The following is a 54,652-nucleotide window of genomic DNA, read 5'->3' as shown; positions in this document are numbered from 1 at the left end:
CAGCCTTTTGGGAACCCTGGTTATTTGACAGCCGCTGCAGTCGAGGTACTGGAGAGCGGGGAGCCCGGCGAGTGGAGTAAGGTCAGACACCGCAGTCTCGCTGCAGGCGAGGCTCTGAAGAGCGGTGAGACCGGCGAGTGGACCAAGGTCGGACACCAAAGTCCAACTGCAGCTGAGGCTCTGGAGAGCGGTGAGACCGGCGAGTGGACCAAGTTTGGTTTTGGCGAGGCTATTGAGATGCTCAATTGTGGTGAGCGCGTCGCTCGCGCCGGGTGGAATGGAAAGGGATGTTCCTTTTCATGGTCGAGGTGTGGGGGTATGGCGGAGACATGGCGCTCCCATGCCTCCCATTCATCGCCATGAAAACAGCAGACAACAAGGTGGTCCCGTGGCTTGCGTCGCAGACTGACGTTCTGGCCAAGGACTGGGTGTTGACCTCCTGACGAGTAAAGCGCCCCTAGCTCAGGGGGTAGAGCGGCCGACTTTTAATCGGCGGGTCGGGGGTTCGAATCCCCCGGGGCGCACCAAACACCGCCCGGAGGCGGATCCTCCGGGCACCTCCCCAAGCCGCTCACGGGCGGTTTCGGTGGGTGCGGCAGGAAGTCCCTGCCGAAAGCTGGTCGAGGCAATAACCACTGGTCGCCAAGGTGCAGTCCTGGCGAAAAAAGCCGTCAACCCAGCGCCTCGCGGACAACCGCTGGATCCAAGCGGAAAAAACCAGTGCCGGAGTAGCGCCCGGCCCGCACCCAACAAAAACAACCGGAGCAGGAGGATCACGTGTTCACCGTTCACGTTCCGTTCTACCTGTCAAGCGTCCCCCTTCGCTACGACAGGGACAAGACCCTCAATTCCATTCCGCCCGGCGTGCACCTCGTCCTGCCGGTCGAGGTCGAGGGGGTGGTTGCCCTCCACGTGTGGCCGACCGGCCGCCAGCCCGGCGGTGCCGTGAAATGGGATTGGGACGTGGTGGATGTGACTATCCACGCCTCCCAGGCCGGGGAGGTCGAGACCGTCGCCGTCCCGTATGGCGGCCTCGGCGAGTTCGGGGTTGCTGTGTTTGACGCCGTGAGCCGGGAAGCCGGCATGCGTCGGGCGGGCAAGGTGTGGGTCATCGATAAGTCGGCGCCAACACCCCTCATGGAGGCCATCACCGAAGCTGCCGAGCAGGAGCGTCGCGAGGCCGAGGCTTCCCGCCACCACCTTGCTGCAGCCGAGTGACTGCCATGGATGCGCAACGCCAATCCGCCATGCCGCGCGACGCAAAGCCCCTGTCGCGCCCCATCGCCCGTCTCATGTGTCGCCGGATCGTGGCGACGCGCAACGCCGACCGCCGCGAGCCGCCGCGTGAGGCGTGGACGGTCCCCGCGTTCATTGCCAACGCCCAGATGCGGCGCGCCAGAGGAGAGGCCCGATGAGCATCGAACTCACCGAGAGTGAGCGGAGAGCGCTCATCGAGGCCATCAAGAGCCGCGTTGCCGAGGATGTTTGTCGGGAAACTCGCGCCACGCTGAACGCCAATCAGATCGCAAGAGAGATCAGGAATGCCGTCACCAAAAAGCTGGCGGACGAGATCTTTGAAGGGGTCGGCGGAGGACAAATCAGCGAGACCGAAGTATTCAAGAAAGCAATTGCTTCGGATGAAAACCGGATCAACGCAGAGATCCATCGGCTTCTGAGTGCCGGAATCACTGTTTCCTTTAACTTTTTGTCAAAGGAGCCTCACGAATGAACCTGTTTCTTGCCAGAGGAGCGCGCATCGCCGCGACCTGGAGCAGCACGCTCCACAAATCCCTTGGTGAAGTCATCGCCAATGAACTACTCGACGTTGAGGTGTGCGCCTACGATCGGGCCGCTGAACTGGTCGAGCAGTATGGCGAGCACCACTTGGCTCGTCAGATCCGCGACCTCGAAAGCCGCCAGGACGCGGCGCGGGAGGTGGTGTGATGTCGATCCTTCCCTTCGTCCATGTCGTCGCCTCGGTGCTGGCGGCCCTGACGGCGCTCTTCGCGTGGCCCGCGTTTCGGGCGTGGGGTGGCGAGCGATGAATGAACTTATCGTTTTCGACACTCCACTCGTCCCCGAGGCCATCTTCGGTCAAGGCGACGGGATCGAGGAGGTAGTTGTTGGTGTCGAGGCAAGGGCGCGCATTGAAGCGCAAGCCCTCGACGTGAGCACGCCAAAGGGGCGCAAGGCGATTGCGTCCCTGGCCTACGCGGTCGCCAGGAGTAAGACGGCGCTCGACGACGCGGGGAAGGCGTTGGTCGCTGACATCAAGGCAAAAGTCTCTTTGATCGACGCAGACCGCAAGTTTGTGCGCGACCGCCTGGACGCCCTCCGGGATGAGGTCCGCGCTCCCCTGGACGCCTTCGAGGCGCGCGAAAAGGCCCGAGTTGACGGGCACGAAACCGCCATTGCGCGGATCTCTAGCCTTGCCACCATCGACGCCTTCGAGCCGGCCGAAGCCGACGCTTCGGCCAACATTGCCGCCCTGGCTGAATTTGACGGGCGCGATTGGGAGGAGTTTTCGGCCCGCGCCGCCCAGGCCATCGCCACCACGCGCGCCCACCTGGAAACGATGCTTGCTCAAGTCCGCAAGCGCGATGCCGAGCGCGCCGAACTGGCCCGACTGAAGGCCGAGGAAGAGCAGCGCAAGGCCCGCGAAGCAGAAGAGCAGCGGAAGGCCGAAGAGGCCGAGCGCGTGCGGATTGCCGCCGAGGCAGCGCGACGAGAAGCGGAAGAAAAGGCGGCCCGTGAGGCGGAAGAGGCGAGGCGGAAGGCCGAGGAAGAGCGCTCTCGCATCGAGAGAGAGAAGTTGGAGGCCGAAGAGCGCGCGAAAACGGCAGAGCGGAAACGCGCCGAGGAAGCGGCTAAGGCCAAGGCCGCCAAGCTCGCCGCCGAGGAAGAGGCGCGTCGTCGTGAGGTCGAAGCGGCCGAGCGTGAGCGGAGGCGGATCGAGGCCCAGCAGGCAGCCGAAGCCGAAGAGCGCCGCAAGCGCGAAGCGGACCAAGAACATCGGCGGGCAGTCAATCGCGCCGCAATGGCGGCCCTGGTCAAAGCCGGCCTGACCGACGACGCGGCCAGAGTGGCAATCACGGCCATTGCCAAGGGCGATGTGCCGGGCGTGCGGGTGGAATACTGATATGGATCAGATCGCTATCCTCCCCGACCCCGGCGGGGTTATCGACAAGCCCGGCCTCTACCGGATGGACGAGGCGCGATACCACGGGGACCCGTGTGTCACGCCGAGCGCGTCCTCTTCGCTCCTTAAGGTCTACGAGGAGGGGATGAGTCCCCTGCATATGTGGGCCGTGCATCCCAGACTGAACCCGGGTGCGCCCAAAAAAGACACAGCTGCGCTCAGGCTTGGCCGCGCCGCCCACATGGCGGCTTTCGAGCCCGACCGTTTTTCCGAGACCTACGCCATACGCCCCTCCGGCCTGGACGGTCGCACGAAAGAAGGTAAGGCCTGGGCCGAAGCGCACCGGGGGGCGGAAACGCTCACAGCCGAAGCGGCTGAGGCAATTACGGCTATGGCGGTCACGATTCGCGCTCACCCCGAGGCAGGGGCGCTTCTCCGGGGAGCGGAGCACGAGGTTTCCGGGTTCCACCAAGACCGGGAAACGGGAGTTTGGTGCCGGGTGCGCTTCGACATTCTCCCTCGGGCGCCGGACCGTTTTTTGTCGGACTACAAGACGTCCACAAGCATTGCTTTAGACGATATCGCGCGCTCGGCCTGGGAATATCGGTGGCCTCTTCAGGCCGCATTCTACATGGACGCCTTCGCGGCGACCGTCGGCGAGCCCGCGCGCGGCTTTGCCTTTCTTGTGCAGGAGAAGGCCTCTCCCTTCGCCGTCCGCGTCACCCCCCATGGACGAAAACGCCATTGAGTGGGGTCGGATGATGTACCGGCGTGCCCTGCGGGTTTTTGCGGYGTGCCTTGAGGAGGGTCGCTGGCCTGGGCCAGGGATGGAGACGCTTTACCTGCCGGGGTGGGCAGAGAAGCAACTGGAGGCCCGGCGCGATGCGGGCGAGTTCTCGGCGCCGAATGAAGAAGCCGACGAAATCAAGGAGTTCGCGGCATGAGCACGCAAAATCTTCCGGCCCCGCAGCGGGGATTCGACCAAGGTGCCCTAGCCACCATGCGGGCCGGTCAGACCGCCCAAGTGGCTTTCGCGCCCGGCACGTTTGTCGAAATGGTCGAGGTCGCGCGAATGATGGCGGCGAGCGGGCCGGCTGTTCCAAAGCACCTCCGAAATAACCCGGGCATGGCGATGTCGGTGTGCATGGTGGCCTATCAGGCCGGCATGAACCCGTACCTCCTGGCCGGTGACACCTTTGTGGTCAACGACGTCTTGTCGTATGGCGCCAAGGCGATGGTTGCCATCCTGTACGCCAGTGGGATGGTTGTTGGGCGCCTGCATTACGAGTTGAGCGGGTCCTGGCCGAACCGCGTGTGCGTCGTGCGCGGCACCCTGGCCGGAGAGAGTGCGCCGCGCTTGCTTGAGGTCACGGCGAACACGATCACCACTCGCAACTCGCCACTATGGAAGACGCAACCCGACATCCAGTTGCAATACTACGCGGGCCGGGCCTGGGCCAGGCTGTACGCCCCGGAAGCGCTTCTTGGGGCGTTGAGCGTGGACGAAGCAGAGGTGCAGGTCCAGGTTGGGCGGGGCGGGGCGCCAATCGGAAGCGCGGCGGCTTCCTTGATGGCCGAAATTTCCGCATGCCCGCCTGAAAAAGACTTCGACCCCGTGACAGGTGAGGTCAATGCGGCCCTAACCCCCATCCCCGTCCCTGACAACACCAACGGCCTCAAGGACTACCCCGCATGGCTGCGCCTGCTGGCGGACGCCCTGGGCGCCGCGCTGACGATCGAGCACTTCAACGCCATCCAGGAGGCCAACTCCGCCGAGATGGCCGAGGCCGAGCGGGCGGCGCCGAAAGCTTATGCGGGCCTTATGGTTGCTATTGATGAGATGGCTAGGCGGCTTTTTGACCCTGACCAGGAGGCGAGGTAATGATCGACATCTGCGACCGCATTTGCGACGCGCTTTGCGCCGACGGCGCGACCGATGAGCTTGCCGCCGAGGCGGTGGATGAGATCCGGGCGTTGCGGGCCGTCAATGCCGACATGCTGGCAACCCTGGAGGAAGTCGCCGCCCTCGAAGCCCATACTCGCTCCGGCGGGGCCTCGTTGCAGGACCTGGAGGAGATCGACAACGCCCTGCAGGAAGCGATCATGATTGCAGCGGCCGTTATCGCCAAGCTGGAGGGCGGGGAATGACGCCCCTCCAGAAAGAAACCCTCAAGTCCATTAAGGCCGGCAATGTTAGAAAAATCATCATCTTTCGGCAGTCTGGCCCAAAAGTAAAATTAGAGGGGGCAAGACTCAATATCATCAATAGCCTCATTAAAAAAGGGCTTGTTGAAATCCGCTTTGCGCCAGGGGGCCTAAGGGTGTTGGGTATTTACATGCTGACCGATGCCGGCCGCGAAGAGCTGTCAAGACTGGAGGAGTCGGCATGATCACTGAAAAAATCGCCCGCACCCTTGCCGCGCGCCACCTGTGCGGCGCAGGCGGACGTATAGCGCGCCCAGGCCGCCATCCTCGATCTGCGCGGGGGCATAGCCAACGACCAGCGGGCGCATGTCCGGGCCATCCAGCCATTTAGGGACCGCTTGGCGCAGCACGCCGGGTTCGCCGCCACGAAAGCCCTTACCGGTAATCACCAGCACACAGCGCCAGCCCCGCCCCTGCCCGCGTCGCAAAAACGACAGCAAGGCGGCGTGGGCCGGAATTTGTGTCATGCCATGCAAATCCAGCTTGGCGTCGATCGGCGTGCGGCCCTGGCGCAAGCGCCGTGCCGTGCGGGCGTCCATGTCCTTGAGGGCGCCCTCGCTCAAGGAGTCGAGCTTGGCTAGCGCGGGGCGCGGGGCCGGCTGGGGCAGGCGACCGGCCGGTGATAAATTGCCCGGCAGGGCTGGCGCCGGATCTCCAGACGCTCCCTCGGCCCGGGGACGCACCGGGTGATGCAACGGCGGCGCCACCCGCTGGCCGCCCTGCCGCTCGTGCGCCGTCACCGATTGCGTCAGCAGGCGCCAGACGTCGCTGTCGTCGTCGGAGAGTTTACGCCGGGTCATCGATGAGCAGCACATGCAAACGCAAGGGACCATGAGCCCCAAGCTGGAGGGTCTGTTCAATGTCGCCGGTGCGCGACGGCCCCGTGATAAAAACCGCCGATGACGGCATTCCTCCGGCGCGCAGCCGCTGGAGAGCCGCGTCCAGGCTGCCTACCACGTCGGAGCGCTTGACGAGAACGATGTGGTTTTCCGGCAAAAAGCTCAACAGCCCCGGGCGATCCGCTGTCGCCTCGACCATCACGCTGCCCGTCTCAGCCACCCCGGCCAGGGCGGGCACTACGGCGGTGCGGTCCTCGGGGGTGGGCCGACCCTGGCGCACCCGCAAGCCCGCTTCCCCGTCGCGCAAAGGGCTGTCGAGGCTGGTCACCACGTCGAGTGCCACACCCAGCCCACCCAGCCAGCGGGCCACCGCGGCCGCCACCGCGGCCGGGGCCACCCGCTCGGCGGTTCCGGCCGCCGTGTGAACCCGGGCCAGAAAAAGCCTCGACCAAGGCGGCCGGATCCCCAAGCGCGCGTCCGGGAATCAAGGGCGCGGGGGCCGGTGTGGCGTGGCTTTCGCTGCCCGCCGCGTGACGAAGGCGATCAAGAATGGCGCTGCGCGCGGTGGTCATCTCCGGCCCCCTTTAGCCTCTGTCATCGTCTGGGGGCGGGAGCAGGCGCTGCCCCCGGCCGCCCAGGCCCGGCCCCTGGGCCGACGCCACAAATTTCCGGGCAATGGCCCGCCAATCGGAGTCCGGGGCGGCGCAGCCAATGCGCGGGTTGCTGGCCAGCGCCACAATGATCCCGCCAAAGCGCCACAGGATGCGCCAGTTGTTCACGTTGGCCAGCATCAGGCGGATGGTCCGCTCGCGCAGGCGCCGGGCAATCCACGGCCGCACGCCAAAGGCATAAAACAACGTGGCCACCACCAGCGCCGCTAGTCCGACGATCAGATTGATGAACATACAGGCGACCGAGCCCATGATCATCACCAGGAGCGGCCCAATGTTGTCCCCAATGCTGAACACCGGCGACCCGCCCCGATTGAGGTGCGGGAAGTTGGTGTAAATTATGATATCGCCGTTGTCGTGCGCCGTGCGCAGACGGGCATGCAAATCAATGTCGCGCTTTTCTTTCTCTGAACGGCTGCGCGCGCCTTCGCCAGCCATGCTCACCCCTCCTTGTCGGGGCCACCCCGGCGGGCCCAACGGGCGCGGAAGGTCGCCCCCTCTGGAGCCGGCAGGTCACGCTCGCGCAGCCAGCCCCCCAGGCGGCGGGGCGAGCGGGACCAAACCCCGCCGGCCGGCCAGGGCGCGCAGCGCCCGGGCGCCCACGGGGGTCAGGCGATGATACAAGGCCGGGTGGCGGGTCAGCGCTCCCCAAGCGGCAATCGCCGTGCGCTGGACCACGGGCGTCAGGCCGCGACGCCACGCCTCTTCCCGGCCCAGGCGCAGCAAGGTGGGCAGGGGAATGCGCACGGGACACACCGACTGGCAGCGGCCGCACAGGGTCGAAGCCTCGGGCAGGGCTTGGGCCTTGTCGAGGCCGATCAACGCCGGGGTCAGCACCGAGCCCATGGGGCCGGGATAGACCCAGCCATAGGCATGCCCGCCCACCGCGCCATAGACCGGGCAGTGGTTCATGCACGCGGCGCAGCGGATGCAGCGCAAGATCTCGCGCGAGGACGAGCCCAGCAAGGCGCTACGGCCATTGTCGATCAACACCACGTGCAAGGCGCTGGGGCCGTCTTGTTCTGCGTCCCGGCGCGGGCCGGAAATGAACGAGGTGTAGGTGCTCATCTCCTGCCCGGTGGCCGAGCGGGCCAGCACGCGCAAGATCAGGGCAGCATCCTCCAGGGTCGGCACCACCTTTTCCAGGCTGGCCAGCACGATCTGGGTGGCGGGCAACAAGCGGGTCAGATCGGCGTTGCCCTCGTTGGTCACCAGCACCACCGTACCGGTTTCGGCCACCAGCATGTTGGCGCCGGTAATGCCGACGTCGGCCTTGAGGAAGGCGTCGCGCAGCAAGGCGCGGGCCTCGTCGAGGATCTGGCGCGGCTCGACCAGGGGGCGCTCGGGATCAAGGTCGGTATGGGCGGCCCGGAAGGCCTCGGCCACGTGTTCCTTGCGCAGGTGAATCGCCGGGGCCAGGATGTGGCTGGGCGGCTCGTGACGCAACTGGATGATGTACTCGCCCAGGTCGGTCTCGACCGGGGTGATGCCGTGGGCCTCCAGATGGTCGTTGAGCGCGATCTCCTCCGAGATCATCGACTTCGACTTGGTGACCGTGCGCGCCCCGGCGGCTCGGCACAGGTCCAAGACCACGGCGCGTGCCTCGGTGGCATCGCGACACCAGTGGACGGTGCCACCGTTGGCCGTCATCTGCGCCTCGAAGGCTTCCAGCAAGGTCGGCAGGGTGTCGAGCACATGGGTCTTGAGGTCGCGGGCCCGATCGCGCAGGGCCTCGAACTCGGGCAGGGCCTGGGCGGCGGCTAGGCGCCGCTGGCGAAAGCCGGTCTTCATGGTGCCCAGCGAAAAGCGCAGGGTCTCGTTGGTGAGAGCGGCGCGCGCCTGGGCGGCAAAGCGGTGGCTGGTGGGGATCATGACGGCGTCTCCTCACCCAGGGCCGGGCCCTCGGCCATGCCCGCCAAAACCTCGACCACGTGACGCACCCGCAAGGTCCGGCCCTCGCGCCGCGCCCGTCCGGCCAGCGACAGCAAACAGCCCAAATCGCCCCCCAACAGCGTCTCGGCCCCGGTGGCCTCGGCGGCGTCGAGCTTTTCCGAGGTCAGGCGGGCCGACAGTTCAGGAAACTTGAGACAAAACGATCCGCCAAAGCCGCAGCATTCCTCCGGCGTTGCCAACTCCCGCAGAGTCAGGCCCTTGACCTGCCCCAGCAAGCGCCGGGGCTGGGCCGAAATTCCCAAGGTGCGCAGGCCCGAACAAGAGTCATGGTAAGTCACCACCGCGTCAAAAGCGGCGTCCAGCCCGTCCCAGTTCAAAACATCGCACAGGAAACTCAGCAGCTCGTGGGTGCGCGCCGCCAGGGCCTGGGCGGTGGGATCGCCGGGCAGCAGCTCCGGGTACTGGCGGATCATGGCCGCACAACTCCCCGAGGGCACCACCACGTAGTCCACCTCGGCGAACAAGGCGATGACCTGACGCGCCAGGGCGGCGGCCTCGTCGCGCGCGCCGGCATTGAAGGCCATTTGGCCGCAACAGGTCTGGCCGGCGGGCACGACCACCCGACATCCGGCCTTTTCCAACAAGGCCGCCGTTGCGAGCCCCACCGTGGGGCGCATCAGATCGGCGACACAGGTGACGAAAACGCCCACCACGGGGGCGTTGGCGGCAGTGCTCATGATCCGTTGAACCCGTCAGGATGATCCAAAAAGGGAAGGCCGACGCTTCGGCGGCCCCAGGATGGCGAAGCCGACGCCGCTTGACAAGGCGTTCCGGGGAAACTTTAGGGATGGGAGGGGTCTGGGGAGGCCGCGCCTCCCCAGCCTTCAAGCCTTCAGCCCTGCGTCCCTGATGCGCTTTGGGCCACAACCGCTCCCCTTGGCAACAGGACCCACAAGAACCCCGGCGAGCGCATGCCCCCGGCATGCACCAAGGCCTCCTCGCCAGTCCCCCAGAACACATCACCGCGCACGGCGCCCTTGATGGCCGCGCCGGTATCCTGGGCGACCATCAGGCGGGCCACCGTCCGGCCCTGGGCGTCGGAGGTCGCGACCCACACCGGGGCCCCCAGGGGAATGTGATCCCGATCGACGGCGAGGCTACGCCCGGCACTCAGCGCCACCCCCTGCGCGCCGATCGGCCCCTCGCCTTCGACGGTTCTAAAGAAAATGTAGCGTGGGTTTTCCCGCATCAGGGCGCGGCCCTCGGCGGGATTAGCCCGCAGCCACGTGCGGATGGCGGTCATGGAGGAACCGTCGCCCAGGCCCCGCTTGCGCATCAAGGCGCCGATCCCGACAAAGGGATGGCCGTTGGAGCCGGCGAAGCCAATGCGCTGGGACCGGCCATCGGGCAGCCGCGCCACCCCCGAGCCCTGGATGTGCAAAAAGAAAACATCCACCGGATCGCGGGCCCACATCAAAACCGGGGCGATCCCTGCCAAGGCGCCGTCCTCGATCGCCGCCCGATCGGGGCGGGTCACGCCCGAGGTTTCGGTCCAGCCGGGGGGCTGGCCATAGACCGGGGTCGCGTATACAGCGCTTGGCGTGAACGAGACGTCAAGGGTCGCCTCATAATAGCCCGTGAACAGGCCTTCGGGTCCGTCGGGACCAATGACCTGCCAGGGCTGAAAGGAGCGGACCAGCGCCTCGCGCACGGTGCCGGTGCGCGAGGCTTGCTCCAAGGCCGCACAGGGCGGTCCCCAATCCCCAGCGCGGCTGCCCAGCACCGCCGGCCCCACGGGGCTCGACGCCGGCAAGGTTCGCAACCGGGCACACGAGCGCAGCAAGGCCGTGGTGGCCTCGCGCGGCTGGTCGTCGGCCCAGCCGGGCAGGGTCTCGAAGCTTGCGGGCTGGTAATGCACCCGGCCATCGCCTTGGGAGCGGGTGGGCCCCTGGGCGGCGCAGGCGGCCAGCGCCAAGGTCAGCCCCACGGCGCCGAGCCGGGCGGCACGCCGGACGACGCATGCCTGTTGGGACACGCTCACGCCTCCTCCGGCACCTGGGTCGCCACCAGTTCCCAGTTGGGATCGGCGGATCCGATGGTCCGGCAGAAGGTCCAGACGTCCGTGACCACCTCGATGTGGTTGGGGTTGCCCTCGACCACGGCATCGGCCGGATCGCGCACGGTGTTGACCTGCTCGGTCACGAACCGCACGCTGATATAGGCATCCCGGTCGCGCACATCGACGGCGGTGAAATCCACGTCCTTGAAGGACAGCAGATCGGTTTCCATGGTTTCGCCGGCCTTTTCCCGGGCCTCAATGGCCCCGGAGAAGTTGCGAAACACCTCGGGGGAGAGGAGGGGTTTCAAGGTGTCGCGGTCGCCCTTGGCATAAGCCATGAGGATCATCTGAAACGCCGAGCGCGCGCCTTGCAAGAAGGCGTCGGGCGAAAAGGATGGATCCGCAAGGCGCAGGCGGGCCAGTCCGCCCGCCACCGAGCCCGGGGTTCCCGCAGCCTGGAGGGGGGCGCGCCCGGGAAGGGCCACCACGTTGTCGCCAACGTCTTCCCCAGGGGTTAAAGGATTGGGACGCTTGCGCTCGTCGCCTGTGCGCCGTCCCAAGACGCTGCGCAGACGCAAAACCAAGAACGCAGCAACCATGGCGATAAAGATGATGTCGATATACTGAAGACCGTCGTTCATGTCCGCCCTGGGCCGGTTTTTTTTGCCGATCGGGGAACCCTACCCCATGTGAGCGTCGCGTACCACCGCTCTTCGCCGTTTGCGAGAGAGATCGTTGGCGCCTCCCGGACGGGTTCTTGGTTGCACGGGCAAGGGCCGATGCTATGGTCCCCGGGATGGACTCTAACATGGGATCGTGGGCAAAGGACGGCAAGCCATGGCATTTCTGGTTCTCTTCCTGATCTTCGTGGGCGTCCCGGTGATTGAGATCAGTCTGTTCATCAAGGTGGGCAGCGCCATCGGCGTGGTGCCCACCGTGGCGCTGACCCTCCTCACCGCGGTTGCCGGGACGATGCTGGTGCGCCATCAGGGGGTGAGCACCCTTGAAAAAGCGCGCGAGAGCGTCAATGCCGGCATTTTGCCGGTTCAGGAGCTGTTTGACGGGGCCTGTATCCTCATCGGCGGCATTTTGTTGCTGGTTCCCGGATTTTTCACCGACATCTGGGGCATCTTGCTGCTGTTGCCCCCGGTGCGGGCCGTTTTGCGCCAGTGGCTGGAGGGACACCAGGGGATGTTCATGACCCCCGCCGGTCCGGCCAGTCCGACCGCATCCCAGCCCCAGGTGATCGACGCCGAGTACCTCGACGTCACGGCGGGCGGGGTCGGCAAGGAAGAAAACCCGTGGGCGCGTCCCGCTGACCAGCCCCCCAAGGCCGACCGTTGAGAGCCGCTTCGGTGCGTGCTACCTCTGGCGGGCCGCCTCGGCGGTCGCTTTGCTCCAGTCAGGATAGGACTTCATGAGCCAGGATCCCCAAGCCAGCGGTGCCGATACCCCGCCGCTGATCATCAACGGCCAGTATATCAAGGACCTGTCCTTCGAGGTCCCCAACGCTCCCATGATCTTCACCCGCCTCGACAAGACCCCCGAGGTGTCGATCAATATTGATGTCAATGCCACCTCGGTGGGCGAAAAAGCCTTTGAGGTGGTGCTGCATTTCCAGGTCGAAAGCCGTTTTCCCGATCTGGTCGCCTTCGTGGCCGAACTGAAGTACGGCGCGGTTGTTACCCTCACCCTGCCCGAGGAGCACCTGCGCCCGATGCTGCTGATCGAGGTGCCGCGGCTGCTGTTCCCGTTTGCCCGGGGCATCTTGTCCGATGCCACCCGCGACGGCGGCTTCCCGCCCCTGATGATCCAGCCACTCGACTTCACGGCGCTGTATCGCCAGCGCTACATGGCCGAGGCGGGGAACGCCTAGACCGTGGGGTCTGGGGAGGCCGCGCCTCCCCAGCCTTTGCCTTAAGGCGTCTCGCGCAGGGTCAGGAGGGCCCGCACCGTGGCCTCGGCCCCCTCGGCCACCTGGGAAATGCGGGTGGCCAGCATGTAGCACGGGGTGGTCACGATCTTGTTGGCGCGGTCGATAACGATCTCGGTCGGCGCCGTACCCTGATGGGTGGCCCCCAGGCGCTCCAGAGCCTTGGCGGTGTCGGCATCGGTGCCGATGGTCAAGGTGCCCTTACCCAGCACCCGGGCGATCACCGCCGGGGCAATGCACAAAGCGCCGATCGGCAGGCCGGCGGCGTGGGCCTGTTTGATGGCCTGTTCCACCGAGGGATCCACCGTGCAGGCCGGGCCGTCGAAGGCAAAGCGGCTCAGGTTTTTGGCCGCACCGAAGCCGCCTGGGAAAATCAAAACATCGAAGGCTTGGGGATCGAAGGTCGCCAGATCGGCGATCGAGCCGCGCGCAATGCGGGCCGCTTCGGTGAGCACGTTGCGGCTTTCCTCGACCACCGCGCCGGTGCGGTGATCGACCACATGGGCCTGGGGAATGTCGGGGGCGAAGCACTGTGCCACCGCGCCCACCCGGTCGATGGCGAGCAAGGTCAGGACGCTCTCATGGATTTCAGCGCCATCGAAGACGCCGCAGCCGGAAAGAACCACGGCAAAGCGGGGCTTGTCTGTCATGGGGGCTCCTCCTCATAGTAAGGACACGCGCCGCTCGCGTTTCCTTTCCTTTTGCTGATACGGGGAACCCTCGCCCATGCCAAGCCCGATCCCGCCGGCCGCCGCCGCCTTGCTGGAGCGTTTTGGTCGTCTCTCGGCCCTGGAGGATGCCCTGTCCATCTTGCAGTGGGACCGGGCGGCCATGATGCCCGAGGGCGCCGCCCCCGAGCGCGCCACCCAGCTTGCCGTGTTGAGTGGCCTGCATCACGAGCTGCTGACCGCGCCCGACCTGCCCGACCTGTTGGCCGCCGCCGAGGCCGCCGCGTGGGAGGGCGTGCCGGATGCCGTGTGGCATCAGGCCAACCTCGCCGAGATCCGTCGGCGCCACGCCCACGCCACGGCCTTGCCCCGCGCTCTGGTCGAGGCCCTGTCGCACGCGTCGAGCACCTGCGAGGCGATTTGGCGCGGCGCCCGGCAGGACTCGGACTTCAAGGCGGTCCAACCCGCCCTCGAAACCCTCTTGGGGTTGGTGCGCCAAAGCGCCGAGGCCAAGGCGGCGGCCCTGGGAACCGGCCTGTACGATGCCTTGCTTGATGAATACGAGCCGGGCGGCTCCATCGCGCGCATCGACGCGCTGTTTGCCGACCTGGAAACCTTCCTGCCTGCCTTCCTCGACGAGGTGCTGGCCCATCAGGCCCGGGTGGGGGCGCCGCCCCGGCCCCAGGGTCCGTTCCCCCGCGCCCTTCAAGAATCCCTGGGGCGCGCGACCATGGCCCAGATGGGCTTCGACTTCCGCCATGGGCGCTTGGATGTCTCGACGCATCCGTTTTGCGGCGGCACCCCGGGCGACGTGCGCCTGACCACCCGCTACGACGAAGAAGATTTCCTCTCGGCCCTGTTCGGCGTGATCCATGAAACCGGCCATGCCCTCTATGAGCAGGGCCTGCCCGAGGCGTGGCGGACCCAGCCGGTGGGCCGGGCTCGGGGCATGAGTATGCACGAAAGCCAATCCCTGTTGTGGGAAATGCAGGTGGGCCGCTCGCGGGCTTGGCTGGCCCACGCCGTGCCGCTGTGGCGCGCCCATTTTGGCCGGAGCGGCCCGGCCTGGGAGGTCGATGCGGTGCGTCGGGCGGTGACCCGGGTCGAGCGCGGCTTCATTCGGGTCGAGGCCGACGAGGTCACCTACCCCGCCCATGTTATCGTGCGCACCCGCTTGGAACGGGCCCTGATCGCCGGTGACCTCGCCGTGGCCGATCTGCCGGGGGCCTGGGGGGATCTGATGGAGCGCCTGCTCGGTGTGCGTCCGCCCGACGATCGCCGGGGCTGCTTGCAAGACATCCACTGGTACGACGGCGCCTGGGGTTACTTCCCCACCTACACCCTGGGAGCCATGACGGCGGCCCAACTCTTCAGTGCTGCCCAGGAGGCCGAGCCCGGCATTCCCGCCGCCCTGGCCGAGGGCGATGGTCGGCCGCTGCTCGACTGGCTGCGCCGCATGGTTCACGCCCGCGCCAGCGTGCTGTCCACCGACGCCCTGCTGACCGAAGCGACCGGCCGGCCCCTTGATGCCGCCGTTTTCAAGGCCCACCTGCGCCGCCGCTATCTGGACGAAGCGTAAGCTCTCCCCCAACAGGCCGAGGGGCCTGGGGAGGCCCGCCTCCCCAGTCTTCCCCTTGGTTCTTTTTTGAGAACGAGTTTTATTCGCGAATGTGACCAGAACGTGTCAACGAGAAGGCGGGAGTCGCGTTGACTTGACCCCACGGAACCGGTATGCAAACCCGCATTGCCGAAAAGGGAGGCATGGTCTCGGCGGCCCCATGGGGCCCCGGGTCGGGTCGTGTCTCCTTTTGCCCCAGCCGACCCGCGCACGAGGCTGACGCCATGAAAACGCATCCCAGGCCGCTCTCCCCCCACCTTCAGGTTTACAAGCTGCACACCAAGGTTACATCGATGCTCTCCATCACGTTCCGCGTCTTCGGCGCGGTGCTGATGACGGCGGGCACGTTCTTCTTCCTGCTGTGGATCGTTGCCGCGGCGATGGGGGAAAGCGCCTTTGCGGCGATCCAGGGCTTCTATGGCTCCTGGTTTGGATATTTGGTCCTGTTTGGCCTCACGGTGGTTTTGTTCTACCACCTGACCAACGGCCTTCGTCACTTGCTCTGGGACACGGGCTTCGGCTTCGACATGCCCACGCTGCGCAAGACCGGAGCCGTGGCCATTGGCTCCGCCGTGGTGCTGTCGGTGCTGGCGTGGATCGCCGGCCTCGCCGCCGTCTGACAAGGGAGAACGTGATGTCTCTTCGTTCGTCTCTGGGCCGCGCCCGGGGTCTTGGTGCCGCCAAGGAAGGCGCCGCCTCGCACTGGATGGCCGAGCGCCTGCCCGCCATCGCCCTGGTGCCGTTGGTGCTGTGGTTTGTGTTTGTGGCGATCATTCCCAACCTGGGCGCGTCTCACGCCGAGGTGGTGGCTTTCATGGGCTCGCCCATCAACGCCGCCTTGATGCTGCTGACCGTCCTTTGTGCCTTCTACCATGGCATGCTGGGGCTGATCGTGATTCTGGAGGACTACGTCCAGAACCATACGGCGCGTAATGTCGTGGTGTTCGCGACCAAGCTGTATGCCGCCTTGGGGGCCGCGCTGGCCACCGTTTCCATCCTCAAGCTCAGCGTCGGAGGCTGACCGCAAGATGGCTTCGCACGAGATCATCGATCACGAATACGACGCGGTGGTCGTCGGCGCCGGTGGCGCGGGCCTGCGGGCGACCTTTGGTATGGTGCAAGCGGGCCTGCGTACCGCTTGCGTCACCAAGGTGTTCCCCACCCGCTCCCACACCGTCGCCGCCCAGGGCGGCATCGGCGCGGCCCTTGGCAACATGGCCGAGGACTCCTGGCAGTGGCATATGTACGACACCGTGAAGGGTGCCGACTGGCTGGGCGACCAGGACGCCATTGAATACATGTGCCGCGAGGCCATTCCGGCCGTTTACGAGCTGGAGCATGCCGGCGTGCCCTTCTCGCGCACGCCCGAGGGCAAGATCTACCAGCGCCCGTTCGGCGGCCATATGCGCAACTTCGGTGAAGCCCCGGTTCAGCGCGCTTGCGCCGCCGCCGACCGCACCGGCCATGCCATTTTGCACACGCTGTACCAGCAGTCGCTGAAGTACAAGGCCCAGTTTTTCGTCGAATACTTCGCCCTTGATCTGTTGATCGAGGACGGCGAGTGCCGCGGCGTCATCGCGTGGTGCATGGAAGACGGCAGCCTGCACCGCTTCAAGGCCCACACCACCGTGTTGGCCACCGGCGGCTACGGCCGCGCCTACTTCTCTTGTACCTCGGCCCACACCTGTACCGGCGACGGCAACGGCATGGTGGCGCGCGCCGGCCTGCCGCTCCAGGACATGGAGTTCGTGCAGTTCCACCCGACCGGCATCTACGGCTCGGGCTGCCTGATCACCGAGGGCGCGCGCGGCGAGGGCGGCTACCTCACCAATTCCAAGGGCGAACGCTTTATGGAGCGCTATGCCCCCACCGCCAAGGATCTGGCCAGCCGCGACGTGGTGAGCCGGGCCATGACCGTGGAAATCCGCGAAGGGCGCGGCGTGGGGTCGCACAACGACCACATCCATCTGCACCTGGAGCACCTGGGCGCCGACGTGCTGCATGCCCGCCTGCCCGGCATCACCGAAACCGCCAAGATCTTCGCCGGCGTCGATGCCACCCGCGAGCCCCTGCCCGTCCTGCCCACCGTCCACTACAACATGGGCGGCATTCCCACCAATTATAAGGGCGAGGTTCTGGCCCCGACCGCCGACGATCCCGACCGCGTCTTCCCCGGCCTGATGGCCGTCGGCGAATGCGCCTGCGTCTCGGTCCACGGCGCCAACCGTCTGGGCACCAACTCCTTGCTCGACCTCGTGGTGTTCGGCCGGGCCGCCGCCTTGCGCGCCGCCGAGGTCATCCGTCCGGGCCAGCCGCACAAGCCGCTCAAGTCCGATACCGACGAGATGGCTCGCACCCGCCTGGAGCGCCTGCGCAACGCCAAGGGCACCCGCCTGACCGCCGAGATCCGCGACGATCTCCAGCGCGCCATGCAGCGCGATGCCGCCGTGTTCCGCACCGCCGAGAGTCTGGCCGAGGGCTGTGCCGCCGTGGACCGCATCGCGACCACCGTCGATGACATCCGCTTGGCCGACCGCTCCTTGGTCTTCAACACCGACCTCGCCGAGGCCCTGGAGTTGGAAAACCTCATGGCTTGCGCCAAGGCGACCATCCACGGCGCCGCCGCCCGCCAGGAAAGCCGGGGCGCCCACGCCCGCGAGGACTTCCCCGAGCGCGACGATGCCAACTGGATGAAGCACTCCCTGGCCTGGATCGACGCCGGGGGCAAGGTGACGCTGGGCTATCGCCCGGTCCACACCTACACCCTCAGCCCCGACGTCCCCTACATCGAGCCCAAGGCTCGCGTCTACTAAGGCGCGGGAACGGGTAAGGATCAGACGACGGATACAGGCTGGAGGCTTCAATGGTTGAGTTTTTGCTTCCCCCCAACAGCCGCATCAAGCCGGGAAAAACCTTCCCGGCGCCGGCGGGGGCGACCAATGTGCGGGTGTTCAAGATCTACCGCTGGGATCCCGAAGAGGGCGGCAATCCGCGCATGGATACCTTCCATGTCGATATGGATGCCTGCGGGCCCATGGTTCTTGACGCCCTGATCAAGATCAAAAACGAAATCGACCCGACCCTGACCTTCCGGCGCTCCTGCCGCGAAGGCATCTGTGGCTCGTGCTCGATGAACATCGACACCAACAATACCCTCGCGTGCTTGAAGCCCATCGCCGACATCAAGGGCGATGTGGTCATTACCCCCCTGCCCCACCTGCCGGTCGTCAAGGACTTGGTGCCCGACCTGTCGCATATCTATGCCCAGTATGCGGCGATCGAGCCCTGGCTCAAGGCCGACACCCCAGCACCCCCCAACGGCGAGCGCCTCCAGAGCCCGGACGAACGCGCCGTGCTCGACGGCATGTGGGAGTGCATCTTGTGCTTCTGCTGCACCACCAGTTGCCCCAGCTATTGGTGGAACGGCGACCGCTACCTCGGCCCCGCCGTGCTCATGCAGGCCGCCCGCTGGATCTTCGACAGCCGCGACGAAGCCGCCGGCGAGCGCCTCGACCAGCTCGACGACCCGTTCCGTCTGTTCCGCTGCCACACCATCATGAACTGCACCGCCACCTGCCCCAAGGGTCTCAACCCCGGCCGGGCCATCGGTCAGCTCAAGATCAAGATGTTCCAGCGCGCGAGCTAAGCTGGAAGAAGGTAAGGCTGGGGAGGCGCGGCCTCCCCAGACCTCTCGGGGCCTTAAAAAGCCCGCTATGAAGCGTGCCGCTTGATCGCTGCCAACATGCGCCGGCGGATCAAGCCACTGACCGGGCGGATCAGCACCCAATACGGAAGAAAAGACCGCCGCGCCGCCTCATCAGGGCACAAAACGCGCGTCTGCGTCACCAGCCGGGTTCGGCCCTCCCCCGCCTCTTCCGTCTCAAACCCCAGCACCAGCTTCGCGACCCCCGCCTCCCGGAACGCCGCAAACGCCGCCGCGTCGGCGATCGGTCGCAGGCCAAAATCCAGGGCCCAAAACCGCCCCACCAGCCCATAGACCAAGGCCGTCTCGGTGCGCGCCAGCACGGTAAAGTCATCCAGCCCAAACGCCTTGGCCGCCTTCTCCCCCCGCCCCCACCACCGCCCCGGCGCCTCACGCACAGCCAGCGCCCAGCGGATCACCGGGTCACTCTCAACCCGGTAGGAGGCCACCGCCCCCACGACCGCCCCCGGCGCCGCCGCAATCGTACAGGCATGCGTCTCGCTGAACTGATACGTCGGCAAAAACTCATCCAGGATCATGGGGTGCTCCGCTCTGTGGGGTTGGCCACTCTGTGTTGAAAAAGTTAGCGCGAGTAGCTATAGTGGTGATCGGTGCGCGGTGCAAAGCCGCTCTTGGTGAGTGTACGTTGCCGGGGAAGTCCGGTGAAGAAGCCCGAAGAAAGAGAAAGAAAGGCCGGGGAGGCTCGCCTCCTCAGACCCCTCCATTCCTTTGGTCGAAGCACGGTTTAAGGCGGCTGCTTTCTGAGTGGGTCGGTGTAGCGCCTGGACGTGTCCGTGGTATCAGCAGTTCACCGAGCGTTCACTGTTTGGGCGTACTTAATTTTGTCGATGACCTGATCAGTCATGATACCCCCCTTTAGGACTCGGATCTGAGAAGGCCGAACTCTGTTTTTTAGCCCCATGTGACACACGACTGTGACGTTGGCTCTCACATAGAGCGGTTTGGACCTAAAATTATCCAAAAAATCAATGTGATGAGCAAGGGGTGCAAAAAGGACGATGGTAACATGTTTTCTAACTATTAAAAGCGCAGTGTGACATAAGGCGCTCAATGGTCGAACCGATTGAAGACATCCTGAACGATCTCGGTCCTTCGCTCTCAAGCGAACTTGCTGCCGCGCTTGTCGAACGTCTGGGGATTTCGTCAGCCGCCGCACGCCAACGCCAACGCCTATCGCGCGTGCGCGGTAATATACGGCGGCTAGCCGGCGTATATTACCGCGAAACGCGCACTTCATGTATCTGGAGAGGCAGTTCGGATCTCCAGAATATTGGCGCCGGCTCGCAACCACGTTGATTGAGAACAATTCAGCCCTGGGCTACGCGATCGCGGCGCTCCGCCAGAACGGCGGCATGGTGCCAGCCCGGCAATTCCCGATCATCAGCGGGTCTCCCGTCCGCCAACGCAAGCATCTTGCTGCTGAGACAGTGCTCCAGCGCTTGACCGAGGCGGGCCTAGTCAGGACGGTAGCTGTCCCTGGGATCGGTGAGTGCGTGGCGCTCGTACAGGACGAGGAATATTACACTGTCGGCACCGCCGAGAGGCGTGCCCGCCTCTTCACCGAGGAGATTCTTCTCTCCGCAGTTCGTGACTACCTGCGCAATCTGGGGATCGCGAGCTACAATTCGGTAAGGACCCGCACCGATCAGGAATTGCCGCAGGTCGGCACCTTTGTCTGGGACCTGAGTGCGCCCTCCTATCTGAGCGCTGTCGTCCGCTTCACACGCGAAGGTAAGCCCAAGCCGGGCTTTGTCGCCTGAGATGTCAATCTCGCTTCCGACATCACGCTCGATGGCGCCGCACCTTTCATCCGCAAGTGCGCGACCCTGCGCGTTCTGCGTAATCTCGGCCCCTGCATGCAGATCCTGATCGCTAACCGCTTCCAGAGAGACGCTCTCTTGGGACGAGCGCGGCTTATTCCACCTTCGATCCCGAGCAGTGGGACAATCTCTTCCGCATGCTGAACGCGATTAAAGGCGCGACAAACCAACTAAGGGGCGCTCTGTTCGAGTATATGGTCGCCGACATCGTGAGGCGCTTGAACCCAGGCGACGTCACGATGAACCGGATCTTCAATGTGCCGGATAAGGGTAAAGCCGAGATCGACGTCCTTATCATCCAGCCAAACCAGCGGGTCTTTGCTATAGAGTGCAAGGGCTACAGCCCGTATGGAATCATCCCGGACGAGCAGTTCAAGCGCTGGCTCCAGCACAATGTACCGACTGCCTACGCCTATATTTGTCAGCATCCAGAATGGAAAAATCTGTCCGCTCACTTTGAATTCTGGACAAGCGCACCGATCAGCGAAGATATCCTCGCGCTATTTAATAATGCTAAAGAGAAGATTAAACCCAACCGCTACACGATCGACCTTCTCGGTCCCCAGGACGTATTGAGAGTATGTGGCAATACGCGCGAGAAAAACTTGATCGAAGCCTATAAAAATCACTTCACCCCCCGGAACGGAAGCATACCGCCATTAGCGCGCCAGCGCCCACCGGCGCGGGCTACCGCGCCGGTCGAAGAGGACTGAGGCGATCTATGAAAGGTGCCAACGCGAGCCAGCCAAGATCTTTACGGCAGAATACGGCTTAGCCGAATATGCTCTGAAGCGTTCCGGCTCTAAGTAGGTCGCAGAGACACTGATTGGCGTACCGGCCTCGCCGGCTCCTCGCGAACCTGCAATGGTCACCAGGGATCCCAGTCCCGCTGGGAAATGTCCACGACATGAGGTGACGATCACCTGCATCTTGCAACACTCCCTTCAAATGGGTTTCTGAAGAGTGCGATCTGTGTTATATTAATATACAATAGGGAGGCGTAGATGCACACGACCAATCTTCGTAAAGTTGGCGGTTCGGTGATGCTGGCGGTTCCTCCGGCGCTGCTTGATGTCCTGAATTTATCCGCTGGAGGGAAAGTCGGCCTCTCGGTCGAGAATGGCCGCCTTGTCGTTGAGCCAAAGGTGCGGCGTCGTTACACCATGGCCGAGTTGCTGGCCGCCTCTGACTATTCGCAGCCACAAACGGCCGAGGATCGGGAATGGGGGGAGTCGCCTGCCGTTGGCGGTGAGCTGATATGAGCCAGACGCCGAAACGCGGCGATATCTATTGGGTCGATTTGGAGCCGACGAAAGGCCGGGAGCAACGCGGACACCGGCCCGTTCTTGTTGTGTCGCCCGATGACTTCAATCAGGCGACCGGGTTGCCGGTTGTCTTGCCCATCACGAATGGAGGTGGGTTTGCCCGGGGCCTTGGCTTTGCTGTGGCTCTTGTGGGCACGACCACCACTGGTTTGGTTCGCTGTGACCAGCCCCGCGTACTAGATCTGACGGTCCGCAACGGTCGCTGGGTGGAAACCCTGCCGCCCGACCTCATGGATGAAGTCTTGGCAAGGCTCGCCCCCCTTTTTGACTGACTCCCTTAACAGACCGAGGGGTCTGGGGAGGCCGCGCCTCCCCAGCCTTCTTTTTCTTTCCTTTCCCCCCCCCCTTTCCTCTTCCTTGCCCCCTCACGGCACCACCGGGAGTGTGAAGGTAAACGTCGTGCCTTGGCCGTCGTCTGAGGTCATGGTGATGGTGCCGCCGTGGCGGGCGACGATGCGTTTGCAGATGGTGAGGCCGATGCCGGTGCCGGGGTAGGCGGTTTTGGGGTGGAGGCGGCAGAACATCTCGAAGACGTCTTGGCTGGTTGGGCCGATGCCGATGCCGTTGTCGGTGACCGAGATCTCCCACATCTGGTCTTTGCGCTGGCTTCTGACCACGATTTTCGGGCGGCGCCCTGGGTGGCGAAACTTCAAGGCGTTGCCGATCAGGTTTTGAAAAACCTGCATGAGCTGCAAGCTGTCACCGTTAATCTCGGGGAGTGACTTGACCACAATCTCGGCGTGATTTTGGGTGATGCCGTCGCGCAGATTATCGAGCGCGGCAGTGCAGGCGTCCGCTAGGGCCACCCGCGTAAAGCCGGTGCCAGGGCTTGCCACGCGGGACACGGCTAGCAAATCCTGGATCAACAGGCTCATGCGCTTGGCCGCCTCGACGACAAAGGCGAAGTTTTCCCGATGCTCGGCCGGGAAGTCGTTGCCCATGCGTCGTTCGATGAGTTGGGTGAAGGAGACGATGGAGCGCAGCGGTTCTTGCAGGTCGTGGGAGGCGATGTAGGCGAAGCGCTCCAGTTCGGCGTTGGACCGGGTGAGTTCCTCCACGGAGTCCATCATCTTGAGTTCGGCCCGTTTGCGGTCGGTCACGTCCTGGGCGGTGCCCGTGCCTTTGAGCGGCTGCCCGTCGGGGCCGAAGCGGACCTCGGCGCGCTGGCGCACCCAGCGGATCGTCCCCTGGTGCAAGATCCGGTGCTCGATATCGTAGGGGGTACCGTCGAGAGCGGCGTGCCAAGCGGTCATGACCTGCGCTTGATCGTCACGCGGCAGACAAGCAAAAAAGGTCTCGAGATCCATGGGGCGTTCGGGGGGCAGGCCGAAAATGCGGTAGGTCTGCTCCGACCAAGTGAGGCGACCGCTCGGGATATCCAGGTCCCAACTGCCGATCTGGGCCACTTTTTGCGCTTGCTTCAGGCTTTCGCGGCTGTTTTGCAGGGCAATTTCGTTTTGGCGTAACGCGGTGATTTCATAGGCGATCCCCAGCACGCCGATCAGGGTGCCATCCTCGTCGATCATGGGCGTTTTTGTGGTTTGCAGCAGCACGCGCGCCCCCCCAACGGCGTAGGTGATCCATTCTTCGTTGACCATGGGGCGCCCGGCCTCGATCGCGGCTAGGTCTCGTTCGCGGAAGAAATCGGCAAGGTTCTGGTCAAGGAAATCATGGTCGGTTTGACCGACGATTTCCTCTTCTGACGCCCCAAAAAACAGCTCGAATTCCCGATTGCAGGCCAAGTAGACGCCATCGGCGTTCTTGAGCCAGATCATTTGCGGAATGGTGGCCAGCAAGGTTTTGAGAAACCGCCGCTCCCCTAGCAAGGCGGTCTGGCTGGTCCGCAACAGGTCCTCGGTGCGTTTGAGAGTGGCGATCTTGTCCTCGATCGCCGCCGCCATGCCGTTAAAGGCGTCGGCCAGTTGTCCCATTTCGTCTTGAGTCTTGAAGGTCAGGCGCACCCCATAGTCGCCGTGGGTCAGCTTCTGGCTGGCTGCGACCAAAGGGTGAAGGGGGCGGGTGATCAGGTAACTGGTGAGCGCCAGAATGACAAAGCTTAACACTACTTCCAAGACGGCAATAAGGGCGCTTTGCATCACAAGATGGTCGCGCGACAGGAGAAAAGATTGGACCGACAGGCCAAAATGGACCCGTCCTACCCGCGTTCCTTGGAGCAGCAGGTCGCGTTCGACGGACAGCACGGGGGCGGCGGTGAGGGAGGCGACGGAGGCGTTCAAGGGGACGGCCGACGGCTCCACCGTCCCCGCGTGGGCGAGGAGTCGTCCGTCCAGGGTGTAGACCAGGATATAAGGCAGATCGGAGCGCTGCCCTTCGGTGAGCGTCTGCACAATGGCCTGAAGCTCGGCCTTGTCGCGGGTGAAGACGCGGCTGCTGAACGCCGCATCGAACATCGGCCCCAGGGCTTCGAGGCGCGAGCGCACCCGTTCCTCGGTGGCATCACTCAGAACGCGATAACTGTTGCCCAGAAGCAGGGCCAGCATCAGCATTTCCACCGACAAGGCGGCGGTGATCAACTTGAAGCGCAGCGACCGGTGCCAGGGCGTTTTCCGCAACGACCACAAGGCGTTGTCCTTTCTCAGGGCGAGGGGGGGATCAGGCAGGCCGTATAGGGATCCAAACTGGCCATGACCGCCTCGTCCACCGGCCGAAAATCGACAAGGGCGTTTTGGTCCAGATAGGCCCGCCCCTCGGGGCTGTCTTGAAAGCCGAGCAAGGCCGTTGCCAAGCGGGACCGGGCTTCCTGGTCCAGCCGGGGATGGCTTAAAACGAAAAATCCCGGCACCGGTGGCGCGACATAAACTTCGTGGATGCCCTTGGCCTCTGGCGTCTCATCCAGGAGCACGTGGCGGCGTGTGGTGATCACGGCATCGGCCTCGCCGCGGTCAAGCGTGCTCATCACGTTGGAAAAGCTGCGTGTTTCGAGCAAGCTCACATCGCGTCCGGGCTCCAGGGTGTGGTCGCGCAATGTCCTTGCGATGATCTGATAGGCCAATGAGGCGAAGGCCCCCACCGCCAGGGTGCGCCCGCGCAAGTCGCTCAAGGTGCGCAGCTCCGGGTCGCGGGCCATCACCACGGCTTCCTTTTGGTAACCGGTCTGGGCCAGGGGATGCCAGCCGTCGCGCTGCTGCGCCAGCCGCCCCATATGGGGGGCCGTGAGCACGATATCGTACTCCCCGCGTTCGGTAGCGGCGACAAAGGCGTCGAAGGTGGGGGCGGAGACCAGCTCGACCGGACGCCCCAGCACTCGCGCGGTGTAGTCCCTCAGCCGGACGTGCTTGTCCAGGATGTCGCTGGGCGAGGCATAGGGCAGGATGGCAAGAATCACGAAATCGGTAGCCCAGGCCGACCGTCCCCCAAGAACGGCCAGGGCCGCGAGTCGCAAAAGGGTGCGTCGCCCGATGTCCTTGCGGGATGTTGCCTGCTCACTTCCCATGGTCGCCTCGCCAGAAGGCTGGACGCACGTCTTTGGTTGTTCTCCCATGTTAACACATGGGCTGGACCAAAGAACACAGCCACCCCGACCGGGCGACGGATTTCCCCCTGAGGAAGCCTCTGGACAGCGGCCGTCCAGTGTGGTGTAAACTTTCCTTACGCCCCGGGCCGAGGCCCGGCCGTCCGGGACGTCATGGTGGCGCTCCATCCATGCCTTGATCCGAAGATGCCGTCCCTGGGGCGGGTCTTTTGTCATGCTTGGAAACTCTAGGAGATCCCCCATGCCCCTGTGTGGTCATGATACCCTGAAAACCCGGCGCACCCTGAGCGTCAACGGGCGCGAGGTTGATTACTTCAGTCTCGAGGCGGCTGGGCTGGCGGGCGTGGAGCGCCTGCCGTTCTCCCTCAAGGTTCTTCTGGAAAACCTGTTGCGCTACGAAGATGGCCGCAGCGTTACCGTCGAGGACGTGCGCGCTGTTGCTGACTGGCTGGTCAACCATCGCTCCGAGCGCGAAATCGCCTTTCGGCCGGCCCGCGTGCTTATGCAGGACTTTACCGGCGTGCCCGGCGTGGTCGATCTTGCCGCCATGCGCGAGGCGGTCAAGGCCCTGGGCGGCCCGGCTTCGGCCATCAATCCGCTCTCGCCCGTTGATCTCGTCATCGACCACTCGGTGATGATCGATTACTTCGGTTCGGCCGACGCCCTCACGAAGAACATGGATCTCGAGTTTGAGCGCAATGGCGAGCGCTACGCCTTTTTGCGCTGGGGGCAAAAGGCCTTCAACAACTTCCGCGTGGTGCCGCCCGGGGTGGGCATCTGCCATCAGGTGAACCTGGAGTATCTGGCGCGCGGCGTTTGGACCGGCGAGGAAGCCGGCCGCACCCTGGCCTTCCCCGACACCCTGGTCGGCACCGACTCCCACACCACCATGATCAACGGCCTGGGCGTGCTGGGCTGGGGCGTGGGCGGCATCGAGGCCGAGGCGGCCATGCTGGGCCAGCCCCTGTCCATGCTGATCCCCGAGGTCGTTGGCTTCGAGCTGACCGGCACCTTGCCCGAGGGCACCACCGCCACCGATCTGGTGCTCACCGTGGTGCAGATGCTGCGCAAGAAGGGCGTGGTCGGCAAGTTTGTCGAGTTCTACGGCGACGGCCTCGATAGCCTGCCGCTGACCGACCGCGCCACCATCGCCAACATGGGCCCGGAATACGGCGCCACCTGCGGCTTCTTCCCCATCGACGCCGAGACCCTGCGCTTCCTGCGCTTTACCGGGCGCGATGAGGACACGGTGGCCTTGGTCGAGGCCTATGCCAAGGCGCAAGGCCTGTGGCGCGTCTCCGGCGCCCCGGCGCCCGACGTTCACCGACACGCTCCACCTCGACATGGGCACGGTCGAGCCCTCGCTGGCCGGGCCGCGCCGCCCGCAAGACCGCGTCCCCCTGGCCCGCACGGCGGCCGCCTTCGCCGAGGCCCTGCCCTCCCTGGCGCCCAATGCCGGCACCGGCCGGACCGTGGCCGTTGAAGGCGCCGACTACAGCCTGAGCGACGGCTCGGTGGTGATCGCCGCCATCACCTCGTGCACCAACACCTCCAACCCCTCGGTCATGATGGCCGCCGGTTTGGTGGCGCAAAAGGCCGTGGCGCGCGGTCTGACCCGCAAGCCCTGGGTCAAAACCTCCCTGGCCCCGGGGTCGCTGGTTGTTGCCGACTACTTGCAGAAGGCCGGACTTCAGGACGCCCTGGATGCCCTGGGTTTCCAGATCGCCGGCTTTGGCTGCACCACCTGCATCGGCAATGCCGGACCGCTCGACGAACCGATCGCCAAGGCTATCGACGGTAACGGTTTGGTGGTCGGCGCCGTGCTCTCGGGCAACCGCAACTTCGAGGGCCGCATCAGCCCGCATGTGCGCGCCAACTATCTGGCCAGCCCGCCGTTGGTTGTCGCCTATGCCCTGGCCGGCACCCTGACCCTCGATCTGACCACCCAGCCGCTGGGCCAAGACCGGAACGGTCAGGACGTGTACCTCAAGGACATCTGGCCGACCGCCGCCGAGGTCGCCGCCGCCATCGACAGCGGCATCACCCCGGCGATGTACCGCGAGCGCTATGCCAACGTGTTCGACGGCCCTGCGGCGTGGCAGGCCATCGAGGTGGCCGAGGGCGAGACCTACGCCTGGGACGCCGAGTCCACCTATGTCCAGCATCCGCCCTACTTCAAGGGCATGACCGCCACCCCGGTGCCGGTGACCGACATCAAGGGGGCGCGGCCGCTGGCCATTCTCGGTGATTCCGTGACCACCGACCACATCAGCCCCGCCGGCTCGATCAAGGTGGACAGCCCGGCCGGGCAGTACCTGATCAGCCGGGGCGTGGCCAAGGCCGACTTCAACTCCTACGGCGCGCGGCGTGGCAACCACGAAGTGATGATGCGTGGCACCTTCGCCAACATCCGCATCCGTAACGCCATGGCGCCGGGCACCGAAGGCGGCGTGACCATGCACCAGCCCTCGGGCGCGGTGATGCCGATCTACGACGCGGCCATGGCCTACCAGCGCGAGGGCGTGCCCTTGGTGGTCATTGGCGGCGCCGAATACGGCACGGGCTCGTCGCGCGACTGGGCGGCCAAGGGCACCAACCTGCTCGGCGTTAAGGCGGTGATCGCCGTTAGCTTCGAGCGGATCCATCGCTCGAACCTCGTCGGCATGGGCGTGCTGCCGCTCCAGTTCGCTCCCGGCGTCGATCGGGTGTCCCTGGGCCTCGACGGTACCGAGACCTTCGACATCGTGGGGCTCGACAGCCTGACCCCGCGCCAGACCCTGACGGTGACGGTGCACCGCCAGGACGGCAGCACCACATCGTTCGAGACGGTGTGCCGCATCGATACCCTCGATGAAATGGACTATGTCCGCAACGGCGGCATCCTCCAAACCGTGCTGCGCCAGATCACCCGGTAAGGAACGGAGGGGTCTGGGGAGGCGAGCCTCCCCAGACTTCCTTTTTTATTTTTTATAAAACGCGCGATACCACGCCACGAACCGCCGCACCCCCTCCTCAACCGGCGTCGAGGGCTGATAGCCCGTGTCGTTCGAGAGGTCGGAGACATCGGCCCAGGTGCCGGGCACATCGCCGATTTGCATGGGCAGCATGGTCTTGCGCGCCGTCATGCCCAGGGCCTCTTCCACCAGATCGATATAGCGCAGTAACGTGACCGGCCGGCTGTTGCCGATGTTGTAGACGCGAAACGGCGCCACCGGGCTGGTGGCCGGGTCGGGGATGCCCTCCAGCGACGGGACCGGCAACGGGGGGGTGTCGAGAACCCGCACGATGCCCTCGACGATATCGTCGATGTAGGTGAAGTCGCGCACCATGTCGCCGTGGTTAAAGACCTTGATCGGCTCGCCTTTAAGGATTGCCTCGGTAAACAAGAACAAGGCCATGTCCGGCCGCCCCCACGGGCCATACACGGTAAAAAAGCGCAGGGCGGTCGAGGGCAGCTTGAACATATGGGCATACGAGTGGGCCATCATTTCATTGGCCCGCTTGGTCGCGGCGTAAAAGGTCAGGGGATGGTCGGCCGCGTGGTGTTCGCTAAACGGCTGCTCGCGGTTGGCGCCATAGACCGAACTGGTGGAGGCAAACACCAAGTGCTCGACCCCGACCGAGCGGCAGCCTTCCAGCACGGTAAAGGTCCCCATCAGGTTGGAATCCACATAGGCCCGGGGGTTTTCCAGGCTATAGCGGACCCCAGCTTGGGCCGCGAGATGCACGACGCGCCGCGGGCGGTAAACCTCGAACACCCGGGCCGTCTCCTCGGCGTCGGCGAGGTCGATGCGCTCCTCGCGAAACCGGGGGAAGGCCAGCAGGCGCTCGGTGCGCGCCGCCTTGAGACGGACATCGTAATAGGGGGTATGGCAATCGACGCCGACCACCTGGTGTCCCGCTTGCAGAAGACGCAGGGCCACATGGTTGCCGATGAAGCCGGCTGACCCGGTGACAAGGATGGTCATGGCGAAGGATCCGTCTCGCGGCCAGGAGGAGAGAGAGGGGCCTCCGAAGGGACTCGGAGGCCCAGGAGGTTACGCCTTACGATTGGCGATCAGGTCTTCCACAACGCTGGGATCGGCCAGGGTCGAGGTGTCGCCCAGCGCGCCCACTTCGTTTTCGGCGATCTTGCGCAGGATGCGGCGCATGATCTTGCCGGAGCGGGTCTTGGGCAGGCCCGGGGCCCACTGGATCACGTCGGGGCTGGCGATCGGGCCGATTTCCTTGCGGACCCAGGCGACCAGCTCCTTGCGCAGCTCCTCGCTTTCCTTTTCGCCGGCCACCAAGGTGACATAGGCATAGATGCCCTGGCCTTTGATGTCGTGCGGATAGCCGACCACGGCCGCCTCGGCCACCTTGGCGTGGGCCACCAGGGCGGATTCGATTTCGGCGGTGCCCATGCGATGGCCCGACACATTGATCACGTCGTCCACGCGGCCGGTGATCCAGTAATAGCCATCGGCATCGCGGCGGCAGCCGTCGCCGGTGAAGTAGTAGCCCTTGTAGGTGGTGAAGTAGGTCTGCACGAAGCGCTCGTGGTCGCCATAGACCGTGCGGGCCTGACCGGGCCAGGAGTCGGACACACAGAGATTGCCCTCGGTGGCGCCGCTCAGTTCATTGCCCTCGCCGTCCACCAGCACGGGCTGCACGCCGAAGAACGGCCGGGTGGCCGAGCCGGGCTTGAGGGCGGTGGCGCCGGGCAGCGGGGTGATGAGGATGCCGCCGGTTTCGGTCTGCCACCACGTATCGACGATGGGGCAGCGGCTGTCACCGACCACGCGGTGGTACCAGATCCAGGCTTCGGGATTGATGGGCTCGCCCACCGAGCCCAAAATCCGCAACGACGAGCGGTCGCAGGCCTTCACCGGCTCCTCGCCCTCGCGCATCAGGGCGCGGATGGCGGTCGGCGCGGTGTAGAAGATGTTGACCTTGTGCTTTTCGACCACGCGCCAGAAGCGCGACGCATCGGGGTAGCTGGGGATGCCCTCGAACATCAAGGTGGTGGCGCCATTGGCCAGCGGGCCATAAACGATGTAGCTATGGCCCGTCACCCAACCGACGTCGGCGGTGCACCAGTAGATTTCGCCGTCGCGGTAATCAAAAACATACTCGTGGGTCATCGAGGCATAGACAAGGTAGCCGCCCGAGGTGTGGAGCACGCCCTTGGGCTTGCCGGTCGAGCCCGAGGTGTAGAGGATGAAAAGCGGGTCTTCCGCCTCCATTTCCTCGGCGGGGGCATCCACCGGCTGAACGGCGGTGATTTCCTCGTACCACAGATCGCGGCCGGCGGTCATGGGCACATCGCCGCCGGTGCGTTTGACCACCACCACCGACTTAACCGACGGGCAGTCGGCCAGGGCTTTGTCCACGTTGGTCTTGAGCGGCACCCGGCGTCCGCCGCGCAGGCCCTCGTCGGCGGTGATCACCACCGTGCACTCGGAGTCCTGAATGCGGTTGGCAAGGCTGTCGGGCGAGAAGCCGCCGAACACGATGGAGTGGATGGCGCCAATGCGCGCGCAGGCCAGCATGGCCACGGCGGCCTCGGGGATCATCGGCAGGTACAAGCACACCCGGTCGCCCTTCTTGACGCCCAGGGCGCGCAGGGCGTTGGACAGGCGGCCCACCCGCTCGTACAGGTCGCGGTAGGTCACGGCCTGGGACTCAGCCGGGTCATCCCCCTCCCACAGGATGGCCGTCTGATCGCCCCGGGTGGCCAAGTGGCGATCCAGGCAGTTGGCGGCGACGTTCAAGGTGCCGTCATGAAACCAGCGGATGCGCACGTCATGCGGGTCAAACGAGACGTCCCGGACCTGGGTAAACGGCTTGATCCAGTCAATGCGCTTGCCGTGCTCCGCCCAGAACCCCTCCGGATCCGTCACAGACGCCTTGTACATTTCCAAGTAGCGCTCGTTGTTGATCAGGGCGCTGTCGGCGATCGCTTGCGGAACCGGAAAAACGTCAGTCTCGGACATGGATAACTCTCCCAACGTGTTCAAAGTTTTTAATGTGGCCCGGGATTCAGGCCCCGGACGTTGAAACAGGCCCGGGAACTTTGGGGGCAGGCGTTCCGAAAAACAACCCTTCCCGTCGCGTTCGCCTGGGGTTTGGTGGTGAGGGCGAAGGGCTTGCCTCACGGGAAGGGTGCAGGCGGCAGTCCTCCCATCCGGCGCAGGCGCTCCCACGCCTCGGGGTCGATGGGCACTACCGAGAGGCGTGATTGGCGGACCAGTCCCAGATGGGCCAGGGCCGGGTCGGCCTTGATGGCGGCCAGGGGAATGGGGGTGGGCACGGCCTGGACCGCCCGGACCTCGACCAGCCCATGGCGTCCGCTGGGATCGGTGGGGTCGGCCCTGAACGGTCCCACGATTTCGACGATCCCCACGATGCGCTTTTCGGTCACCGAGTGATAAAAAAACGCGAGATCCCCCTCGCGCATGGCTTTCAGGTTGGCTTGGGCCTGCGCGTTGCGCACCCCGTCCCAGGGTTCGGTGCCCTTGGCCACCTGATCATCCCACGACCATGTGCCGGGCTCGGACTTCAGCAGCCAGTAAGCCATGCCGAGGATCTCCTTGGGGCGATGCGGGTCAACCCTGGGCGCGGGTGCCCAGCAGGAGCTTGTAGGGCGTGACCGTCACCGAGGCGAACAGGCCGGCCACGCCGTAGGGATCGCCGGCGCAAAAGGCCTCGGCCTCGGCTTGGTCGGCCACGTCGAACACCAGCAGGCTGCCGATCATGGCCGAGCCATCGGGGGACAGCAGGGGGCCGCCGAACACGATTTTTTTCTGGGCTTCCCACGACCGCGCATAGGCCAGATGGGCCTCGCGGTTGGCGAGCCGGACCTCGGCGTGGTCGGGTTTGTCGAGGCAATACACCGCAAACAACATGCAAGGATCTCCCATGGACCGGGGCCAGACGGGGCCCCCTGCCCTACCATGCCACAGTCGTTGTCTCAGGGTCTTCCAGGAAAAGGCGTGGCGGAGACGGCGAGCCTGGGGCGATCAGCGGCGGCTGGGAACAAAGCCGATTCGTCCCGTCAGCATGGCCTCGAACGTGCTGGTATCGACCGGCGGGCTGAACAAATAGCCCTGGAACACCTGACAACCGTTGGCCACCAGAAAGGCCCGCTGTTCGGGGCGTTCCACCCCTTCGGCCAGAACATCCAGGCCCAGGCTGCGCGACATGGCGATGATGGTGCGGACAATCACCGCGTCGTTGGGATCGGTGGTCACGTCCTCGACGAACGAGCGGTCGATCTTGAGTTGGTCCAGCGGCAGCCGTTTCAAATACGACAGCGACGAATAGCCGGTGCCGAAGTCGTCCATCGAGAAGCCGACGCCCTCGGCCTTCAGGCGGTTCATGGTCACGATCGAGCCTTGCACGTCGTCGAGGATCAGGCTCTCCGTCAGTTCCAGCTTGAGCCGGCTGGGATCAATGCCATGGCGCGACAGGAGATCAAGCACCTGGGTGACAAAGGTCGGGTCGCGGAATTGAACCGCGCTGACGTTAACCGCAATGGTCAGGGATTGGCCCAGACCCAGGCTGTTCCAGTGCGCGATGCGGCTGCAGGCCTGCTCCAGCACCTGCCGGCCGATCGGGCCGATCAGGCTGGTTTCCTCGGCCAGCGGGATGAACTCGCCCGGCGGGACCAAGCCGGCGTGGGGATGGTTCCAGCGCACCAGGACCTCGGCCCCTACCAAGGTCCCCGTGTGATCCACCTGCGGCTGGTAGTACAGGGTAAATTCCTCGCGGGTCACGGCGGCGCGCAAGTCGGCTTCCAGGCGCGAGCGGCGCATCAGGGCGTCTTGGATGGCGGGCTCGAAGAAGCTCAGTCGGTTGCGGCCGCGCGCCTTGGCCTGATACATGGCCGTGTCGGCGTGCTTGAGCACCGTGTCCACGCTATCATTGTCATTGGGGAACAGGCAGGCGCCGATACTGGGGGTGATGACGTGGCTCGTTCCTTCGATCTCGCACGGGAGGTTGAGCGCGTTCAGGATTTTTTCCGCCACCCGCTCGACCTGGGTCGCGGCCTCGGCGCCGTCCGGGTCGAGGTGGGGCAAGATCACCACGAACTCGTCGCCCCCTAGGCGCGCCACCAGATCGCGCTCGCGCACCGTGTCGCGCAGGCGCCGCGCCACCTCGATCAGCAGCTTGTCGCCGATATCATGGCCCCGGGTGTCGTTGAGGGTTTTGAAGTTGTCGAGATCGATGAACAAAACCGCCCCGTTGATCCGCAGGCGCTGGGCCGCCGCCAGCGCCTGGGTCAGGCGCGAACGCAGCAAAAGACGGTTGGGGAGTTGGGTCAGGGGGTCAAAATAGGCGAGCTGACGGATTCGCTCCTCGGCCGCCTTGCGGTCGGTGATGTCGGCGAAGGTCCCGATGTGGTGGGTGACCCGGCCATCGGGCTCGCGGGCCAGGGTGATGGCGAGGCCGCTCAAGAACACGGAGCCATCGGCGCGGCGGATCCACACCTCGCCGGCCCAGCCGCCGTTTTCCCGCAAGGTGCGACGCAGTGTTGCCAAAAAGCGGATGTCATGCCGATCCGAGACCAGCAGCATCACCGAGCGCCCCCGCAAGGTTTCGAGCGCATGGCCGGTCATGCGTGTGAAGGAGGGATTGACGGCAACGATGAGGTTGCGGGTATCGGTGATGACCACGGCGTCGGAGGCACTCTCGAACACCCGGGCCGAGAGGCGCAGTTTTCGTTCACTCTCAGCCAGGGCGGCGCTGCGTTGTTCCAGATCGTTGCGGTAACGGGTCAACAGGCGGTTCATCCAGCCCCCGACTCCGGCCGCCACGCCCCCCGCTCCGAGCAGCACAAAGATAATCACCTCCCCCAGGGTCTTGCGGTGTTCGACAATCTGATGTTCCAGGGCCGCGCGCCGGGCGTTGACCAGCCGGGTGACGTCGGCCAAGTCGATGCTGGCCACCAAGATCCAGTTCCACGGCTTGAACAGGCCCAGGCGTACCAAGCGCGGGCTGGGGGGATGCCCCGAGGGGTCGGGCAGATCCAAGGTCAGGGAGCGCTCTCCCGAGGCCAGCGCCGAGCGGATCCGTTGGATCAGCGCCTCGCCCCCGGGTTGGCGCCGCAGCCACGCCTCGTCCGCATCCAGGCGCGAGGGCGAGAGCCCCGGGGCCAAGGCGGCGAGTTCGCGGTCGGGTTCCGCCGCCAGTACCAGCACGGCGCCGCTGGTGCCAAAATGCACGGCGCGGACCTGGGGCAAGGCCCGGCTGCGGATATCGTCGTCCACGGCCTCCAGGGTATCGCCAACGCCAATCAGCCAGTCGTAGGGGGCAAAGGGGCGCACGTGGGAAATCTTGTGGCGGGCCTCGCTCCAGCCCGAGGGGGTCCAGAGGTAGCGGACAAAGCCATCGGCCGGGGGAGAGAGGATTTGGCGCACCGGAACCCCTCCTTGGGGGTCGCGGATGTCAAGACCCGATCCGCCCTCGCGCCCCGGCTCCACCGGGTGGAGCAAAATGGTGCCCGTGCGGTCCAGGACAAACGCATAGCCGCGCCCGCTGGAGAACCGAAGGGGTCGCAGGCTTTCAAGGACAATCTGGCGGACCTTGGCTTCGGGCAGGGTTCCCCGGAGCTGGTCGTGAACCGTTTGGGCGATGCTCACGGCCTGGCTCGTCTGGGCGCGCAGGTCGCTTTTGAGGCTCGCTTCCACCGTGGTGCGCTGCTGTTCAAGCTGGGCCAGCAGCGAACTGACCTGCCGGTCCAGCAGGGCCTCCTGCTCCTGGTGGGCCTGGGCCTCGACATCGTCCAGGGTCCGCCCAATATAATCGGTAAAAGAGGTGATGGACCACGTGCCAAGACCAAGGGCAATGATCAAGGTGGTTCCCAGCATCCCCAGGACCTGAAGCGCGGGCAGCGTGCGTTCCGTGAACACCTTTACCATACAATGTCCTGGTCGCTGTCCGCAGGCCCATGCCCCGCGCCGGCGGGGGACTTTATATCCCGGCGGTGGTTCCAGTGATAACTCTAGCACAAGGAAGGCGGTCTAGCCACTCGTCGAAAGCGAGGGAGCGCCGGCACTCTCAGGCGGGGGCTGTAAAAGGGCGACGGGAAAGGGATGACGCGAGTCTCGTCGCCCAGGGTTGATCCCTTAGTCGGTTTCGGCACGCAGCGGGCGAGACAGCAGGGCTTCCATGGCGCCGGCCACGTCGTGGGCCCCGGCCAGAAGGTTGTTGATGGCGGCGCAGATCGGCATTTCGATGCCGTGGCGTTCGGCCAGGGCGACCACGGCCTTGGCCGAGGGGACACCTTCGGCCACGGTGCGCCGACCACTGAGCAGGCTCTCCAGACTCTGGCCCTCGCCCAGCGCAAAGCCGAGCGAGAAGTTGCGCGACTGGGCGCTGGTCGCGGTCAAGATCAGGTCGCCCAGGCCCGAGAGGCCCGACAGGGTTTCCGGCCGTGCGCCCAGGGCGCGGCCCAGGCGGATGATTTCGGCCAAGCCCCGGGTCAGGAGGGCGGCGCGGGCATTGTCGCCCAGGCCCAGGCCCTCGACCACGCCGCAGGCGATGGCCAGAACGTTTTTGACCGCGCCGCCGACTTCGGCGCCAACGGGATCGTTGGCGGCATAGGGGCGGAAGGTGCGGGTGCCCAGGGCGCTCACCAGCCGCTCGGCCAAGGCAGGATCGGCGGCGGCGATGGTCACGGCCGTGGGGCGACCCAGCGCCACTTCCTTGGCGAAGGTCGGGCCCGAGAGCACGGCCTGGGCCACGGTGGGCAACACCTCGTGCGCGACCTCGGTCATCAACAGGCCGCTGCCCAGTTCCACGCCCTTGGCGCACAGCACCATGGGCGCGCCGCTTGGCCAATGGGGGGCGGCGGCGGCCAGAACGGGGCGCAGGGCCTGGGCCGGGCAAACCACCAGCACGGCCTCGGCCCCCTCGAGGGCTTGGGCAAGGTCGCTGGTGGCGCGGATGGCGGGCTCCAAGGGGACACCGGGCAGAAAATCGGGGTTTTCGTGCCGGGTGGTGATGGCCTCGGCCACCTCGGGCTCACGCGCCCACAGGCAGACCGAGCGGCCGGCGCGGCTGGCGGTTTGGGCCAGGGCCGTGCCCCAGGCGCCGCCACCGATTACGGCCAAAGTGGAGAGTGGTTCGCTCATGGGGCGGTTATGGCGCATTCCTCCTCGGCACTCAAGGACCACACGGGGGGAGAGGAGGGAAGGCGGGGAGGCCGGGCCTCCCCGCCTTCCTTACTCACGCCTTCACCGCCCCCGCCCCCGGGCCGGCGCCGCCTCCGGATCAAGCGGCCAGCGCGGGCGCGGCCGAAAGTCGAGCGTGTCGGTCAGCCCCAAGCGCAAACGCTCAATCCCCGTCCAAGCCACCATGGCCGCATTGTCGGTGCACAGGGCCAACGGCGGCGCAGCGAAGGTCATGGCGTTGGCCACCGCCACCTCTTGCAGGCGGTCACGCAGATGCTGGTTGGCGGCAACGCCGCCCGCCACCACCAAGGGATGGCCGGCGCCGTGGCGCTCGGCGAACAAGCGGGCGGCGACCCGAGCGCGATCGGCCAGACAGTCGGCGATGGCGCTTTGGTACGCGGCGCACAGGTCGTCGATATCCTGCTCCGAGGGCGGGCCGTCCAGGCGCTCGACGGTTTGGCGCAAGGCGGTCTTGAGCCCCGAGAACGAGAGATCGCATCCCGGCCGTCCGACCAGCGGGCGCGGCAGGGCAAAGCGCCGGGGATCGCCGGCCCGGGCCCGGCGTTCGACGGCCGGGCCCCCCGGATGCCCGAGACCCAGCATCTTGGCCGCCTTGTCGAAGGCCTCGCCGGCGGCGTCGTCGATGGTGGTGCCAAGGCGGCGGCAGGCGCCAACCCCCTCGACCGCCAGCAGTTGGCAATGCCCGCCCGAGGCCAGGACCAGCAAGTAGGGGAAGGCAACGCCGCCCGGCAGCCGCACGCTCAGGGCGTGGGCCTCCAGGTGGTTGACGGCGATGAACGGCCGCTCGGCGGCAAAGGCCAGGGCCTTGGCCGTCATCACGCCGACCAAGACGCCCCCGATCAGCCCGGGCCCGCCGGTCACGGCGATGGCGTCGAGATCGCGCAGCGCCACGCCGGAGTCCCGAAGGGCGCGGGTGACGAGCCGATCCAGATGATCGAGGTGGGAGCGTGCCGCGATCTCGGGCACGACGCCGCCATAGGGGCGGTGTTCCTCCAGCTGCGAGACCAGGGCCTGGGCCAAAATCTGCCCGCCGCCCAAGCCGCAATCGTCGCGCGATGCCGCGACGACGGCCGCCGCTGTCTCATCGCAGCTTGTTTCCAATCCAAGAACCCGGTATGCGCCCACGTCAGGAAGTTCCTTCCGAAAACCGAAATCGGGGTCCGGGGCTTGCGCCGGCCCCCTGATTCGGGTCAATTGCCTCTTTTCAAAACCCTGTCCAAGCCCTTACAACAGCAGCGCCATGAACCCAAAACCCAAGTTGACCATCGGCACCCGGGGTAGCCCCCTGGCGCTGGCCCAAACCCACCAGGTTCGCGATCTTCTGGCCGCGGCGCACCCCGAGCTGTCTGAGCCCGGCGCCATTGCCATCGAGGTCATCAAGACCACCGGCGACGCGATCCTCGATCGCCCGCTGGCCGAGATCGGTGGCAAGGGCCTGTTCACCAAGGAAATCGACGAGGCCATGCTTTCGGGCCGGATCGATATCGCCGTCCATTCCATGAAGGACGTGCCCACCTACCTGCCCGACGGCATCGTGCTGCCCTGCATGCTGGAGCGCGAGGATGTGCGCGACGCCGTGATCGGTCGCGACCACCCGAGCATCGACGCCCTGCCTCTGGGCGCCGTCGTGGGTACCGCCTCCTTGCGCCGCGGCGCGCAGATCCTCGCCAAGCGTCCCGACCTGAAGGTGGTCTCTTTCCGGGGCAACGTCCAGACCCGTCTCGCCAAGCTGGCGCGCGGCGAGGTCGATGCCACCTTGCTGGCCAAGGCCGGTCTTAACCGCCTGGGCATGGCCGACAAGATCACCTCCTTGCTGGAGGTGGACCAGATGCTGCCCGCCGTGGCCCAGGGCGCCGTGGGCGTCACCTGCCGGGCCGATGACGAGGCCGCCCATCGCTGGCTCGCCCCACTCAATCACGCCGAGACCTTCCTGTGCGTGACCGTGGAGCGCGCTTTCCTGGCCAAGCTCGACGGCTCGTGCCGCACCCCCATTGGCGGGTTGGCCCGGGTGAGCGACTTTGGGACCGATCAGGCCCGGGTGTTCTTCCGTGGCATGATCATCAGTCCCGATGGTAAGGTCATTCATCAGACGACCCGTGAGGGATCGGTGGCGGAGGCGGTGGCTCTTGGCGATGACGCTGGAGCCGAACTGTTGGCCAAAGCCGGCCCCAACTTTTTCACGGGCGCTCACGCCTAAGGCTTTGGAACGGACGGCAGTCCCGACGAAGGAGGGAGTCGGTCGGAGTATGCGCGCGCTCATCACACGTCCCCGCGACGACGCCGAGCGCGTCGCGCTTCCCCTGCGGGAGCGGGGCATCGACATCGTTTTTGAACCTCTTTTGGTCATTCACGTGAGGGGATCGGACCGGCGCCCGTTCTGGCGCCGGGATCCTCTCAAGAGCGACCTCGCCAAGGCCCAAGGCCTCATCTTCTCCAGCGCGAATGGTGTGCGGGCCTTTGCCGCGGCCAGCAAGGAGCGCCGCTTGCCCGTCTACGCCGTTGGCGATCTGACGGCGCGGGTGGCGCGTGAGGTGGGCTTCACCCAGGTACACAGCGCCGAGGGCGATGTGGTCGCCCTGGGCGAGATGATCCGGCGCTTGGCCCAGCCCTCGCGCGGTCCCCTGGTGCACGCCGCCGGCAGCAAGGTCGCCGGAGATCTGCCCGGCGCCCTGGCCCCGGCCGGCTTCGAGATTCGCCGCCATGTTCTCTACGAGGCGCTTCCGGCGCGGGCTCTCTCCCCCGAGACCGTCCGGGCCTTCCAGGCCGGGACGCTCGATGCCGTGCTGCTGTTTTCACCGCGCACCGCCGCCACTTTCGCCACCTTGGTTCGCGACGCCGGCCTGACGGGTGTCCTCTCCAAGGTGACGGTCTATGCCCTGAGCCCAGCCGTGGCCCAGGCCCTGGGCGACCTTTCCTTCCACGCCGTGCGGGTGGCCGCCGAGCCGACCCAGGAGTCCCTCCTGGCCGCGCTCGACGCCGATCGGGCGCCCAGCCCTCCCCCGCCTTCCTTGATTCGGAACCGACCAAGCATGGGGGACTCCCGGTCATGACCGAGCGATCCAAGAACGACCCTCTCGATGGCAAGTGKGAGGCTCCGCCCAGCGCCGGAAAGCCGTCAGGCGACGGCACCCCGGCCTGGGGCGGGCCTCCCCCAGCCGGGCGCAGTGCGCGCGACAAGACCAAGGCCACCAGCCCCTGGTCCGAGGCGGGGGCCGGGGATCGTCGTCCCCCGCCTGCCCCGCGGCGTCGCCGGGGCGGCGGCTGCCTTYTGATGCTGCTGCTGCTCGTCTTTACGGCGCTGGCGGTGCCTGGGTCCTACTCCTGGTGGCGCAACCAGATTCCCGAGCCCTACCGCGCCGAGGTGCCCGACCTGCCCTTCAAGCCCGAGGAGCCGCGCGTTGTGGCCCTGGAGAGCGAAGCCTCCAGCCTGTCCAGCGCCTTGTCCTCGGCCAACGCCCGCGTCGCCTCCTTGGAAAGCGAGCTGGCCGAGGTGCGCAAGCTGGCCGAAAACGCCGGTGTCAAGGTTGACCTCACCGGGCCGCTCAGCGAAACCGCCAGCGCGTATCTCTATGATCAGATCCGGCGTGTCCAGAGCCGGGTCGATACCCTCAATGCCGCGATGGTGGCGCCGTCCAACGTTCTCTCGCTGGCCGATCGCGTGACCGAGATCGAGAAGATCGCCCGTCAAACCCTGACCCGGCGCACCGTGGCCTTGGCCCTGCTGCTCTCGGTGGCCCAGGCCCGCGAAGCCGCCGACCGGGGCGAGCCCTTCTTGGATCAGTTGCGCACCGTCGAGGCCATCGTTGGCGACCGCGACGCCTTCACGACCGCGCTCGCTCCCTTGAGCCCGCTGGCCGACACCGGCGTGGTCTCGCGTGCCATCTTGCGCGAGCGCTTCAAGGACATGGCCAACGCCGTGACCAAGGCCGTCGCCCTTTCCGAGAGCGACTCGTGGGTCGATCGCACCGTGGGCGCCCTTTCCACCGTGGTCCTCGTGCGCCGCACCGACGATGCCGCCGCTCAGGCCACCCCGCTGGTCCTCCTGGCCCGCGCCGAGCGGCTGGTGGCCGAAAACGACTTGGCCGGCGCCAAGCTCATCTTGGAGGGTCTGGACGGCAAGGCCGCCGAAGCCGCCAAGCCCTGGACCGACGCTGTGGCCAATCGTCTGATCGCCGAGGCGGCGCTTTCCGACCTGACCTCGCTTGCGGTGGCCGAGGTGGGTGCGGCCCGGGCCAGCGACCCCGGCAACACGGAAGGATGAGGCCATGACCCGCTTTCTGCTCTTCCTTCTGTTTACCGCTTTGCTGGTGGGGGTCGCCGTTGGGTTGGCCAACAACCCGGGCGCGCTGACCGTCGATTGGATCGGCTGGCACCTCGAGACCACGGCGTCGCTCAGTCTGGTGGCGCTGCTGATCTTGATTGGCGTCATCTTGCTGGTCTATCGCCTCTACGGCGGCGTGCGCCGCCTGCCCGGCTTTTTCGGCCGCGGCCTGCATGAGCGTCGCTTGAAGCGTGCCGGCCTGCTCTTGGGTGAGGGGCTGGCCGCCGTGCGCGGCGGCGACCTGCCCCTGGCCCGCAAGGCCCTGCGCGAGGTCGAGCGGCTGCTGCCCGATGCCGTGGGCGCTCAACTCCTGGCCGCCGAAACCGCCGCCGCCCAGGGCGATACCGAAAAAGCCCGCGACATGTTCAACGCCTTGCGCGAAAACCCCAAGTTTCGCGCGGTCGGGCGGCGTGGCCTGATGGATCTGGCCCAGGCTGCGGGCGACGAGGACACCGTTCTCGCCATGGCCCGCGAGGGCGTGGCCGCGGGCGTCACCGCGCCCTGGGCGAGCGGGACCTTGCTCCCGATCCTGGTCCGGCGCGGGCAGTGGGAAGAGGCCATGATGGTTTTGGGCCGGTGGTCGGGCCGGGCCGGTCGCTCGGGTCGGGCCGACGATCCCCAGCGCTATGTCAAGGCCGCCCTGCTGACCGCCCAGGCCCGTCACGTCATCGCCCTGGGCGCTCCGGCCCAGGCCCAGCGTCTAGTCCAGCAGGCCTTGATGCTGGACCCCGGCTTGATCGAGGCCACCTTGATCGCGGCGCGCCTGCTGCTCGCCGAGGGCAAGGGCCGCAAGGCCCAGCAAATGCTGGAAGCCCTGTGGCGCTCCCAGCCCCAGCCGGACATTGCCGAGCTGTATCTGTCCATTGACGATGACGGCGATCCCCTCAAGCGCTTGCAGCGGGTGGAGACCCTGGTCGCCAGCACGCCCGAGGCGCCGCAAAGCCGCATCGCTCTCGCCCGGGCCGCCCTCGCCGCCCGGCTGTGGGGGCAGGCCCGCCAAGCGCTTGATCCCCTGGTGCGCGTCAAGCCGTCGCCCGAGGTGTGCCGTCTCGTCGCTCAGTTGGAAGAAGGGGAAAACCAGGATCTGGCCCTGGCCAACCAGTGGCTGCTCCACGCCCTGTCGGCCGAGCCCGACGAAGCCTGGACCTGCGAGCGCTGTGGAACCACCCACAGCCGCTGGGATCCGGTGTGCTCCTCTTGCGGGGCGTTGGGCACCATTGGCTGGCGGCGCACGACGCGGCCCGCCTTGCCCCAGCCCGACGCTTAAAGAGAAAGGCTGGGGAGGCGCGGACCTCCCCAGACCCCTCGAACGGGAAGATCTTTCGATGAAGACGCTTTGTGTTGTTGTGATGGTGGCGGGGCTGTCGGCCTGTGCCAGTTCCAATGCCCAGACGGTGCGCCTGTCCCATGTCTGGTCCACCACCTGCCAGCTCGGCGGACAGAGCGTGGTGGTCAGCGCGCCAACCTTGGGCGAGTTCCACGCCGCTGTGGAAAAGGCTCCCGAGTGCGCCCGGGGCTATACGGCAACGGCGCCGGCGCCGTAAAAGCAAGGCTGGGGAGGCGCGGCCTCCCCAGACCCCCTCGTCCCTCACCCGGTGGTCCGCGGGACAGCGGTCATCGACCGATAGAGGGCAATGTTAAGACCGATGACCAGCACGGCCGACGCCAAGGTATCGGACAGAAAGTGTGCGCCGACCACGAGGCGCGACCCGCCGACCAGCCCCCCAAAAATTAGAGCCGCCGTCCACGCCTGCGCTCGCCAGCGCGCCGGGACCACCAGGGCCAGGGCCGTGACCCAAAACCCCAGGGCCGCATGGCCCGAGGGAAACGAGCAATTGGTGAGGCACTGATCGCTGGGCACCAGAGCCGGGGTGAACAGAGCCTCGCCGCCGAAGAGCTCCAAGGCCCGGGGGCGGGCCCGGCCCCAGTGGTTCTTGAACACAAGATTGACGAGAAGGCCGGGGCCCAGCAGCAACGAGCCGTACAAGAACGCGAGCCGTCGCCGGTCGAGCCGGGCGAAGGGCAAGCGCAAACCGGCGGCCAGTGCGCTGTAGGTCGTCACACCGATCAAGACGCCATAGACCAGCCACGGGGCGCCTTCAATGGCGGTGCGGGCCCACAGCGAGGACGACGGGGGAAAAGCCCGCGTCACGGGATCGAAAAACAAGCCGGCCACCCAAAGGTCGATTCCCGGAGCCCCGCTGAGGGCGACCACACCCAGGGCGCCAAGCCCCAGGCCGACGACGGACCGAGTCCGCGAAAGAGACGAAAGGCTCATGGGCTGGGCTCGTGATCAAAAAGGAAGGGAAAGCGCTCCAAGAGCACGCACGGGATCAAGGGTCCCCGCCGCTGCCCCATGAAGCAGCCACGCCCCCAAGCCGATATGGACCAGCACCACGCCGGCAATGATCCACCGCCCCCGGGCGCGGGGGCCCAAGGCACTGGCGATCAGTAGCGCCAAGCCCAGGCCAGCCGGCAAGGCCAGATCCGGGGCCGGGGCTTGGTTGAGGGCGGCCAGTCCCACCAGTCCGGCCAGGAGCGGCGCGCTGAAGGCCAGGAGAAGGCGGGCTCTGTACCCTTGCCGGCGGCGGTCGTCGGCGGTGCGGTGGCGCGACCAAGGCGCCAGCGCCAAGACCAGGGTCAGTGGCCCCAACAACAGCGCCACGCTGAGGGCAAAGGCCAGGGCGGTGCCGGGGGTGGGGGCCAAGGGCGCGAGCTGGGCCAAGCCCGGCGCGGTCAGGATGAGGCCTGGGGCCAGCGCCAGCCAGACCCCGCGCCGCCGCCCCAGGGAATAGGTTTCCGGGGAGATCAGGGCGTACAGCAAGAGGCAGGGGAAAAACAGCGCGGTGGTGGGGCTTAGGCCCAAGCCGACGCCCAGGCACACCCCCAGGCCAAGCCACCCCGCCAGGGTATCGGTTTGCAAGGCGTGCAGCAGGGACGCCACCCCCAGAAGCCACAGCAAGGGCAAGACCGACGCCACGGTGGTCTGGGCTGCGGCCAGGGAGACCCCGGGCAGGGTGAGAAACAGGAGGGCGGCGAGCAGGCCCGCGCGGGCATCGTAGAGCCGTGTCCCCAGGCGGCCCAAGCCCCATCCCGCCGCGGTGAGGGCCAGCAGGCCGGGCAGCCGTGGCCAGACGCCGCTGCCGTGGGTCACGATGGCGCTTAAGGCGTCCTCGGCGCTGGCGGGCAGGACAACCGCGCCCAGCGAGGCCAAGGCCTTGGCCAAGGCGATGTCGCCCGGGGCCAAGGGGAGGGGATCAAGGACAAGCAGGATCAGGCGAGCGATGAAGGCAGCGCCAGCCAGCCCCGCCAGAGCGAGGGAACTCATCCATCCTCCAAGTGGAACAACATCGCCAAAGCAACGCAGCCGGTGATCAGCGGCGGGGTCCAGGCGGCCAAGGCAATAGGCAAGGTCTCAGACAACCCCAGGGTATAAGTCACCTTGGAGAGAAAAAATACCCCGAACCCCGCACTGAGAGCCCCAATAATCCGCGCCAGCCAATTGACGGAGCGTTGGCTGGGCTTGAGAGAGAACACGGCCCCCATCAGCACCATGGCGACAAGAAGGAGGGGCGAGGCAATCAAGGCGTGCCAGTGCAGCCGATGGGCGTGGGCAGAAAAGCCCGCGGCCTCGAAAAACGCAATAAACTCGGGCAAATCCCAGAAAGAGACGGTCTCGGGCGGGGAAAAGCTGTCTTGAATCTTGGGCAGGGTCAGGCGCGAGGGGACAGTCAAGGTCGGATACACCTCAAGGGGATCCCCCGGCCGCGAGACGATCACCTCGGACAACACCAGGGCCTCATGGTCGAGGCCCCCCGTGCGGGCATCCACACGCTCGCGAAACCGCCCATCGGGCCCGAAGCGAAAGAGGGTCAGATTCTGAAGCACCAGGGTATGGTCCACCTGCCGGACCCCCCGGGCCAGCACGACCACTTGGCCATCCGGGTGGGTTTCCCGCAACCAAAGGCCGCCATTGGACATGGCAATGGGGGCCTTGGTCCCCGCATCCAAGGTGGCTTCCATGCGCTCATAACTTGCATAGAGCCGCGCGGCCAAGGGATTGAGCATGGTGACATTGAGGGTGCCCAGCAGCAAAACCACCCCCAGAATCGGGGTCAGAAACTGCCAAACCGACATCCCCACCGCCCGGATCACCACCAGTTCGCTGGATCGGGCCAGCCGCCAAAAGACAATGACCGCTCCGCCCATGAAGACGAAGGGCAAAGCACTTTGCAATGTCATCGGCAGATGGTCGAAGGCCATGGTCAAGACCACGTCGAGATCGACTTGGCGCGACCCGGCGCGTCGCGTGATTTCGATGATATCGAACAGCAAAAGAAGAGCCGATACCGCGAGGACCGACCCGGCCAACGCTTTAAGGTAGGTCCGCGCCACATAGGTGGTCAAGGTGGGGGCGGTCAGGGTGGGAAGGAGGGGCATGGCCTGAATCCGCTCAAAGGGGCGCACGAAGGGCGCGCTCCAGTCAGGATCAGGCGTTGGTACACCGCCCATGCGCTCTCGGGCAAGCCTCCTGCAAGATCAGGCGTTTTTCAGGGCAAAGATAAAACGTTCGACCTCGTGCCGGAGGGTCTCGGCTTGGTGGGACAAGCCATCGGCGGCGCCCATGACCTTTTCGGCGGCGTGCCCGGTGGTGGCGGCCGTTTCCGTCACCTGGGAAATGGTCCGCGACACCTCGAGAGTGCCGGTGGCGGCGTGCTGCACCCCATGCGATATTTCGGTGGTGGCTTCGCCTTGCTGTTGGATCGACGCGGCAATCCCCGTTGAAATGTCGTTGATTTGGGTAATGACCTCGCCAATGCGGCCAATGGCCTCAACGGCATGGGCGGTGCTGTCTTGAATGGCGGTGATCTGCGCGGCAATTTCGTCGGTGGCGCGGGCGGTTTGACCGGCCAGCGACTTGACCTCTCCGGCCACCACGGCAAATCCCTTGCCCGCATCCCCGGCGCGGGCGGCCTCGATGGTGGCGTTCAGCGCCAACAGATTGGTTTGCCCCGCGATTTGGGTAATAAGCCCGAGCACGTCGCCGATTTTTTGGGCGGCCGCGGCCAAGCCCTGCACGATGGTGTTGGTCTGGCGGGCCTCGGTCACGGCGTGGCCGGCGATCTGGGTCGAGTGGCTGACCTGGGCGCTGATCTCACGAATGGAGGCGCTCATTTCCTCGGCGGCCGAGGCCGCGGTCTGGACGTTGGTGCTGGCGGTATTGGCGGCCCGGGCCACGGTTTGGGCCTTGGCGTTGGCCTCGTCGGCGACGGCGGCCATGTCGCGGGCGGTCAGGGTGAGGTCGCGTGCCGCTCCTCCCACGCTCTCGAGGACCCGCGCCACGGTGCTCTCAAAAGACCCGGCAAGGCTATCGATGCGCCGGGCGCGTTCTTGCTGGGCGGCCTGGGCGGCGGTTTTTTCGGCGGAAAGGCGCTCGGCATCGCGCAGACTCTGGTGTAACACTTGAAGGGCGCGGGCCATGATCCCGGTTTCGTCTTTCTGGGCCTGACACGGGACCGTCACGTCATAGTCCTGGCGGGCGAGACGGTCCAACACCTGGGTCAAGGCCCGCAGCGGCGTGGAAATACGCCACGAGACGATAACGCTCAGCAAGAATCCCAGGCCCAAGGCCAGGGCTCCTAGTCCGAGAAACAGACCGCGGGTGGACAAGAGAGAGGACTGGAGCCCTTTGCCCTGCGCATGGTTGAGGCTGTCGATCCGGGCATGGATCGCCTCCAGTCGGGTTTGGGCGTCGAGGTAGGCTTTTTCGGTTTGCGCCATCAGCGTGAGGGCCATGGCGGGATCGGTCTCAACGAGATCGATGATGTCGAGGGCTTTTTTGGCGAAAGCCTTGATCCCGTCGAGCCCGGCCTCGACCACAGGGGGTTCAACGCCCCCGTCACGGGCGGCTTGGCCCATGGCCCTGCCCTGCGCCTCCAGGGCGTCAATCCTCTGTTTGACTTTGGTGGTCTCGCGGGCAACGGCCCCGGCATCGGTGCTGGCGGCTGCGAACGAGGTGAGGCGGTAAAGCTCGCCCCGGGTGGCCGAGCTTTCCAAAAGGAAATCGGTCATGGCATCGACGCGCTCCTGGTACCCCATCAGCCCCTGGACCGCCTCGCTATTCTCGGTAAAAACCCATGTGCCGTAGGCAACAAAGACACTCAGGGTAACGGAGAGAAGAAACGGCGTGAACGAAACCTTGGATCGGATCCCAAGGTTGTCAATCCATCGAAAGAAAACGTTCACCGCCGTTCTCCTTAATAAATATATTTTTTGTGTTGGGTGATTTACTGTTTATAGATACCGGCACACAGCAGGTTTTCCTCGTAAACCTCGCAATATGTCGATTTTTCCTCGATTTTTTTGGTCTGGGGGTTTGACCACTTGTAGTCAGTCCAGAATGAGGCGTTGGTCTTGGCCAGGGTCAGGCGTTCCTGGGCGAAAGCCTTGCCATCTGTATCCGTGGCGTCGGCTAGGTTCTTGCCGACCATCTTGGGGTTCGAGCCATGGGCCAGGGTGTTGGCACTCATGTCCCAGACAAAAATATAAAGGTCGCGGTCAAGAAAGCGCGGATCCTTGGCCGTGATCGCGCTGTAGACCACCTCTTTTCCCTCGGCCTTGGCCGCCGACACCGCCTTTTGCACGATCGCCACCGCATCTTCGCGGGTCGCGTGGCCAGGATCTTGGGCCAAAGCCGGTCCCGCCAGACAGGCCAAGCCCACCACGGCACAAAGAACAGGTTTCTTCACGGCGCTCCTCCTTTGCTTCCGCCGGGGCCTGCCCCCGGGATCGGATGGCATTAAGGTCTTGCTTCCCCTCCCGGGCCCCGCGACGAACAAGGGGTGGCTTTGGGGCTGCATCTCAGATTAAATAGAACTATAATAATCTGAACCAAAAGTCAAGTGTATGCGCCTACCATGTTAGCGCTATGGATGTATTCTGCGCGGGGGAGCCTCCCTGGCGCGGCGGCCTTTCGTTGCCAAGGTCAAAGAGCCCCGGTATGGTAAAACCCCTTTTTTCGGCCCGAACCGGCCAGCATCCGAAGACGCGCAAGGCGCAGGAGAAAGAGCGTGGTCAAGCCTCCGATGACACCTGTGGACCCCAACCAGGAAGCGCTCTTCCGGGAGATCGACGAGGATTTGCGCCACGAAAGGTTGGCCTCTCTCTGGGCACGCTACGGCGGCCATGTCCTGGCCGGCGTGGTGCTGCTGGTGGGCGGGGTTGCCGCCGGCCAGGGATGGCAGGCGTGGCAAGCCCGGGAGCGGGCAGCAGCGGCGGCCGCCTATGAGGCCGCGGACAGCCAGTTGGCGGCGGGCGATCGGGCCGGCGCCGAGGCCGCCTTGACGGCCATTGCCCAGGATCGGCGTGGCGGCGTGGTGCCCCTTGCCATCTTGCGGCGCGCGGCCTTGCTGGCCCAAGACGGCAAAACCGCCGAGGCCGTGGCTCTGTACCAGGGCTTGGCCGCCGATCATGGGGTGGATCCCGTGTTTCGCGATACGGCACGGGTGCTCGCGGTCTCGCACGGCCTCGACCTGCTCGATGCGACCACCGTCGATTCCTTGCTGGCCCCCTTGCGCGGCGGGGCCGGACCCTGGCGGCCCTTGGCCGAGGAACTGGCGGCACTCGTCGCTCTCAAGAAAGACGACCGGGACACGGCGGTGACCTTGCTGTCGGGGCTGGCGGCGGATCGTCTGGCCTCCCAAGGTCTGCGCCAGCGCGCGGCCGGGATGCTCGAAGCCCTGGGGGCCCCGGTACCCGAGGCGTTGCCGGGGGCCGGCGACGGAGGAGCCCGATGAACCCGCGGATCCTCCGTTTCGGGACTTTTAGCCTGATGGCCTTGGCGTTGGCCGGCTGTAGCGATTGGTTTGGTTCCTCATGGTTCGGAGGGAACGAGGAGCCCCCCCTGCCCGGCAACCGGGTCACGGTGCTGGCCCAGGACCGTGGTCTGTCCCGCGCGCCGCGCGGCGACGAGCCGGTCCAACTGCCGGCCCCCGAGGCCAATGACGCTTGGCCGCAAAGTGGGGGCTACTCCCATCACGCCATGCAGCATATGCAGGTTGGCGAAGCCTTGCACCGGGTGTGGTCGGTTGCCATTGGCGGCGGTTCCACCACGCGGGACCGCTTGCTGAACGGTCCGGTTGTTGGTGACGGTCGCATCTTCACACTCGACCGTCACGCCAGCGTTCGTGCCTTCGATGCCCGCACGGGGCAAGCGCTGTGGGAAAAGGATCTGCCCGACCGCAAGCGCGATGAAGAAGATGGGGCGCTGCTGGGCGGCGGGCTGGCCTATGATCAGGGCAAGGTGTTTGTCACCACCGGCTTTGCCAAGGTCGTGGCCCTTGAGGCCCAAAGCGGCAAGGAACTGTGGCGGGTCGCGGTGGACGCGCCCTTGCGGGCGGCGCCGGCGGTGAATTCGGGGCGGGTGGTGGTGGTCACCATTGATAACCAGGCCCTGGCCCTGTCGGCGTCGGACGGACGCAAGCTTTGGACCCATTCCGGGGTGCCGGAAACAGCCAGCTTGCTCGGGGCGCCCACGCCGGCCATCGACCAGGGATTGGTGGTGGTCAGCTATAGTTCAGGCGAAGTTTTTGCCCTGCGCCTTGACAGTGGTACCGAAGTGTGGGCCGATTCGGTCACCGCGATGCGTCGGACCGACGCGGTGGGGACCTTGTTCGATATCCGGGCCAACCCGGTGATCGACGGCAACCGCCTGTTCGTCATCGGCAACAGCGGCCTGATGGTGGGCATGGATCTGCGCTCGGGGAACCGGGCGTGGCAACTGCGGGTCGCCGGCACGCAACAGCCCTGGCTCGCCGGCGAGGTCCTGTTCTTGATCACCGAAGACGCTGAACTGGCCGCGCTCAACGCCCGCTCGGGGAAGGTCCTGTGGATCACCCCCTTGCCGCGCTGGAAGAAGCCGGGCAGTGTGGGCGATCCCTTGCTGTGGACCGGTCCGGTGCTGGCGTCCGATCGGCTGATCGTCGGCTCGTCGGATGGCTACGCCTATTCAGTATCACCCTACACCGGCCAAGTTCTCGGCCGCATCGACCTTCCCGACGCCATGGCCTCGGCGCCGATCGTGGCGGGAGGAACACTCTATTTTCTGACCACGGGGGGTGACCTCGTGGCTTATCGCTGAGGACCGGCCTGCGGGGCCGGCCTCCCCGACCCGGGGTTTCCCATGTTCACCGTTGCCATCATCGGCCGGCCCAACGTCGGCAAGTCTACTTTGTTCAATCGCTTGGCAGGCCGGCGCCTCGCCATCGTGCACGATATGCCCGGGGGTCACCCGGGATCGGCGCGAGGCGCCGGGCCGGCTGGCCGACCTCAGCTTCCGCATCGTCGATACCGCCGGCCTGGAAGAAGCGGGCCCGGAGGTCCTGGAAGGCCGGATGCGCCAGCAAACCGACCGGGCCTTGACCGAGGCGCATGTCGCCTTGATGTTGATCGATGCCCGGGCCGGCGTCACACCCCTTGATGCCCACTTCGCCGACCTGCTGCGCAAGGCGCCGATCCCGGTGATCCTGGTTGCGAACAAATGCGAAGGCGGCGCCGGCAAAGGCGGGCTGTACGAAGCCTATGGGTTGGGGCTGGGCGATCCGGTTCCGCTGTCGGCCGAGCATGGCGAAGGGCTTGGCGTCCTCTACGATGCCCTGCGGCCCTTCCACGATGCCCACATGGCCGAAGAAGCCAAGGCCGAGGCCGACGCCGCCTATGCCGCGCTGCTGGCCGCCGGCGCCCAAGCCCGCGACGTCGGACCCGATGGCGCCGCCCTTGATGCCCTGGAGCCCGACGACATCGAGCTGGCGGACGGCGAAGACAATGACTTTGCCGTGGAGGCCATCGACCCGCGCGGCGAACGGCCCATCCAGGTCGCCATCGTCGGCCGTCCCAACACGGGCAAATCCACCCTCATCAACCGCCTCTTGGGCGAAGAGCGTCTGGTCACAGGCCCCGAGGCCGGAGTCACTCGCGATGCCATCGCCGTGGACTGGGGGTGGGGGGGACGGCGGTTCCGTCTCGTCGATACCGCCGGCCTGCGGCGCAAGGCCCGCATCGAAAACAGCCTGGAAAAGCTGATGGTCGCCGAGACCCTCAATGCCATCCGGCTCGCCGAGGTCTGTGTCTTGCTCCTGGATGCCAACATGGTGATGGACCGCCAGGACCTGACCATCGCGCGCATGGTGGTGGACGAGGGGCGCGCCCTGGTCATCGGCGTCAACAAATGGGATGCCTGCACCGATCGCGGCGCGACCTTGCAACGGGTGGCCGACCGGCTGGAAAGCTCGCTGGCCCAGGTGCGCGGCGTGCCCAATGTCACCTTGTCGGCGTTGCAGGGGCGCGGCCTGGATCAGTTGATGGAGGCGGTGTTGCTGGTGCATGGGCGCTGGAACCGCCGGGTCTCTACCAGCCGCTTGAACCGCTGGCTCCAGGGGATGCTGGAGCGCCATCCCCTGCCCCTTGGAAAGCACGGGCGGCGCCTGAAGATCCGCTATGCCACCCAGGCCAAGATCCGCCCGCCGACCTTTGCCTTGTTCATGACGCGGCCGGATGATTTGCCGGAGTCTTATGTGCGCTACCTGACCAGTGGGTTGCGCGAGGATTTCGACATGGCAGGGATTCCGATCCGGCTGCTGTTCCGGGCGACCAAGAACCCGTATGCGTGAGGAAGGGAAGGCACGGCCCCGAAGCTGGGGTCGCATTGTCCAAGTCGAAGTCGATTTCGGCCGGGATCGTCTGGCCGAACTCCGTCGCCCAGTCGTACAAAGTCGAGCCATCGGCATCGACGGCTAAACCCTGGACCATTCCCAAGAACATGTTCTCGAAGGTCAATTCGAAGTCCCGGCGCATCAGCACTTGCCGGCGCGCCACTTCGACCTGGACCTGGGCCAACTCACTCTCGGAACCGAACGCGCGGATGTTCTGGAGTTCGCTGGCGTGGATGCGCGACGCCTGGGCCAGTCGAACCGTCTTGAAGCCGCGCACCTTGCGCTTCTCGCCAATGCGCCGCCCAGGCGCCTCACCGCGCTCGGAAGTCTGGATCAGGGCCGGAGCGTTTTCGCGCTCCTCGATGAAAATGGATTCCGTCCGCACCGGAGCCGGCACATACAGACCGGGAAGACTGCGCAGGAAGCTGGGCACATACCCCAGCTTGTCCAGCGAGCCAGACAACGACGTCACCCTGAAAGCGTCGCTGGCAAAAATGTCCATGGTCGCCATGGCTCAAGGTCTCCTTGGTGGCCCGGCGGTCAGCGGGCGATAATGGTGAGGGCGGCCAGGTCGGCGTAGGCCGCCGTTTTGGCCGTGGCGTCCTGGCCTGAGCCAAAGACGAGGGCCGCCTTGGCAACCTCAGCGAGGCGCACGACAGCCACCCCGTGAGCATCCCCGCCCGAAGCGTCCACAGAGGCAAACAAAATGCCAGCAGCGGCTTGGGTGCCATCGGAAGCGCCGTTGTCGTAAGCGGCGTATTTGCCCGAGGCCGTGACCTTACCCAGCACAGCGCCGGCCTGGAGATCCTGGCCGGATACGACAGTAATGCGCTCACGGGAAATGGAGCCATTGCCCTCGGAGACGAGGAACGCGCCGGCATGCAGGGTTTCAGTGAGAGTTGTCATGATGCCTCCTTACCCGGCAAAGCCACTTCCTTCAGCTTGGCGTCGAACACCGCGAACAGCTTCTCGATCGCGTTGGCCTCGGTCAGCGTCTCGCGGAACAGCCAGATCGTCTTGGCGTCCGGCGCCTTGTCCGCCAGCCCTAGGCCGAGAAAGCGTTTGAACGTCAGGCGGTCGTTGATCATGAACTCCGCCTGATCGTCGGACAGGTTGTACAGCGCCTGAAGCACCAGGATCTTAAACATCAAAACCGCGTCATGGGGCGGACGGCCGCCCCGGGCTCGGTCGCTGCGGTTCAACGCCTTGTCCAGCCGGTAGCGGAACGCCTCGAAGCTCACCACCCTCAGCAGCTTCTCCAGCGGGTCGCCCGCCTTCGACAACTCCGCATACCGCTCTTCAAGATCGAAGAACCCAGGCTGCCGACCCATCGTTCCCTCCAACACGGCCTGGGGCTTATTGAATCAGCAGACACCGCTCAGAGCCAGGGTTTTTCGAGGTGTCCAGGCGATAACGTGGTGTCTCTTCCATCCCTGGAGTGACTCACATTTCCACCCCGACCGCAACAGTCTCCGACCAGCCCCGTGAGCAGTTACGATCCTGGAGCGTGCGGTCCGGCGACGGAGCGCCCCCTCAAAGGGCGGTCGGCCCGGCTTCGACGTGGTTTTGAAATTCAAAATGCTGGTGTTGCAGTCGCTGCACGGTCTGGCGCTGGGTTGGACGGCATACTTGGTGCGCGACCGGCTGATACCAAATCTCACTATACCCCATCTACGCCAAAACCCGGAAATCGTCCCTGTTGATAATATGGAACGTATCGGAGACGACGTCCCTGATCCGGTCCCATTGAGTCGGCAGGGTATCCCGGACGAAGGTTCGGATGGCTTTGATGAAGTCGTTGAAAGATTGGTAGAATTTGTTATGGGTCACGGTTTGGTGCAAGACCGCCCACAGCCGTTCGATGGCGTTAAGGTTGGGAGCATACGGCGGCAGAAAGATCAGATTGAGCCTTCGTCCGTCGGTTTTCAGCCGTTCCCCGACGATTTTCGCGTGATGGTATCGGGCGTTATCAAGAATGACGTGGATCGTCCCGGCCTCCGGATAGGCGGTTAGCAAGCGGGACAACAGCGCGATGGTGGTTTCGGCGTTCACCACCTCGGCTTCAACCATGTGGCAGGCGCCGGTCTCCAGATTGAGTGCCCCGTGCAGGTTGAGCCTTTGCCGGCCGGTGGTGCGGGACACCGCCACCCGATCGCCCTTCAAGATTCAGCCAGACGCCGGACGGGTCTGGTGTTCGGGATGGACGGCATCGCCGAACACCACTTGGTCCTTGGCGTCCAACCCGTTGAGCATGCTCTCGTAAGCCGCCACGAACGCCTCTTGCGTCTCGACCGGGGGCAGCCGCGGCAAAGCCTTGGGCTTGCGATATTCAAAGCCCAGCCGGTGGAGCAGCTTGATCATCCCAGATCGGCTGTAACGCACGGCAAACCGCTCCTCGACTAGGGCGGTCACCTCCACCGTGGTCGTGAACAGCCGGCTCTTCAGCACATCGACCAGCGCCACCTCGTCTTCCAAGGACAGTCGAGGCGACGACCCCTTCCAGCCAAACTCGGACAACCGCGCCGGTCCCCCGTCGATCCAACGCCGATGCCATTGGTAGACCGTGTCATCATCCAAATACATGAGCCGCGCCACTTCCGGCACAGACAGGCCGTCGTCGAGCAACAAAATCACATGGGCACGCCGTGCCGGCCCGTGCACCCCAGACGGACGCCGAACCTGAACCAGCAACCCTTGTCGTTCTTCCGCGCTCAAGAAGCCCTTTTTGATCATGCTCGTATGCGAATCCAGCGACGACCGCTTGGCAACCCGTTATCGCCCTCTTTCCGCCTTTCAGCGGAAAATTCTCTCTTCCCTCATCGCTAAACGACCAACCCCGTGCTCATAGCGAATAGCATGATTGGTTGAACAAATGTAATGGAGTAGAGATAACTTCATCCCATCTTCCTACCCATAAACTTCTTTGAAAATTTTTATTAGATAGATGAAGCCCTGCTGTGGCAGATGACAGGAAATGAGAATGGTTGTGACCGGTATACTTATTCCAAGCTTCTTCAAATTCTACAGTCTTAAATCCAAGACCTGTCCAGCTTTTCAA

At 65.5% G+C, this 54,652-nt stretch carries 55 protein-coding genes, 1 tRNA gene and 4 pseudogenes; 31 read left to right on the top strand and 29 right to left on the bottom strand.

The genetic code is table 11. From position 1 onward, the window contains the following. Window positions 1-272: 272 nt before the first annotated feature. The 11 genes from RSPPHO_RS21585 (at window position 273) to RSPPHO_RS13560 (ending at window position 5,529) form a co-directional block, all read left to right on the top strand. Complete coding sequence (locus RSPPHO_RS21585) at window positions 273-443, top strand: Thoeris anti-defense Tad2 family protein (protein ID WP_422610575.1); 171 nt, start codon at window positions 273-275, stop codon at window positions 441-443. Window positions 444-451: 8 nt separating this feature from the next. After that, window positions 452-527, top strand: a tRNA-Lys gene (locus RSPPHO_RS13610). A 250-nt stretch (window positions 528-777) separates the two neighbouring features. Continuing rightward, window positions 778-1,218: a hypothetical protein gene (locus RSPPHO_RS13605; protein ID WP_014415787.1), complete on the top strand. Its 441-nt coding sequence runs from the start codon at window positions 778-780 to the stop codon at window positions 1,216-1,218. Window positions 1,219-1,223: 5 nt separating this feature from the next. Then, window positions 1,224-1,415, top strand: a complete 192-nt coding sequence (locus tag RSPPHO_RS13600) for a hypothetical protein (RefSeq protein WP_041795585.1) — start codon at window positions 1,224-1,226, stop codon at window positions 1,413-1,415. After that, complete coding sequence (locus RSPPHO_RS13595) at window positions 1,412-1,729, top strand: hypothetical protein (RefSeq protein WP_041795583.1); 318 nt, start codon at window positions 1,412-1,414, stop codon at window positions 1,727-1,729. Before RSPPHO_RS13600 ends, RSPPHO_RS13595 begins: the two co-directional genes overlap by 4 nt. After that, window positions 1,726-1,944 carry a hypothetical protein gene (locus RSPPHO_RS13590; protein ID WP_014415786.1) on the top strand — a complete coding sequence of 73 codons (219 nt, stop codon included), beginning with the start codon at window positions 1,726-1,728 and terminating at the stop codon, window positions 1,942-1,944. The genes RSPPHO_RS13595 and RSPPHO_RS13590 overlap by 4 nt, the downstream gene beginning before the upstream one ends. Before the next feature lie 97 nt (window positions 1,945-2,041). Beyond that, window positions 2,042-3,139: a coiled-coil domain-containing protein gene (locus RSPPHO_RS13585; protein WP_051013888.1), complete on the top strand. Its 1,098-nt coding sequence runs from the start codon at window positions 2,042-2,044 to the stop codon at window positions 3,137-3,139. Between the two features lies 1 nt (window position 3,140). Further along, window positions 3,141-3,887: a PD-(D/E)XK nuclease-like domain-containing protein gene (locus tag RSPPHO_RS13580; RefSeq protein WP_041795581.1), complete on the top strand. Its 747-nt coding sequence runs from the start codon at window positions 3,141-3,143 to the stop codon at window positions 3,885-3,887. 192 nt (window positions 3,888-4,079) lie between these two features. Continuing rightward, window positions 4,080-5,021: a recombinase RecT gene (locus tag RSPPHO_RS13570; RefSeq protein WP_014415782.1), complete on the top strand. Its 942-nt coding sequence runs from the start codon at window positions 4,080-4,082 to the stop codon at window positions 5,019-5,021. Continuing rightward, window positions 5,021-5,287 carry a hypothetical protein gene (locus RSPPHO_RS13565; RefSeq protein ID WP_014415781.1) on the top strand — a complete coding sequence of 89 codons (267 nt, stop codon included), beginning with the start codon at window positions 5,021-5,023 and terminating at the stop codon, window positions 5,285-5,287. Before RSPPHO_RS13570 ends, RSPPHO_RS13565 begins: the two co-directional genes overlap by 1 nt. Next, a complete protein-coding gene (locus tag RSPPHO_RS13560; RefSeq protein WP_041795496.1) occupies window positions 5,284-5,529 on the top strand; it encodes a hypothetical protein in 246 nt (81 codons plus the stop codon). Before RSPPHO_RS13565 ends, RSPPHO_RS13560 begins: the two co-directional genes overlap by 4 nt. Here RSPPHO_RS13560 and RSPPHO_RS13555 read toward each other — a convergent pair whose 3' ends face one another. From RSPPHO_RS13555 to RSPPHO_RS13525, 7 genes are all read right to left on the bottom strand, one after another. Then, window positions 5,530-6,144, bottom strand: a complete 615-nt coding sequence (locus tag RSPPHO_RS13555; protein ID WP_051013887.1) for a Smr/MutS family protein — start codon at window positions 6,142-6,144, stop codon at window positions 5,530-5,532. Next, window positions 6,131-6,652 carry a LutC/YkgG family protein gene (locus tag RSPPHO_RS13550; protein WP_014415780.1) on the bottom strand — a complete coding sequence of 174 codons (522 nt, stop codon included), beginning with the start codon at window positions 6,650-6,652 and terminating at the stop codon, window positions 6,131-6,133. The genes RSPPHO_RS13555 and RSPPHO_RS13550 overlap by 14 nt, the downstream gene beginning before the upstream one ends. Window positions 6,653-6,767: 115 nt before the next feature. After that, window positions 6,768-7,292: a hypothetical protein gene (locus RSPPHO_RS13545; protein ID WP_157879247.1), complete on the bottom strand. Its 525-nt coding sequence runs from the start codon at window positions 7,290-7,292 to the stop codon at window positions 6,768-6,770. A 75-nt stretch (window positions 7,293-7,367) separates the two neighbouring features. Next, entirely contained in the window at window positions 7,368-8,726 is a 1,359-nt protein-coding gene (locus RSPPHO_RS13540; RefSeq protein ID WP_014415778.1) for a lactate utilization protein B, read from the bottom strand. Beyond that, window positions 8,723-9,484, bottom strand: a complete 762-nt coding sequence (locus tag RSPPHO_RS13535) for a (Fe-S)-binding protein (RefSeq protein ID WP_014415777.1) — start codon at window positions 9,482-9,484, stop codon at window positions 8,723-8,725. The genes RSPPHO_RS13540 and RSPPHO_RS13535 overlap by 4 nt, the downstream gene beginning before the upstream one ends. Before the next feature lie 155 nt (window positions 9,485-9,639). After that, on the bottom strand, window positions 9,640-10,782 hold the full coding sequence (gene mltA / locus RSPPHO_RS13530) for a murein transglycosylase A (RefSeq protein ID WP_242390499.1): 1,143 nt from the start codon (window positions 10,780-10,782) through the stop codon (window positions 9,640-9,642). A 2-nt stretch (window positions 10,783-10,784) separates the two neighbouring features. Then, window positions 10,785-11,447 carry a Tim44/TimA family putative adaptor protein gene (locus tag RSPPHO_RS13525; protein ID WP_014415775.1) on the bottom strand — a complete coding sequence of 221 codons (663 nt, stop codon included), beginning with the start codon at window positions 11,445-11,447 and terminating at the stop codon, window positions 10,785-10,787. A 196-nt stretch (window positions 11,448-11,643) separates the two neighbouring features. Here RSPPHO_RS13525 and RSPPHO_RS13520 point away from each other — a divergent pair, with 196 nt between their 5' ends. Together RSPPHO_RS13520 and secB are read left to right on the top strand one after the other, a co-directional pair. Further along, a complete protein-coding gene (locus RSPPHO_RS13520) occupies window positions 11,644-12,150 on the top strand; it encodes an FxsA family protein (RefSeq protein ID WP_069187554.1) in 507 nt (168 codons plus the stop codon). A 73-nt stretch (window positions 12,151-12,223) separates the two neighbouring features. Further along, complete coding sequence (gene secB, locus RSPPHO_RS13515) at window positions 12,224-12,682, top strand: protein-export chaperone SecB (protein ID WP_014415773.1); 459 nt, start codon at window positions 12,224-12,226, stop codon at window positions 12,680-12,682. Window positions 12,683-12,723: 41 nt separating this feature from the next. Here the strand turns inward: secB and elbB are convergent, their stop codons facing one another. Next, window positions 12,724-13,389 carry an isoprenoid biosynthesis glyoxalase ElbB gene (gene elbB, locus RSPPHO_RS13510; protein WP_014415772.1) on the bottom strand — a complete coding sequence of 222 codons (666 nt, stop codon included), beginning with the start codon at window positions 13,387-13,389 and terminating at the stop codon, window positions 12,724-12,726. A 76-nt stretch (window positions 13,390-13,465) separates the two neighbouring features. Here elbB and RSPPHO_RS13505 point away from each other — a divergent pair, with 76 nt between their 5' ends. The 5 genes from RSPPHO_RS13505 to RSPPHO_RS13485 all read left to right on the top strand — a co-directional run bounded on the left by RSPPHO_RS13505 (window position 13,466) and on the right by RSPPHO_RS13485 (window position 18,671). Further along, entirely contained in the window at window positions 13,466-14,986 is a 1,521-nt protein-coding gene (locus tag RSPPHO_RS13505) for a carboxypeptidase M32 (RefSeq protein ID WP_014415771.1), read from the top strand. A 263-nt stretch (window positions 14,987-15,249) separates the two neighbouring features. After that, complete coding sequence (sdhC, locus tag RSPPHO_RS13500; protein ID WP_041797464.1) at window positions 15,250-15,645, top strand: succinate dehydrogenase, cytochrome b556 subunit; 396 nt, start codon at window positions 15,250-15,252, stop codon at window positions 15,643-15,645. Window positions 15,646-15,659: 14 nt separating this feature from the next. Then, window positions 15,660-16,046 (top strand): succinate dehydrogenase, hydrophobic membrane anchor protein, encoded by a 387-nt coding sequence (gene sdhD / locus RSPPHO_RS13495; RefSeq protein WP_041795577.1) that lies wholly within the window; start codon window positions 15,660-15,662, stop codon window positions 16,044-16,046. A 7-nt stretch (window positions 16,047-16,053) separates the two neighbouring features. Beyond that, window positions 16,054-17,838, top strand: coding sequence for a succinate dehydrogenase flavoprotein subunit (gene sdhA / locus RSPPHO_RS13490; protein ID WP_041795571.1), 1,785 nt, complete (start codon window positions 16,054-16,056; stop codon window positions 17,836-17,838). A gap of 50 nt (window positions 17,839-17,888) precedes the next feature. Next, window positions 17,889-18,671, top strand: coding sequence for a succinate dehydrogenase iron-sulfur subunit (locus RSPPHO_RS13485; protein WP_014415767.1), 783 nt, complete (start codon window positions 17,889-17,891; stop codon window positions 18,669-18,671). Window positions 18,672-18,736: 65 nt separating this feature from the next. Here RSPPHO_RS13485 and RSPPHO_RS13480 read toward each other — a convergent pair whose 3' ends face one another. After that, a complete protein-coding gene (locus RSPPHO_RS13480; protein WP_014415766.1) occupies window positions 18,737-19,267 on the bottom strand; it encodes a hypothetical protein in 531 nt (176 codons plus the stop codon). 717 nt (window positions 19,268-19,984) lie between these two features. On the opposite strand from RSPPHO_RS13480, the gene RSPPHO_RS18065 reads away from it, so the two are divergent. The 4 genes from RSPPHO_RS18065 (at window position 19,985) to RSPPHO_RS13465 (ending at window position 22,166) form a co-directional block, all read left to right on the top strand. Continuing rightward, window positions 19,985-20,509, top strand: coding sequence for a hypothetical protein (locus tag RSPPHO_RS18065; protein WP_014415765.1), 525 nt, complete (start codon window positions 19,985-19,987; stop codon window positions 20,507-20,509). 197 nt (window positions 20,510-20,706) lie between these two features. Continuing rightward, window positions 20,707-21,282 carry a nuclease-related domain-containing protein gene (locus tag RSPPHO_RS18060; RefSeq protein ID WP_051013886.1) on the top strand — a complete coding sequence of 192 codons (576 nt, stop codon included), beginning with the start codon at window positions 20,707-20,709 and terminating at the stop codon, window positions 21,280-21,282. Window positions 21,283-21,573: 291 nt separating this feature from the next. Beyond that, window positions 21,574-21,831 carry an AbrB/MazE/SpoVT family DNA-binding domain-containing protein gene (locus RSPPHO_RS13470; RefSeq protein ID WP_014415764.1) on the top strand — a complete coding sequence of 86 codons (258 nt, stop codon included), beginning with the start codon at window positions 21,574-21,576 and terminating at the stop codon, window positions 21,829-21,831. Further along, window positions 21,828-22,166, top strand: coding sequence for a type II toxin-antitoxin system PemK/MazF family toxin (locus tag RSPPHO_RS13465; RefSeq protein ID WP_041795570.1), 339 nt, complete (start codon window positions 21,828-21,830; stop codon window positions 22,164-22,166). Before RSPPHO_RS13470 ends, RSPPHO_RS13465 begins: the two co-directional genes overlap by 4 nt. Window positions 22,167-22,259: 93 nt before the next feature. Here the strand turns inward: RSPPHO_RS13465 and RSPPHO_RS18055 are convergent, their stop codons facing one another. Continuing rightward, window positions 22,260-24,476 (bottom strand): ATP-binding protein, encoded by a 2,217-nt coding sequence (locus RSPPHO_RS18055; RefSeq protein WP_014415763.1) that lies wholly within the window; start codon window positions 24,474-24,476, stop codon window positions 22,260-22,262. 14 nt (window positions 24,477-24,490) lie between these two features. After that, complete coding sequence (locus RSPPHO_RS13455; protein WP_041795569.1) at window positions 24,491-25,348, bottom strand: phosphate/phosphite/phosphonate ABC transporter substrate-binding protein; 858 nt, start codon at window positions 25,346-25,348, stop codon at window positions 24,491-24,493. 280 nt (window positions 25,349-25,628) lie between these two features. On the opposite strand from RSPPHO_RS13455, the pseudogene acnA reads away from it, so the two are divergent. Continuing rightward, window positions 25,629-28,302 (top strand): annotated as a pseudogene (acnA, locus tag RSPPHO_RS13450) (aconitate hydratase AcnA). Between the two features lie 45 nt (window positions 28,303-28,347). On the opposite strand, the gene RSPPHO_RS13445 reads toward acnA, so the two are convergent. The 7 genes from RSPPHO_RS13445 to tsaD all read right to left on the bottom strand — a co-directional run bounded on the left by RSPPHO_RS13445 (window position 28,348) and on the right by tsaD (window position 37,689). After that, a complete protein-coding gene (locus tag RSPPHO_RS13445; RefSeq protein WP_014415759.1) occupies window positions 28,348-29,355 on the bottom strand; it encodes an NAD-dependent epimerase in 1,008 nt (335 codons plus the stop codon). Window positions 29,356-29,424: 69 nt separating this feature from the next. Beyond that, window positions 29,425-31,362 carry an acetate--CoA ligase gene (acs, locus tag RSPPHO_RS13440; protein WP_041795567.1) on the bottom strand — a complete coding sequence of 646 codons (1,938 nt, stop codon included), beginning with the start codon at window positions 31,360-31,362 and terminating at the stop codon, window positions 29,425-29,427. Window positions 31,363-31,520: 158 nt separating this feature from the next. Next, window positions 31,521-31,946, bottom strand: a complete 426-nt coding sequence (locus tag RSPPHO_RS13435) for an EVE domain-containing protein (RefSeq protein WP_014415757.1) — start codon at window positions 31,944-31,946, stop codon at window positions 31,521-31,523. Window positions 31,947-31,974: 28 nt separating this feature from the next. After that, the gene (locus tag RSPPHO_RS13430; RefSeq protein WP_041795565.1) at window positions 31,975-32,274 is read right to left on the bottom strand and encodes a YciI family protein; all 300 of its coding nucleotides are present in this window, start codon (window positions 32,272-32,274) and stop codon (window positions 31,975-31,977) included. A 114-nt stretch (window positions 32,275-32,388) separates the two neighbouring features. Beyond that, window positions 32,389-35,289, bottom strand: a complete 2,901-nt coding sequence (locus tag RSPPHO_RS18050) for a bifunctional diguanylate cyclase/phosphodiesterase (protein WP_051013885.1) — start codon at window positions 35,287-35,289, stop codon at window positions 32,389-32,391. Window positions 35,290-35,496: 207 nt separating this feature from the next. Next, on the bottom strand, window positions 35,497-36,504 hold the full coding sequence (locus RSPPHO_RS13420; RefSeq protein WP_041797458.1) for an NAD(P)H-dependent glycerol-3-phosphate dehydrogenase: 1,008 nt from the start codon (window positions 36,502-36,504) through the stop codon (window positions 35,497-35,499). Between the two features lie 102 nt (window positions 36,505-36,606). Further along, window positions 36,607-37,689, bottom strand: coding sequence for a tRNA (adenosine(37)-N6)-threonylcarbamoyltransferase complex transferase subunit TsaD (gene tsaD, locus RSPPHO_RS13415; RefSeq protein WP_041795564.1), 1,083 nt, complete (start codon window positions 37,687-37,689; stop codon window positions 36,607-36,609). A gap of 115 nt (window positions 37,690-37,804) precedes the next feature. Between tsaD and hemC the strand changes: the two genes are divergently transcribed. From hemC to RSPPHO_RS13390, 5 genes are read left to right on the top strand one after another with little or no spacing between them, the layout of a single operon-like run. Continuing rightward, window positions 37,805-38,761: a hydroxymethylbilane synthase gene (hemC, locus tag RSPPHO_RS13410; protein ID WP_014415752.1), complete on the top strand. Its 957-nt coding sequence runs from the start codon at window positions 37,805-37,807 to the stop codon at window positions 38,759-38,761. A 49-nt stretch (window positions 38,762-38,810) separates the two neighbouring features. Further along, a complete protein-coding gene (locus tag RSPPHO_RS13405) occupies window positions 38,811-39,614 on the top strand; it encodes a uroporphyrinogen-III synthase (RefSeq protein ID WP_051013884.1) in 804 nt (267 codons plus the stop codon). After that, entirely contained in the window at window positions 39,611-40,825 is a 1,215-nt protein-coding gene (locus tag RSPPHO_RS13400) for a COG4223 family protein (protein WP_014415750.1), read from the top strand. The genes RSPPHO_RS13405 and RSPPHO_RS13400 overlap by 4 nt, the downstream gene beginning before the upstream one ends. 4 nt (window positions 40,826-40,829) lie before the next feature. Continuing rightward, entirely contained in the window at window positions 40,830-42,152 is a 1,323-nt protein-coding gene (locus RSPPHO_RS13395; RefSeq protein ID WP_051013883.1) for a heme biosynthesis protein HemY, read from the top strand. Between the two features lie 58 nt (window positions 42,153-42,210). Continuing rightward, window positions 42,211-42,429, top strand: a complete 219-nt coding sequence (locus RSPPHO_RS13390) for a hypothetical protein (RefSeq protein ID WP_014415748.1) — start codon at window positions 42,211-42,213, stop codon at window positions 42,427-42,429. Between the two features lie 44 nt (window positions 42,430-42,473). On the opposite strand, the gene RSPPHO_RS13385 is transcribed toward RSPPHO_RS13390, so the two are convergent. From RSPPHO_RS13385 to RSPPHO_RS13365, 5 genes are all read right to left on the bottom strand, one after another. Next, window positions 42,474-43,163 (bottom strand): phosphatase PAP2 family protein, encoded by a 690-nt coding sequence (locus RSPPHO_RS13385; protein WP_014415747.1) that lies wholly within the window; start codon window positions 43,161-43,163, stop codon window positions 42,474-42,476. Window positions 43,164-43,178: 15 nt separating this feature from the next. Next, entirely contained in the window at window positions 43,179-44,213 is a 1,035-nt protein-coding gene (locus tag RSPPHO_RS13380) for a glycosyltransferase family 39 protein (RefSeq protein WP_014415746.1), read from the bottom strand. Further along, entirely contained in the window at window positions 44,210-45,325 is a 1,116-nt protein-coding gene (gene lptG, locus RSPPHO_RS13375) for an LPS export ABC transporter permease LptG (RefSeq protein WP_041797453.1), read from the bottom strand. Before lptG ends, RSPPHO_RS13380 begins: the two co-directional genes overlap by 4 nt. Window positions 45,326-45,424: 99 nt before the next feature. Then, window positions 45,425-47,131 carry a methyl-accepting chemotaxis protein gene (locus RSPPHO_RS21255; RefSeq protein WP_014415744.1) on the bottom strand — a complete coding sequence of 569 codons (1,707 nt, stop codon included), beginning with the start codon at window positions 47,129-47,131 and terminating at the stop codon, window positions 45,425-45,427. A gap of 41 nt (window positions 47,132-47,172) precedes the next feature. Next, entirely contained in the window at window positions 47,173-47,634 is a 462-nt protein-coding gene (locus RSPPHO_RS13365; protein ID WP_041795562.1) for a cache domain-containing protein, read from the bottom strand. A gap of 321 nt (window positions 47,635-47,955) precedes the next feature. Between RSPPHO_RS13365 and RSPPHO_RS13360 the strand changes: the two genes are divergently transcribed. The 3 genes and pseudogenes from RSPPHO_RS13360 (at window position 47,956) to der (ending at window position 51,552) form a co-directional block, all read left to right on the top strand. Continuing rightward, entirely contained in the window at window positions 47,956-48,681 is a 726-nt protein-coding gene (locus RSPPHO_RS13360) for a tetratricopeptide repeat protein (protein ID WP_014415742.1), read from the top strand. Further along, complete coding sequence (locus RSPPHO_RS13355) at window positions 48,678-50,024, top strand: outer membrane protein assembly factor BamB family protein (RefSeq protein WP_014415741.1); 1,347 nt, start codon at window positions 48,678-48,680, stop codon at window positions 50,022-50,024. Before RSPPHO_RS13360 ends, RSPPHO_RS13355 begins: the two co-directional genes overlap by 4 nt. 42 nt (window positions 50,025-50,066) lie before the next feature. Further along, a pseudogene (der, locus tag RSPPHO_RS13350) lies at window positions 50,067-51,552 on the top strand (ribosome biogenesis GTPase Der). 28 nt (window positions 51,553-51,580) lie between these two features. Here der and RSPPHO_RS21250 read toward each other — a convergent pair. The 6 genes and pseudogenes from RSPPHO_RS21250 to RSPPHO_RS22070 form a co-directional block, all read right to left on the bottom strand. Then, window positions 51,581-52,096: pseudogene (locus RSPPHO_RS21250) on the bottom strand (major capsid protein); the annotation flags it as partial. A gap of 38 nt (window positions 52,097-52,134) precedes the next feature. Continuing rightward, the gene (locus tag RSPPHO_RS13345; RefSeq protein ID WP_014415739.1) at window positions 52,135-52,500 is read right to left on the bottom strand and encodes a head decoration protein; all 366 of its coding nucleotides are present in this window, start codon (window positions 52,498-52,500) and stop codon (window positions 52,135-52,137) included. A gap of 26 nt (window positions 52,501-52,526) precedes the next feature. Continuing rightward, window positions 52,527-52,925 (bottom strand): annotated as a pseudogene (locus RSPPHO_RS13340) (transposase); the annotation flags it as partial. A 340-nt stretch (window positions 52,926-53,265) separates the two neighbouring features. After that, window positions 53,266-53,742 carry an IS630 family transposase gene (locus RSPPHO_RS19325; RefSeq protein ID WP_051013882.1) on the bottom strand — a complete coding sequence of 159 codons (477 nt, stop codon included), beginning with the start codon at window positions 53,740-53,742 and terminating at the stop codon, window positions 53,266-53,268. Window positions 53,743-53,760: 18 nt separating this feature from the next. Beyond that, on the bottom strand, window positions 53,761-54,327 hold the full coding sequence (locus tag RSPPHO_RS19320; protein WP_014415737.1) for a helix-turn-helix domain-containing protein: 567 nt from the start codon (window positions 54,325-54,327) through the stop codon (window positions 53,761-53,763). 109 nt (window positions 54,328-54,436) lie between these two features. Further along, window positions 54,437-54,652, bottom strand: a complete 216-nt coding sequence (locus tag RSPPHO_RS22070; RefSeq protein WP_422610599.1) for a DegT/DnrJ/EryC1/StrS family aminotransferase — start codon at window positions 54,650-54,652, stop codon at window positions 54,437-54,439.

The organism is Pararhodospirillum photometricum DSM 122, assembly GCF_000284415.1.
In the GTDB taxonomy this organism is placed as follows: Bacteria; Pseudomonadota; Alphaproteobacteria; order Rhodospirillales; family Rhodospirillaceae; genus Pararhodospirillum; species Pararhodospirillum photometricum.
This window is presented reverse-complemented; position numbering and strand designations above follow the sequence as displayed.

Excerpts from the sequence above, each read along its gene's own strand:
- RSPPHO_RS13600 (WP_041795585.1), top strand. The coding sequence starts at position 1,224 with ATGGATGCGCAACGCCAATCCGCCATGCCGCGCGACGCAAAGCCCCTG.
- RSPPHO_RS13595 (WP_041795583.1), top strand. The coding sequence starts at position 1,412 with ATGAGCATCGAACTCACCGAGAGTGAGCGGAGAGCGCTCATCGAGGCC.
- RSPPHO_RS13590 (WP_014415786.1), top strand. The coding sequence starts at position 1,726 with ATGAACCTGTTTCTTGCCAGAGGAGCGCGCATCGCCGCGACCTGGAGC.
- RSPPHO_RS13585 (WP_051013888.1), top strand. The coding sequence starts at position 2,042 with ATGAATGAACTTATCGTTTTCGACACTCCACTCGTCCCCGAGGCCATC.
- RSPPHO_RS13580 (WP_041795581.1), top strand. The coding sequence starts at position 3,141 with ATGGATCAGATCGCTATCCTCCCCGACCCCGGCGGGGTTATCGACAAG.
- RSPPHO_RS13570 (WP_014415782.1), top strand. The coding sequence starts at position 4,080 with ATGAGCACGCAAAATCTTCCGGCCCCGCAGCGGGGATTCGACCAAGGT.
- RSPPHO_RS13565 (WP_014415781.1), top strand. The coding sequence starts at position 5,021 with ATGATCGACATCTGCGACCGCATTTGCGACGCGCTTTGCGCCGACGGC.
- RSPPHO_RS13560 (WP_041795496.1), top strand. The coding sequence starts at position 5,284 with ATGACGCCCCTCCAGAAAGAAACCCTCAAGTCCATTAAGGCCGGCAAT.
- RSPPHO_RS13555 (WP_051013887.1), bottom strand. The coding sequence starts at position 6,144 with ATGACCCGGCGTAAACTCTCCGACGACGACAGCGACGTCTGGCGCCTG.
- RSPPHO_RS13545 (WP_157879247.1), bottom strand. The coding sequence starts at position 7,292 with ATGGCTGGCGAAGGCGCGCGCAGCCGTTCAGAGAAAGAAAAGCGCGAC.
- RSPPHO_RS13540 (WP_014415778.1), bottom strand. The coding sequence starts at position 8,726 with ATGATCCCCACCAGCCACCGCTTTGCCGCCCAGGCGCGCGCCGCTCTC.
- RSPPHO_RS13535 (WP_014415777.1), bottom strand. The coding sequence starts at position 9,484 with ATGAGCACTGCCGCCAACGCCCCCGTGGTGGGCGTTTTCGTCACCTGT.
- RSPPHO_RS13525 (WP_014415775.1), bottom strand. The coding sequence starts at position 11,447 with ATGAACGACGGTCTTCAGTATATCGACATCATCTTTATCGCCATGGTT.
- RSPPHO_RS13520 (WP_069187554.1), top strand. The coding sequence starts at position 11,644 with ATGGCATTTCTGGTTCTCTTCCTGATCTTCGTGGGCGTCCCGGTGATT.
- secB (WP_014415773.1), top strand. The coding sequence starts at position 12,224 with ATGAGCCAGGATCCCCAAGCCAGCGGTGCCGATACCCCGCCGCTGATC.
- elbB (WP_014415772.1), bottom strand. The coding sequence starts at position 13,389 with ATGACAGACAAGCCCCGCTTTGCCGTGGTTCTTTCCGGCTGCGGCGTC.
- RSPPHO_RS13505 (WP_014415771.1), top strand. The coding sequence starts at position 13,466 with ATGCCAAGCCCGATCCCGCCGGCCGCCGCCGCCTTGCTGGAGCGTTTT.
- sdhC (WP_041797464.1), top strand. The coding sequence starts at position 15,250 with ATGAAAACGCATCCCAGGCCGCTCTCCCCCCACCTTCAGGTTTACAAG.
- sdhD (WP_041795577.1), top strand. The coding sequence starts at position 15,660 with ATGTCTCTTCGTTCGTCTCTGGGCCGCGCCCGGGGTCTTGGTGCCGCC.
- sdhA (WP_041795571.1), top strand. The coding sequence starts at position 16,054 with ATGGCTTCGCACGAGATCATCGATCACGAATACGACGCGGTGGTCGTC.
- RSPPHO_RS13485 (WP_014415767.1), top strand. The coding sequence starts at position 17,889 with ATGGTTGAGTTTTTGCTTCCCCCCAACAGCCGCATCAAGCCGGGAAAA.
- RSPPHO_RS13480 (WP_014415766.1), bottom strand. The coding sequence starts at position 19,267 with ATGATCCTGGATGAGTTTTTGCCGACGTATCAGTTCAGCGAGACGCAT.
- RSPPHO_RS18065 (WP_014415765.1), top strand. The coding sequence starts at position 19,985 with ATGTATCTGGAGAGGCAGTTCGGATCTCCAGAATATTGGCGCCGGCTC.
- RSPPHO_RS18060 (WP_051013886.1), top strand. The coding sequence starts at position 20,707 with ATGCTGAACGCGATTAAAGGCGCGACAAACCAACTAAGGGGCGCTCTG.
- RSPPHO_RS13470 (WP_014415764.1), top strand. The coding sequence starts at position 21,574 with ATGCACACGACCAATCTTCGTAAAGTTGGCGGTTCGGTGATGCTGGCG.
- RSPPHO_RS13465 (WP_041795570.1), top strand. The coding sequence starts at position 21,828 with ATGAGCCAGACGCCGAAACGCGGCGATATCTATTGGGTCGATTTGGAG.
- RSPPHO_RS13455 (WP_041795569.1), bottom strand. The coding sequence starts at position 25,348 with ATGGGAAGTGAGCAGGCAACATCCCGCAAGGACATCGGGCGACGCACC.
- RSPPHO_RS13445 (WP_014415759.1), bottom strand. The coding sequence starts at position 29,355 with ATGACCATCCTTGTCACCGGGTCAGCCGGCTTCATCGGCAACCATGTG.
- acs (WP_041795567.1), bottom strand. The coding sequence starts at position 31,362 with ATGTCCGAGACTGACGTTTTTCCGGTTCCGCAAGCGATCGCCGACAGC.
- RSPPHO_RS13435 (WP_014415757.1), bottom strand. The coding sequence starts at position 31,946 with ATGGCTTACTGGCTGCTGAAGTCCGAGCCCGGCACATGGTCGTGGGAT.
- RSPPHO_RS13430 (WP_041795565.1), bottom strand. The coding sequence starts at position 32,274 with ATGTTGTTTGCGGTGTATTGCCTCGACAAACCCGACCACGCCGAGGTC.
- RSPPHO_RS18050 (WP_051013885.1), bottom strand. The coding sequence starts at position 35,289 with ATGGTAAAGGTGTTCACGGAACGCACGCTGCCCGCGCTTCAGGTCCTG.
- RSPPHO_RS13420 (WP_041797458.1), bottom strand. The coding sequence starts at position 36,504 with ATGAGCGAACCACTCTCCACTTTGGCCGTAATCGGTGGCGGCGCCTGG.
- hemC (WP_014415752.1), top strand. The coding sequence starts at position 37,805 with ATGAACCCAAAACCCAAGTTGACCATCGGCACCCGGGGTAGCCCCCTG.
- RSPPHO_RS13405 (WP_051013884.1), top strand. The coding sequence starts at position 38,811 with ATGCGCGCGCTCATCACACGTCCCCGCGACGACGCCGAGCGCGTCGCG.
- RSPPHO_RS13395 (WP_051013883.1), top strand. The coding sequence starts at position 40,830 with ATGACCCGCTTTCTGCTCTTCCTTCTGTTTACCGCTTTGCTGGTGGGG.
- RSPPHO_RS13390 (WP_014415748.1), top strand. The coding sequence starts at position 42,211 with ATGAAGACGCTTTGTGTTGTTGTGATGGTGGCGGGGCTGTCGGCCTGT.
- RSPPHO_RS13385 (WP_014415747.1), bottom strand. The coding sequence starts at position 43,163 with ATGAGCCTTTCGTCTCTTTCGCGGACTCGGTCCGTCGTCGGCCTGGGG.
- RSPPHO_RS13380 (WP_014415746.1), bottom strand. The coding sequence starts at position 44,213 with ATGAGTTCCCTCGCTCTGGCGGGGCTGGCTGGCGCTGCCTTCATCGCT.
- lptG (WP_041797453.1), bottom strand. The coding sequence starts at position 45,325 with ATGCCCCTCCTTCCCACCCTGACCGCCCCCACCTTGACCACCTATGTG.
- RSPPHO_RS13355 (WP_014415741.1), top strand. The coding sequence starts at position 48,678 with ATGAACCCGCGGATCCTCCGTTTCGGGACTTTTAGCCTGATGGCCTTG.
- RSPPHO_RS13345 (WP_014415739.1), bottom strand. The coding sequence starts at position 52,500 with ATGACAACTCTCACTGAAACCCTGCATGCCGGCGCGTTCCTCGTCTCC.
- RSPPHO_RS19320 (WP_014415737.1), bottom strand. The coding sequence starts at position 54,327 with ATGATCAAAAAGGGCTTCTTGAGCGCGGAAGAACGACAAGGGTTGCTG.